Source organism: Actinomyces sp. S4-C9, from assembly GCF_000758775.1.
Classification (GTDB): Bacteria; Actinomycetota; Actinomycetes; order Actinomycetales; family Actinomycetaceae; genus Gleimia; species Gleimia europaea.
On the sequence record NZ_JRMU01000019.1, the window covers coordinates 1 to 57,671 of the forward strand.

The 57,671-nt window shown below is 56.8% G+C and carries 44 protein-coding genes, 1 tRNA gene, 1 other RNA gene and 2 pseudogenes (1 of these 48 running past the window's edge); 24 read left to right on the forward strand and 24 right to left on the reverse strand.

Annotated features, from left to right (window positions below):
- The 3 genes and pseudogenes from HMPREF1628_RS09205 to HMPREF1628_RS07535 form a co-directional block, all read right to left on the reverse strand.
- Positions 1-201: pseudogene (locus tag HMPREF1628_RS09205) on the reverse strand (hypothetical protein); the annotation flags it as partial.
- A 94-nt stretch (positions 202-295) separates the two neighbouring features.
- Entirely contained in the window at positions 296-5,806 is a 5,511-nt protein-coding gene (locus tag HMPREF1628_RS07530; protein WP_034510503.1) for a DUF6531 domain-containing protein, read from the reverse strand.
- A 98-nt stretch (positions 5,807-5,904) separates the two neighbouring features.
- Entirely contained in the window at positions 5,905-6,186 is a 282-nt protein-coding gene (locus HMPREF1628_RS07535) for a pyrophosphorylase (RefSeq protein WP_034510506.1), read from the reverse strand.
- A 784-nt stretch (positions 6,187-6,970) separates the two neighbouring features.
- On the opposite strand from HMPREF1628_RS07535, the gene HMPREF1628_RS07540 reads away from it, so the two are divergent.
- The 4 genes from HMPREF1628_RS07540 (at position 6,971) to HMPREF1628_RS08740 (ending at position 17,435) form a co-directional block, all read left to right on the forward strand.
- Positions 6,971-9,742, forward strand: a complete 2,772-nt coding sequence (locus tag HMPREF1628_RS07540; RefSeq protein WP_034510509.1) for a hypothetical protein — start codon at positions 6,971-6,973, stop codon at positions 9,740-9,742.
- A complete protein-coding gene (locus tag HMPREF1628_RS07545; protein WP_034510512.1) occupies positions 9,739-11,037 on the forward strand; it encodes a hypothetical protein in 1,299 nt (432 codons plus the stop codon). Before HMPREF1628_RS07540 ends, HMPREF1628_RS07545 begins: the two co-directional genes overlap by 4 nt.
- A gap of 225 nt (positions 11,038-11,262) precedes the next feature.
- Entirely contained in the window at positions 11,263-15,411 is a 4,149-nt protein-coding gene (locus HMPREF1628_RS07550; protein ID WP_232219419.1) for an FtsK/SpoIIIE domain-containing protein, read from the forward strand.
- Positions 15,412-15,413: 2 nt separating this feature from the next.
- The gene (locus tag HMPREF1628_RS08740) at positions 15,414-17,435 is read left to right on the forward strand and encodes a serine/threonine-protein kinase (RefSeq protein ID WP_052038997.1); all 2,022 of its coding nucleotides are present in this window, start codon (positions 15,414-15,416) and stop codon (positions 17,433-17,435) included.
- A 368-nt stretch (positions 17,436-17,803) separates the two neighbouring features.
- On the opposite strand, the gene HMPREF1628_RS07560 is transcribed toward HMPREF1628_RS08740, so the two are convergent.
- The 3 genes from HMPREF1628_RS07560 to HMPREF1628_RS07570 form a co-directional block, all read right to left on the reverse strand.
- Positions 17,804-17,877: transfer RNA gene (locus HMPREF1628_RS07560), tRNA-Pro, on the reverse strand.
- 82 nt (positions 17,878-17,959) lie between these two features.
- Complete coding sequence (locus HMPREF1628_RS07565; protein ID WP_034510515.1) at positions 17,960-18,922, reverse strand: metallophosphoesterase; 963 nt, start codon at positions 18,920-18,922, stop codon at positions 17,960-17,962.
- Positions 18,923-18,981: 59 nt separating this feature from the next.
- The gene (locus tag HMPREF1628_RS07570; RefSeq protein WP_034510518.1) at positions 18,982-21,117 is read right to left on the reverse strand and encodes a transglycosylase domain-containing protein; all 2,136 of its coding nucleotides are present in this window, start codon (positions 21,115-21,117) and stop codon (positions 18,982-18,984) included.
- 248 nt (positions 21,118-21,365) lie between these two features.
- Between HMPREF1628_RS07570 and HMPREF1628_RS07575 the strand changes: the two genes are divergently transcribed.
- Both HMPREF1628_RS07575 and HMPREF1628_RS08910 read left to right on the forward strand, forming a co-directional pair.
- Positions 21,366-21,707 carry a WhiB family transcriptional regulator gene (locus HMPREF1628_RS07575; RefSeq protein ID WP_034510614.1) on the forward strand — a complete coding sequence of 114 codons (342 nt, stop codon included), beginning with the start codon at positions 21,366-21,368 and terminating at the stop codon, positions 21,705-21,707.
- A 27-nt stretch (positions 21,708-21,734) separates the two neighbouring features.
- On the forward strand, positions 21,735-21,893 hold the full coding sequence (locus HMPREF1628_RS08910; RefSeq protein WP_084703324.1) for a DUF4177 domain-containing protein: 159 nt from the start codon (positions 21,735-21,737) through the stop codon (positions 21,891-21,893).
- A 93-nt stretch (positions 21,894-21,986) separates the two neighbouring features.
- Here the strand turns inward: HMPREF1628_RS08910 and HMPREF1628_RS07580 are convergent, their stop codons facing one another.
- Positions 21,987-22,676: a Crp/Fnr family transcriptional regulator gene (locus HMPREF1628_RS07580; protein ID WP_034510521.1), complete on the reverse strand. Its 690-nt coding sequence runs from the start codon at positions 22,674-22,676 to the stop codon at positions 21,987-21,989.
- A 186-nt stretch (positions 22,677-22,862) separates the two neighbouring features.
- On the opposite strand from HMPREF1628_RS07580, the gene nth reads away from it, so the two are divergent.
- Positions 22,863-23,504, forward strand: coding sequence for an endonuclease III (nth, locus tag HMPREF1628_RS07585; protein WP_034500690.1), 642 nt, complete (start codon positions 22,863-22,865; stop codon positions 23,502-23,504).
- A 65-nt stretch (positions 23,505-23,569) separates the two neighbouring features.
- Here the strand turns inward: nth and HMPREF1628_RS07590 are convergent, their stop codons facing one another.
- From HMPREF1628_RS07590 to HMPREF1628_RS07600, 3 genes are all read right to left on the reverse strand, one after another.
- Positions 23,570-24,499: an alpha/beta fold hydrolase gene (locus HMPREF1628_RS07590; protein ID WP_034510523.1), complete on the reverse strand. Its 930-nt coding sequence runs from the start codon at positions 24,497-24,499 to the stop codon at positions 23,570-23,572.
- 55 nt (positions 24,500-24,554) lie between these two features.
- On the reverse strand, positions 24,555-26,000 hold the full coding sequence (locus HMPREF1628_RS07595) for an MFS transporter (protein ID WP_034510526.1): 1,446 nt from the start codon (positions 25,998-26,000) through the stop codon (positions 24,555-24,557).
- 121 nt (positions 26,001-26,121) lie between these two features.
- A complete protein-coding gene (locus HMPREF1628_RS07600; RefSeq protein ID WP_034510529.1) occupies positions 26,122-27,051 on the reverse strand; it encodes a hypothetical protein in 930 nt (309 codons plus the stop codon).
- 45 nt (positions 27,052-27,096) lie between these two features.
- Between HMPREF1628_RS07600 and HMPREF1628_RS07605 the strand changes: the two genes are divergently transcribed.
- From HMPREF1628_RS07605 to HMPREF1628_RS07620, 4 genes are all read left to right on the forward strand, one after another.
- Positions 27,097-27,873, forward strand: coding sequence for a hypothetical protein (locus HMPREF1628_RS07605; protein ID WP_034510533.1), 777 nt, complete (start codon positions 27,097-27,099; stop codon positions 27,871-27,873).
- An 87-nt stretch (positions 27,874-27,960) separates the two neighbouring features.
- On the forward strand, positions 27,961-28,734 hold the full coding sequence (locus HMPREF1628_RS07610) for a hypothetical protein (protein ID WP_034510536.1): 774 nt from the start codon (positions 27,961-27,963) through the stop codon (positions 28,732-28,734).
- Positions 28,724-29,890, forward strand: coding sequence for a TadA family conjugal transfer-associated ATPase (locus tag HMPREF1628_RS07615; RefSeq protein WP_052038998.1), 1,167 nt, complete (start codon positions 28,724-28,726; stop codon positions 29,888-29,890). The genes HMPREF1628_RS07610 and HMPREF1628_RS07615 overlap by 11 nt, the downstream gene beginning before the upstream one ends.
- Entirely contained in the window at positions 29,891-30,937 is a 1,047-nt protein-coding gene (locus HMPREF1628_RS07620) for a type II secretion system F family protein (RefSeq protein ID WP_034510538.1), read from the forward strand.
- Between the two features lie 11 nt (positions 30,938-30,948).
- On the opposite strand, the gene HMPREF1628_RS07625 is transcribed toward HMPREF1628_RS07620, so the two are convergent.
- The 5 genes and pseudogenes from HMPREF1628_RS07625 to HMPREF1628_RS07645 all read right to left on the reverse strand — a co-directional run bounded on the left by HMPREF1628_RS07625 (position 30,949) and on the right by HMPREF1628_RS07645 (position 35,904).
- The gene (locus HMPREF1628_RS07625; RefSeq protein ID WP_034510541.1) at positions 30,949-31,764 is read right to left on the reverse strand and encodes a DeoR/GlpR family DNA-binding transcription regulator; all 816 of its coding nucleotides are present in this window, start codon (positions 31,762-31,764) and stop codon (positions 30,949-30,951) included.
- Between the two features lie 10 nt (positions 31,765-31,774).
- Positions 31,775-32,821 (reverse strand): zinc-dependent dehydrogenase, encoded by a 1,047-nt coding sequence (locus tag HMPREF1628_RS07630; protein ID WP_034510544.1) that lies wholly within the window; start codon positions 32,819-32,821, stop codon positions 31,775-31,777.
- Positions 32,818-33,609 (reverse strand): class I fructose-bisphosphate aldolase, encoded by a 792-nt coding sequence (locus tag HMPREF1628_RS07635; protein WP_034510547.1) that lies wholly within the window; start codon positions 33,607-33,609, stop codon positions 32,818-32,820. Before HMPREF1628_RS07635 ends, HMPREF1628_RS07630 begins: the two co-directional genes overlap by 4 nt.
- Positions 33,610-33,617: 8 nt before the next feature.
- Positions 33,618-34,412, reverse strand: a complete 795-nt coding sequence (locus HMPREF1628_RS07640; protein WP_052038999.1) for an aldo/keto reductase — start codon at positions 34,410-34,412, stop codon at positions 33,618-33,620.
- Between the two features lie 13 nt (positions 34,413-34,425).
- Positions 34,426-35,904: pseudogene (locus HMPREF1628_RS07645) on the reverse strand (FGGY-family carbohydrate kinase).
- A gap of 155 nt (positions 35,905-36,059) precedes the next feature.
- Between HMPREF1628_RS07645 and HMPREF1628_RS07650 the strand changes: the two are divergent.
- From HMPREF1628_RS07650 to HMPREF1628_RS07665, 4 genes are all read left to right on the forward strand, one after another.
- Positions 36,060-36,923 (forward strand): Cof-type HAD-IIB family hydrolase, encoded by an 864-nt coding sequence (locus HMPREF1628_RS07650; RefSeq protein WP_034510553.1) that lies wholly within the window; start codon positions 36,060-36,062, stop codon positions 36,921-36,923.
- A 183-nt stretch (positions 36,924-37,106) separates the two neighbouring features.
- Positions 37,107-37,346 carry a DUF4244 domain-containing protein gene (locus HMPREF1628_RS07655; protein WP_102218256.1) on the forward strand — a complete coding sequence of 80 codons (240 nt, stop codon included), beginning with the start codon at positions 37,107-37,109 and terminating at the stop codon, positions 37,344-37,346.
- Positions 37,339-37,683: a TadE family type IV pilus minor pilin gene (locus HMPREF1628_RS07660; protein ID WP_034510556.1), complete on the forward strand. Its 345-nt coding sequence runs from the start codon at positions 37,339-37,341 to the stop codon at positions 37,681-37,683. The genes HMPREF1628_RS07655 and HMPREF1628_RS07660 overlap by 8 nt, the downstream gene beginning before the upstream one ends.
- 19 nt (positions 37,684-37,702) lie before the next feature.
- Positions 37,703-38,182: a flp pilus-assembly TadE/G-like family protein gene (locus HMPREF1628_RS07665; protein WP_052039001.1), complete on the forward strand. Its 480-nt coding sequence runs from the start codon at positions 37,703-37,705 to the stop codon at positions 38,180-38,182.
- A gap of 25 nt (positions 38,183-38,207) precedes the next feature.
- Here the strand turns inward: HMPREF1628_RS07665 and HMPREF1628_RS07670 are convergent, their stop codons facing one another.
- The 3 genes from HMPREF1628_RS07670 to HMPREF1628_RS07680 are packed head-to-tail and all read right to left on the reverse strand — an operon-like array spanning position 38,208 to position 41,640.
- Positions 38,208-40,691 (reverse strand): DEAD/DEAH box helicase, encoded by a 2,484-nt coding sequence (locus HMPREF1628_RS07670; RefSeq protein WP_052039002.1) that lies wholly within the window; start codon positions 40,689-40,691, stop codon positions 38,208-38,210.
- Positions 40,692-40,693: 2 nt separating this feature from the next.
- Positions 40,694-41,164 carry a YbjN domain-containing protein gene (locus tag HMPREF1628_RS07675; RefSeq protein ID WP_052039003.1) on the reverse strand — a complete coding sequence of 157 codons (471 nt, stop codon included), beginning with the start codon at positions 41,162-41,164 and terminating at the stop codon, positions 40,694-40,696.
- The gene (locus tag HMPREF1628_RS07680; RefSeq protein ID WP_052039004.1) at positions 41,161-41,640 is read right to left on the reverse strand and encodes a YbjN domain-containing protein; all 480 of its coding nucleotides are present in this window, start codon (positions 41,638-41,640) and stop codon (positions 41,161-41,163) included. The genes HMPREF1628_RS07675 and HMPREF1628_RS07680 overlap by 4 nt, the downstream gene beginning before the upstream one ends.
- A gap of 140 nt (positions 41,641-41,780) precedes the next feature.
- Here HMPREF1628_RS07680 and HMPREF1628_RS07685 point away from each other — a divergent pair, with 140 nt between their 5' ends.
- Entirely contained in the window at positions 41,781-42,671 is an 891-nt protein-coding gene (locus HMPREF1628_RS07685) for a phosphatase PAP2 family protein (RefSeq protein WP_034510558.1), read from the forward strand.
- Between the two features lie 49 nt (positions 42,672-42,720).
- Here the strand turns inward: HMPREF1628_RS07685 and mgrA are convergent, their stop codons facing one another.
- Positions 42,721-43,806 (reverse strand): L-glyceraldehyde 3-phosphate reductase, encoded by a 1,086-nt coding sequence (gene mgrA, locus HMPREF1628_RS07690; protein ID WP_052039005.1) that lies wholly within the window; start codon positions 43,804-43,806, stop codon positions 42,721-42,723.
- A gap of 332 nt (positions 43,807-44,138) precedes the next feature.
- Here mgrA and HMPREF1628_RS07695 point away from each other — a divergent pair, with 332 nt between their 5' ends.
- From HMPREF1628_RS07695 to HMPREF1628_RS07705, 3 genes are all read left to right on the forward strand, one after another.
- Positions 44,139-46,019, forward strand: coding sequence for a ribonucleoside triphosphate reductase (locus HMPREF1628_RS07695; RefSeq protein ID WP_034510561.1), 1,881 nt, complete (start codon positions 44,139-44,141; stop codon positions 46,017-46,019).
- Positions 46,019-46,747 (forward strand): anaerobic ribonucleoside-triphosphate reductase activating protein, encoded by a 729-nt coding sequence (locus tag HMPREF1628_RS07700; RefSeq protein ID WP_034510563.1) that lies wholly within the window; start codon positions 46,019-46,021, stop codon positions 46,745-46,747. The genes HMPREF1628_RS07695 and HMPREF1628_RS07700 overlap by 1 nt, the downstream gene beginning before the upstream one ends.
- A 67-nt stretch (positions 46,748-46,814) precedes the next feature.
- A complete protein-coding gene (locus HMPREF1628_RS07705; protein ID WP_034510566.1) occupies positions 46,815-47,765 on the forward strand; it encodes a variant leucine-rich repeat-containing protein in 951 nt (316 codons plus the stop codon).
- An 11-nt stretch (positions 47,766-47,776) separates the two neighbouring features.
- Here the strand turns inward: HMPREF1628_RS07705 and HMPREF1628_RS07710 are convergent, their stop codons facing one another.
- The gene (locus tag HMPREF1628_RS07710) at positions 47,777-48,640 is read right to left on the reverse strand and encodes an SIR2 family NAD-dependent protein deacylase (RefSeq protein ID WP_034510569.1); all 864 of its coding nucleotides are present in this window, start codon (positions 48,638-48,640) and stop codon (positions 47,777-47,779) included.
- 213 nt (positions 48,641-48,853) lie between these two features.
- Here HMPREF1628_RS07710 and HMPREF1628_RS07715 point away from each other — a divergent pair, with 213 nt between their 5' ends.
- Positions 48,854-50,239 (forward strand): uracil-xanthine permease family protein, encoded by a 1,386-nt coding sequence (locus tag HMPREF1628_RS07715; RefSeq protein ID WP_034510573.1) that lies wholly within the window; start codon positions 48,854-48,856, stop codon positions 50,237-50,239.
- Between the two features lie 63 nt (positions 50,240-50,302).
- Here the strand turns inward: HMPREF1628_RS07715 and HMPREF1628_RS07720 are convergent, their stop codons facing one another.
- Positions 50,303-51,001, reverse strand: coding sequence for a LytR C-terminal domain-containing protein (locus tag HMPREF1628_RS07720; protein ID WP_034510575.1), 699 nt, complete (start codon positions 50,999-51,001; stop codon positions 50,303-50,305).
- 140 nt (positions 51,002-51,141) lie between these two features.
- Here HMPREF1628_RS07720 and HMPREF1628_RS07725 point away from each other — a divergent pair, with 140 nt between their 5' ends.
- Both HMPREF1628_RS07725 and HMPREF1628_RS07730 read left to right on the forward strand, forming a co-directional pair.
- Entirely contained in the window at positions 51,142-52,287 is a 1,146-nt protein-coding gene (locus HMPREF1628_RS07725; RefSeq protein ID WP_034510578.1) for an acyl-CoA dehydrogenase family protein, read from the forward strand.
- Between the two features lie 109 nt (positions 52,288-52,396).
- The gene (locus HMPREF1628_RS07730; RefSeq protein WP_034510580.1) at positions 52,397-53,614 is read left to right on the forward strand and encodes an arginine deiminase; all 1,218 of its coding nucleotides are present in this window, start codon (positions 52,397-52,399) and stop codon (positions 53,612-53,614) included.
- Positions 53,615-53,638: 24 nt separating this feature from the next.
- On the opposite strand, the gene HMPREF1628_RS07735 is transcribed toward HMPREF1628_RS07730, so the two are convergent.
- Complete coding sequence (locus HMPREF1628_RS07735) at positions 53,639-54,958, reverse strand: MFS transporter (protein ID WP_232219418.1); 1,320 nt, start codon at positions 54,956-54,958, stop codon at positions 53,639-53,641.
- A 71-nt stretch (positions 54,959-55,029) separates the two neighbouring features.
- Here HMPREF1628_RS07735 and HMPREF1628_RS08745 point away from each other — a divergent pair, with 71 nt between their 5' ends.
- Both HMPREF1628_RS08745 and HMPREF1628_RS07745 read left to right on the forward strand, forming a co-directional pair.
- Entirely contained in the window at positions 55,030-55,626 is a 597-nt protein-coding gene (locus HMPREF1628_RS08745; protein ID WP_052039006.1) for an ArsR/SmtB family transcription factor, read from the forward strand.
- Between the two features lie 225 nt (positions 55,627-55,851).
- Positions 55,852-57,144, forward strand: coding sequence for a Fic family protein (locus HMPREF1628_RS07745; RefSeq protein ID WP_034510585.1), 1,293 nt, complete (start codon positions 55,852-55,854; stop codon positions 57,142-57,144).
- Between the two features lie 133 nt (positions 57,145-57,277).
- On the opposite strand, the gene ffs is transcribed toward HMPREF1628_RS07745, so the two are convergent.
- Both ffs and HMPREF1628_RS08920 read right to left on the reverse strand, forming a co-directional pair.
- Positions 57,278-57,373: signal recognition particle sRNA small type (gene ffs / locus HMPREF1628_RS08915), an RNA gene on the reverse strand.
- Between the two features lie 72 nt (positions 57,374-57,445).
- Positions 57,446-57,671 carry the final stretch of an RloB domain-containing protein gene (locus HMPREF1628_RS08920; RefSeq protein WP_198030426.1) on the reverse strand. The gene runs 401 nt beyond the window's last position, so only the last 226 of its 627 coding nucleotides appear in the window; the start codon falls outside the window, past its right edge; it ends in the stop codon at positions 57,446-57,448.

A 57,671-nucleotide genomic window follows, 5' to 3' on the forward strand; every position in this document is an offset into this window, starting at 1 on the left:
TCCGATAGCCGTCAGGGTGTACATAAAGAGTGCCATTAGTATTGGTGCGATAACCGAGGCGAGGTCATCATTGGTGCCCTGGAAGTAAGCGGGTGTCGTGCCTAGTGCTGTTAGGGTCATTAGGAGTGCTCCGGGTATTCCCCCACCCAGTAGGATTGGTGCCTGGTTAAATACTCGTGTTTCTTCGGGGTACTTGCTCATCTTCCGCAACAAGAGCGGCAAGTTCTTATTGTATGGGGACGGTATATTCTGTTCCGGCCCAAACTTCATCGGCTCAACCATTGAATAATTCCTTCTATTTTCCAAGTCCGTCTTTAATGCCTGACGCGATCCCCTGAGTCAGATTGACAGAATGGTCAACGCTCATAGTGGCTCCATCTACCTTATCTGCAGTAGCATCCTTGATGTTGTGACCAACAAAATCATTAAACGAGCGTTGCGTGGTGTCAACAGCACCCTTGAATATGCCTCGACCCCACTTCTCGCCCACGGAGGCTGTATCCGCATTTAGAGGCATAGGATTGACGCCAAATGTGAGAGCACTTGCATGCGCTTTTGTAGTTGCATTGAGTAGGCTCTTTGCGTTAGTTGTTGCCAACCCTTCCATAGTGAAATTCTTGTTTGCGTCTATTAGTGTTTCTGTTGCGTATCCTGCATTGGAGCTAACAATTTCACCAGCCATATCGCCTAGCAGTTTCCTTGTGAAGTTATCTGTGGCCATATTGAGGCTATTTTTAGCCTCGTACTTCACTGCCTCCTGGATTGCTGAAGTTCCATTCATCCGGGACCAGAGTCCTGTCCCGGCCCTTTGCACCTTCCGTACGTTCTGGTGTGCCATCAGTGCTTTTTGAGCTGCTGGGGACGCCTGGGCCATCTTGGCGCCAATTAGGTTCGAAACACCCATAGAAACAAAGCCGGTGACTGCTCCAACAGTCGCAGCAATTCCTACCTTCTTCCAGTCGATAGGCTCGTTGGAGATCTTCTGTGTAAGCAAGGATGCTCCACCACCGACCAAGCCGCCAGCCAGGGCGCCAGCCACCAGGATTCCGCCCACACCCGTTGTTGCAAGGATAACTCCACCAATAATCGCTGCTCCCGCAAGGCCGTACTCCCAATCGATGCGCCTATTTCGGCTGTCGTTATACGCGGTGAGTGCACTGATGTCACTATCCGTAATGGGACTCAGACCGTAGGGGTCGGCAAGGCTCAATGGTGCGTTAGCTGCGTAATTATACGCGTTCGCCGCCCAAAGCGTAGCCGGTGGTGCAGCGATGGGATCCTGGGTCAGGAACGATGCGGTGTTCGGGTCGTAAAGCCGAGCTCCCATCCATTCCAGACCAGCAATAGCAATAGTTCCATCAGCAGTTAGCTGGACGTTGTCCGGAAGATGTGAGTCAAAACCTCCAGGGGAACCACCGTATGGATCCAATGGATCAGTCATGCTTTGAGGGCGCCATGCGTTCGCCACAATATCTGTGCCCAGGGTGACACCTGGTAGGTGGAACAAGGAATCCCCGTCGATACTTGAAAGGTTTGGTAGTGTAGCCGCTACATCCCACTGCAAGGTGGTGTCGTTGATGGTTGCGAGTTGGCCAAGAGCATCAACGTGAGTATCGATGGAAGTAGTATCCCCATCGTGTTCGATACTGAGCCCCACTAATGATCCACGAACATCCCACTGGTATCGTGTGGTCTTTTCATCAGAGGCGGATAGAACTCGCTGCCCGGTCGCGTCATATTCGTAACGGATGATTTTGTTTGTCGGTAGATGCACCGAAACGAGCTGGCTTGCCGCATCGTATTCGAATTTAGTGGCCTGATCATTGTGTGTTGATTCAGTCAGGCGCCCAGCCTGATCGTACTTCCATGACCTGTGCTCACCGTTGGTCGAGGAAAGCTCAACTAGCTGTCCAGCATCATCGTAAGAATATGAAATCCGCTGAGTCGTAGTCGTAATAGCAGTAACCCGACCGAAGGTGTCACGCTCAATGCGGGTACCGTCCTCAACACCGTCCTCGCCGGAATAAACGTGGCGAGTGATGAAGCCGTCATCGTAGTGCCAAGAATTCTTGACCTGACCAGTTTCAATACCAATCAATCGTCCGGCGAGGTCGTAGCCTAGTGACGCAACCCCGAGATCAGAGTGGATTACGGATGCAAGCTCGCCGCTCTCGTTGTGGAAATATTCGATCGAGGAGCCATTCTCAGTTCGGTAGGCAGTCCTCTGACCATCCCTGTTGTACTCCCACTCAGCGCGGGTTTCATCATCGTTCGCCTGTGTAATCTTTGAAACCAGTTTGCCCAAACGGTTGAACTTCAGAAGGTGAGTTGCTTCGCCGTTCTTACCTGTGTGATCTTCGACGGTGGCTGTGCGAGTAATCGGGTCGTAGTTAATCTTGCTCAGCAGCTTGTCATTGGCGTAAGAAGATTCGAGCTCGCCATTCGCATTGTAAGCAAAGGAAATCGTTGAGCCGTCAGCGTTCGTCTGAGAGGTCTGGCGTCCGGCAGCATCGTAGGTAGCTGTGGTGGTACGCCCCAGCTGGTCAGTCACAGAGTTGACTTGGCCGATCTTGTTATAGGAACGTTTCGTTACCCCGCCAAGAGGATCAGTAATCTTTACAACTTGGCCCCGCAGGTCGTACTCATAGTGAGTTGTTCCCCCGAGGCCATTAGTAGCCTTAACTAACTGGCCTGCCGCGTCGTAAACAAAGCGGCGGATACCAGTCAACAGATCTTGGTGGAAGGTTACGCGGCCGCACTTATCGTATGCCCAGCGGCTTTTGCCCTGACCAGGGATGACGGCTTCAACCAGACGGTTGGAACGGTCGTACGTGTAAGTAGATTCTTCACCTTCAGGATTGATTCTCGAAATCAGGCGAGAATCCGCATCATAAGTGAACCTAGTGGCGCCACCATTAGGTCCAATCAGTTGGGCGAGCCTGCCGCAGGAGTCGTAGTCGTACTTAGTTACGTGACCTTCAGCCGACGTGATCTGGATAATGCGTCCGGTAATATCACGGTCAATCTTGGTGAGTCCACCATCTGCGTCGAGTAGTTCAACAGGCTGTCCGGTCTCATCGTAGGTAACGATTTCTGCATCGCCTGCGGGATCAGTGTTCTTGACGGGTCGTCCATAGGAGTCAAACTCGATAACACCATTGGAGCTTCCATCCCCGTTACGTGAAGAGACGGCTCCCGCAGCGAGACTGCCTGAAATCTGGGTGCTCACCCCGGTTGGATCAGTAACACCAATCGGATTGCCAACAGCATCCCAATCTTGTTTCCAGGTGGCACCGTCCGGGTTCGTAATTGATAGGAGCCTGGAAAGCGCATCATGCTCAAAGACGAAATGCGCCCCATCTGGCAGAGTCAAAGCACGCACGTTACCCAAGTCGTCAAACTCACGCTCGGTCACGCGACCTAGTGGATCAATAAGTTTGCTTGCCCTACCGTGGTCACCGTACTGGATACGCGTAGTCGCGCCGTAAGGATCAATAGAAGCAGTCATACGACCGTGTGCATCGTATTCGAAGTTCCAGGCAACGCCCTCGGGATCGCGACGCCTTACAACATTGCCCGCCTCATCGTATTCGTACTTGGTTGTGTGCCCCAGAGGCGTAATCGACTTGATTACGCGACCGGCTACATCACGGACTAAGCGCGTGGTGTCACCATTTGTATTTGCTGAGCTTACGAGCTCGCCGAACTCGTTGTAGTCAAGAGTCACGGTGACACCGGTGGGGCTCGAAATACCGCGGAGTAGATCGTTTTCCCACTCAAAATGGGTGACCCCACCTTTGGGGTTGATTACGCGGGAAGGATTGCGATCTTCATCAGCGTCATATTCGTACCTGACGATCGAACCATTCTCAGCTACGGCCATGGTTAGGCGATCAAGGTCATCCCATTCAAAGTGAAGCTCACCTCCAGTAGGGAGGATCGTCCGAATCTCGTGACCGCGATCGTTGTAGAACCGGGTGGTCGTCTTCCCCTCACGATCAACACTGCGAACTAGGTTGCCGTAGCGGTCATACGACATGGACTGACGCTGGTCATCACTATCGATGACTCCTACAGTGCGACCCTGGTTATCAGCAATCCAGGTATTCGAACGGTCCCCGTCCATGTCAGAAACAACTGTGATGTTGCCCTGTAGATATGCGTAGCGACTAACACGACCGAAATCTGATTCCTGTGAGCGAACTCGCCCCAGATCATCATATGTGTTGACCAACTCGACGACGCCAGAGTTAGAAATGACCTTGTAGAGCAAGCCAGCGTCGTCGTGATGGTAGTTGCGCCGGCCTTGCGCAGTACTAACTCCAACGAGGTGCGCGCCCTCGTAATCGTATTCAACCCTTCGACCATCGTTTGCCATTGCAACAGCGACGCGACCATCAACATATTCGAGATCGATCCTGCGACCGCGCTCATGTTCAAGCGCTGTTACAAACCCCTCGCTATCGCGGACCACGGTCACAGTGGTGCCCGGGCCGGACGAAATTGTGGCAAGGTCACCTGAGGCAGTGAATGTCCAAACGTTTCCGCTGTTATCGCTTACCAGCCAATGCTTAGAATCCGCATCTATGGCCCCGAGCCAGAAGGATTCACGGCTCGCGCGAACTTGTTCAGTACCGTCCGGAACCGGGAAGTAGACATAACGTCCGTCTGCGCGAACCCAGATAATCCCGTCGGAAGACATCTCAATACGCTGGTCTAGGACAGATGACCAGCCGACACCGAACATGCCTACGTCTGCTGCTTCCGGGTCATTTCGGATCTGAGCCAAGGCCAGAATCGAGTTGTACATCCTATCTAGGCTCAGGTTGCTCGCCTGAGTGAATACGAGATCAGATTCTGGTTCGATGAAGTTACCGGTCGCCGTGTTAATTGGATCGTCTGCGTATCCAGTTGTTTGAGTCATACCAATAAGCGCAAACTTCGGAATCTCAATGTGCTGCCGCGCGGCATTGGCCCCACTGGCAGTAATAGCCTGGGCAAGAGCCTGGTTGGAAAGCGTGACAACGGCACCTTCGGAACCGGCCGCGATAAAGGCGTTCGCAATTGCCTCGATCCACTTGGCGTCTTCGCGGTTCCAGTCGTTGTACTTGCGAACTGAAGCTATGAAGTCGTCCATTCCCTGGATAGTGACGGAGCCGTCTTTCCAAGTCCATCCAGCTTCAAAGTCTTGGTAAGCACCATCAATATCTCTGATGGGACCATCTAGTTGATCCGCTGCGGAGTTAGCTTTCATGACGAAAGTCTTGAGCTTATCCGGTCGTGCTGAAGATGTTGAGCATCCACCGCCACCCGAGCCTGGCCAAGGCACGTCGTGGGCTTTCGGGGTTGGCCGAGAGAAAGTAATAGTGGGTGTTGGTCCAGGTGCTAGGTCGGAAGTGTTAATTTCCGGTTCAGCGTGCCACCAGTCATACCAAGTTTCCCAAATGGCATTGTCGCGGTCCGCCTGCCACTTGTCGTGTTCACGCTGCCACTCACGGGCTCGTTCAATGCGCTTTTGTTCTTGTTGCGCGGCGTTCTGTGCGTCTCGGAGTCCAGATATGATGGCTTGCAACGCGCCCATCATGTCGCTTTGGTCGGTGGAACGTATGCCCATGTTCCTGTCGAATAAATCAGCGAAATATCCGGAAAAGTCCTGCTTAGCTGTGGTTGCGCCACCATCAATCCCGGCGCCGGAAACGGAGAGCATGTTCCAGAGAGAGTTGCAGGAGCTGATTAGGTTGTCTGAAACAGTTTGCTGATTTGGACCCCAAACGTCCTTATCAACAGCGCGGGGAGTTGATGCCATTCTCTTGATCCTCTCGGTGACAGTCGTGCGGCCAGTCTCTTAATCGCGTCACAATTTTGTAAGAGACTGACCACACTTCGTTGAGCTCGTAAGGACGATTACTGACCGCCGCCAGCGGTGAAGATGTTCGTGGAGATTTGCTGTAGCTGGCCGCGGAGTTCTTCCAGCTCAGTTTTGGCGCGCTCGAGCGCCTGGCGTGTTTCCGGCCAGGTCTGGTCGCGGAACTGTTGGGCAAGAGGGCCGTCCCATACATTGGGGTCTGATAGAACACGGCCTTGTGAATCAAGCTGGCTAATCTGATCAGTCAAGCCACCATTGATGATCGACTGAATCTGAGAGATAGCAGACTTGGCCTGCTCGGTGGATAGAACGCGAGACATAGAATCTACTCCTAATCCTTGGTATTGGGTTAGTTCTTAGTGGTGCCGGATAACCAGTAGATGGTTTCCAGTATTGCTCCAGTGCACAAGGGAGCGGTTGATAGTAGGAACAAGACATGTAAATCCAGCTCAGAGACCGGATCACGGCGTTAGAATACGGAACTAAAGAGCGAGTGCCAATCGTCTACCGGATGATGGGACAAACTCCCGATTTGGGGGTAGCCAAACTCTTAATACTGATATACTATGCCCCGTCAAAGCTGAAGAAAAGATCCGCACCTTTTGGCACGTTGATCGACTTAAATTAGAATCTGTTTTCGCGTAACTCGCCGCTACTGGAAAATTAATCCCCCGTTAATAAATCAAGAAGTTGAGAGTCAAATTGCTCTGGGTGAAGAAAACTCTTCACGTTGTGTGAACATGCTCTCTGATCTCTAAGGTGCGCTTGGAATGTCGTAACGTGCTACACGGAGTTAACCTCTGGTGAAAAGTGGAACTAAGTAGCTTCCCCACGCCCAAAGAGAAGATTTTGCTCCTTTGGAAACGGACTATTTGTCAACAGTAGGATGATCCTTGAGACGACACTTAGATATCAGAAGGATTCCAGCCTGTATCTGCGTAATCCAATATTGGGATTGCTCGAAATCTGGGTGTAGCCGGAAATGAATTGTCTGGCTATAATAATGCGCGTACTAGCCAGGTTGCGTCTTCGCGCAGAATCTACGTCTGCCTATGCGGCTGAGTGCATCCCTCTTTACAGAGTTATTCCAGGAGAATTTAGCTGATGGCATTTAGCACGAATAAGACCCGATCAGTAATTGGGAAGGGACTGCTTGCGATCGCGTGTACATACGCATTGGGGCTGACCAGCGCGCCTTTTGCTCTGGCTGACGGGCGTGACTCAAGTGATAGCTCCCCGGTAGACGACTCAATCCTGAATGTGAGCGTTGCCGAGGATGGATCCATCACATCGATCGGATCGGATGATACGTCCGGAAAAAGCTTTGATCCTGCCGCTTCTGCTCACGACCTACCGGTTCGGGTTTTGACTTCCTGGACAACTGACGGGAAATCTGGCAGTGACCTGCGTCGAGTAGTAGGAGCTTCCGGCAAAGTTCAAGTAGATCTGAGCTTGCAGAACGTGACTGGCAAAGTCGAAAACGTAAGTGTTGACGCCAGCGGTGAATCTCTAACACGTGCACAGCTAGTTGCGACTCCGTTCACCGTCGTTGCTTCTACCCGCCTTGACAGCGTCTCACCGGAACAAGTGATCACAGGAGAGCCCGGTACGGCGGGGGTCACCAACGGAGTGGTCTCCGTAGACGATGAAGAAACTGTTGTCCAGTGGGCAGCTACGTTAGCTCCACCGGTGTTAGCTGGCGACGTGACGTTCAGCCTTGTGCTCGACGTAGAGAACTTTACTGTGCCCGAAATTAATATTGCTGCTGCCCCCGGGTTCGGACTTAACTCTTTGCAAGAAGATGGAGGGAAATCTGACGTTGTTGCCCAGACCATTTCAACTCTGAGTGACGTTGGAATGGTTCTTGCTGAATCTGGGAAATCCCTAACTACTGCTCGCGCGATGCTCACCGACGCCGGAAACCAAATTGGTTCGCGCACTATCAGTGACCTCACGGCCTCGAATGATCGAATTTTGGCTTCTGCTAAAGCTCTGTCTCAAGCATTAAACAGTTTGGACCAGTCTCTAACGGGAGAACTTTCTTCAGCAGGCGAAACTATTACTTCGGAACTGTCAGCAACCACTCAGCGCGTTAACGGATTGCTCGGAAACCCGGATGTAAAGACTCCTGGAATTACGGTCGACTCGTACACCTGTGACATCAAGAAGATTGATGTAAGTGAGGGCAATGACACCTCCGAAAACGAGGAAGACGAAAAGCAACGTAGGCTGAAAGACGCCATGGAGCGAAACGGTGTCTACGGTGTTGTCTCTGAACTTTCAGCACGCCTAGACGCCTACGCGGATGCGTCTGAAGTTTGTCAGACAGAGATTAGCTCCAACCTAGACAAACTGCTTGGCCCCGACGAGCCCGACGAAGAAATCTGTTCTCAAAACGATTCACTTTCGTGCAGCCTGTGGGAAACGCAGCGCGACCTGGTGGAGGTGAGTAACGACCTCGCTGAACAGGGCGCAGCAATCTCGAACTTGCTTGCTCAGGAACCGGTCAAGGAAAGCTTCACTGCCGCGGTAACACTTGGCGAAGCGATGACAGACCTAGACGACAAGATTAGTGTTCTCGAACATGAGCAGCCCGGAGCCAACTTAGACAGGTCTATTCGCGCCATTCGAAACTCTTTTAGGAACGCCTCCCGTGAACTTTCGAAGCTCAAAGGCGTAATTGACAGTTTGCACAGCGACCTCTCTGCGACACTGCAGACCGCTGACATGCAAGATCAGCGAATTCGACAAACAAAATTGGAACTTTGCGTTGCGTCAGGACAGACGATTCCCGAGGGCGAATCTGAGCCACTCGAACCCCAGATTGATACCGCAACGGTGGACTTGTTCTTAGAATCATTTGCGACTCACCGGTGTCCAACCACTGTTGGTGCTGAAGATGGAAGGCCGTTGCGTAACGGGAAGAACTCGGTCCAGGGATTAGGAAATACGCAGCGAGCCAGTATTGAGCAGGCAGTTGCTCAAACTGCTCCCTATACGGAAGAAAGCGATAATTCGGCGTTAGCGCAGGCCGTCAAGAGCATGGAGGAGCGTCTTGTTGAGGCTGATGAGGCAGTTCAGTCTTTGATTGACGCGAAGAACGGGGACACTGAATCTATAGAGGCACAGATTAAGGAAGTAAAGGGCGCATTCAGGACGGCTAACCGATCCTACGCTGAGGCCTACAAGTTACTGGAAGCCATGAACTCTAGCTATATGCAGACGCAAGAAGAAGTGGCCTCGACGTTCGATGAGACGTCAAAGCAACTGAAGCAGGATGCGGACGAAAACTACGATTCTGGGCTCGAAATCGTAAATACCGTGCGTGAGGACTCGAAGAAACAGTCGGACAAATTCTTTGGCAAAATTGGTGAAGACCTAAAGGGCACATCCAAGGAAATGCGAGATTCTTCTGGTGGGGCAATCCGTGCAACCAAAAAGGAAGTTGAGGAGCTAAACACTGCGCTTGGGCAAGGAACTCGCGAATCCCTCAACACGTCGAGCCAGCGTATGAACGAAATGCTTTCCAGTGCAGTCCTCGACTCCGACGCGGCTGGCGAACTGCTTAGCGCAGACATCAAGAAGGTGCTAAACGATATCGGCACCAATGATTCTGACAGTACCGGTCTGCTTGGTGCGATGGCGGCTTCAAACGGTCAGCTCGGGATTGCTGACGAAAAGATGACGACCTCGACGACGCAAATGTCGCAGTATCAGCTGCTGCAGAGGTCCCGATTCGATGAGTTCATCATGCGTCAGGGTGTGCTACAGGCAAGTCTTGCACGACTGGAGAACATTCCGGGTTTCCCGGTTGAGCAACCGGATGTTAACCCCCATGTGTTTACCTTCCAGGTGGCGACAGGAGACAACAGGTGAGCCGTCAAGAACAGCCGAACGCCCCAGTGCAGAAGCATTCAACCAAGAAAGACAACTCCAAAAAGTCAAGGCAACCGTGGATTATAGGACTAGCAGTCCTGCTTGTCGTACTGGTCTTCGTAGGAGCCAGCTGGGCAATCTTTTCTAAACAGGAAGATCCCGTTGGCGAACCTGCGCCGTCTCCCAAACTGGAAATTGTCGATAAAAAAATTCCTGCAGATCTGTCCGTAGGTGTGGTCGTGTCCTACACCGAAGATCCTTCGGAAGGCCGTGGCTGGGACCTAGCCGGTGAAGGAGCACAAGTAGCCGCTTGGCGTCTGGAACAGGGCGGGAAAAAAGTAAATCTGCCAGTAGCTTCTGACCAGGGATCGGAAGATGGCTCCGTCAAAGCAATCGAAGAACTAAAGGCTCAAGGTGCTACCGCGATTGTGGCGTTAACTAGCGGAGCGCACACAGATACACTGGCTCAAGCTGCTTTTGATGCGGACCTGCCAATAGTATTCCCTTATCAGGTCCCCAAAGCTGAAGCCCCCGCAGGCGCATGGTACGCCATGCCGTCAGAACAAGGACTAAAAGAGCTTATTTTAGACCGCATCGCTGCTCTGGGATGCGAAAGCCCTATTATTTTCAAGGGCACACAACCCCAATTTGATGGCATCAAAGGCACTGAAATTACAATCGGGGCCGAAGGCGTTGAGAAGTCTGTTGAAGAACTAGTTAAACATCTAGGAGAAAAGACCACTGAAAACTGCATCATTCTAGACACTGACCCGGTGCAGAGTGCGCAGATTATCCAGGGGCTTCACGGTCTCAACATTACTGTGGCAACCATCGGTGGCCCCGCGCTCGTAAACCCGTTGTTCACCCAGACCCTTGGAGATAATGCAGAAGTGCTCAACAATGTGTACGCCGTAGGAACGCCCTCCGCAATGGGCGTATCAATGACACCCGGTTCCCACGGGGCACGTGCAGCAGTGTTTGAACGCGCCGTAGCAATCATGTCGCAAGATCCAGAACTCGCTTCCGTCACAGGAGACGACTTCTTCCAGAACCGCGCAGACTTCGCGGACACTGCCAGTCACGACGCCCTACTCGCAATCGTCAAGGCGATCGCTATCGCAGGCTCGAGTGACGCCTCAGACATTAGCGAAGCCATGGGGTCTGTAAGTCTCGAGCCAAATGACGGCTTTGCAAGTGAGCACGTCGCATTCGTGGAGGGTGGCGAACCTGTAGGGATAGTACAAGCACTTCCAGTAGTGGGCGGCTTTGTATGGGCGAATCCAGCTGAGGACTAAAAGTTATTTCTCGTAAGCGGAAGCAATAACGCTTACGAGAACTGCCTTTGCGAGACAAAGCTTCAAAGGACCAGTAACCACAGGTAAGAGGCGGGAATCAAGTTGCGGATTGTTATCGATGAATCGGGTGCGCTACGCACATTCCGAGTAGCTAATCGCACAGCTAGTTCAACAATCAGTGAGTTGATTCAGTACGCCCACCTTGATGAGCGATCCTGGCAACACATGTGGGTGGACGGCCAGAGAGTTAAACCAGACACCACTTTGAATGAAATCCCTATTGTTGAAGGGTCGACCCTATCCAACCAGCCTCCAAGGGAGGGCAAAAGCTCAACCTGGCAACTTGTCGTAGTTGGGGGCGCAAACACCGGTCTCGTCCATAACTTAGTTGACAATCAACCAGTCCGAATCGGACGCAGTCCGGAAGCGGATATAACTATCGATTCAGGATCAACTTCATGGTCGCACTGCTTGGTTCGAGCTCAAGACGACCACGTTCAGATAGTTGACGATGACTCGTCAAATGGCACTTTCGTTGACGGGAAGAAGATCACCGAACCTGGCGGAATTAAAGTTGAGCAGACTGCGGTCCTCAGAATTGGAGGCTCAAACGTTGAGGTTCGACGTACCCCGCCAACAATTCAGTCGACAAGCGTCGGTGGACAACTTACTGGCGCATTCACACTTCCGTTCAACAGGCCGCCGCGCGTTGCGTTACCACCAGAACCAGAAGCGATAGAGCTTCCCACGAAGAAAACTGAAAATAACCCAGCTCGGTTCTCGTGGGCAGCTGTCATTGCGCCGTTATTGATGGCCGTAGCCCTAGTGGCAGTGATGGGATCCATTCGATTCGCGATGATCGCCCTTCTTTCTCCTGTCATGGCTGTGGGATCATGGTGGGAACAAAAGCGGCGCTCAAAAACCACCACTGAGGAAAATGAAAAGAAGTTCGTCGAAGACATCGAGAAGCTCAAAGATGATGTAGAAGAAGCAGGGATTGTTGAGCGGATCCGTCGCCGAGCCAAGCTACCGAACCCAGTGGTGTGTATGGAAACAGCTCGCCAAGGTGGGGCAAACCTTTGGCGGGCGCGCCCTAGTGACGATGACTTCCTAACCGCACTCGGCGGTATAGCCCCGGACAAGTTCGACGTTCCGGTTGATTCATCATCTAATTCACGCATGGAACCGGAGGTTCGTGAAGTTCTCAAAGATGCGCGGATTCCCGCAAGTCCGGTAGAGGTTGATTTGCACTCCGGGCCGATTGGAATTTGGGGCGAACGCGCAGCGGCTCTGGCTTTGGCCCGGTCCTTGGTCTGCCAGGTAGCCACACACAGTGGCCCTGCCGACCTCACAATCGGTGTATTCACAGATAAGGCTCGAGCCAACGAGTGGCGTTGGACAGCATGGTTGCCCCACATTCGTCAGGGCGGGGCAAACCCAAACAACCTGTGGCTTGGACTGAATACAGATGTCAGCAGTGTCCTCCTACGAAATTTACGGGACTCGACAGCCGGACTACTGACTGCGGGACTTCTGCTCGTCATTGACAACCTCGCTTTGCTGGAAGGGCGTGAAAGCCCCGCGCGCGACCTGCTGTCTTGGCAGCCCACCAGAGAGGACCGCGACAGCAATAGAGTCATTACAGGAATAGTCATTGCGGATCATGCAGACCAGCTACCGTCTTCTTGTCGGACAGTAATGCAGGTAAAGACGGACAGCGAACTCACCATCACGATTCCAAGCGAGGCCGCGTCGATATCAGGTGTTGTAACAGCCGGTGTCAGGGCAGATATAGCTGAGGACTGGGCTCGGCGCCTAAGCAAGTTTGACGATCCCGAAACTAAGGATCGCGGCGCATCGCTACCGCAAATGGTCCCACTCCTGCCTCTGCTCGGTCTGCAACCGGGAGTGACGGGCGCTGAAATTTCGCGAATATGGCGGGAAAACAAGGGATTTAAAGCCCCCCTGGGAGCGGGAGAAAACGGTACGTTCTGGTTTGACCTCGTCAAAGACGGTCCGCACGGCCTGGTTGGCGGGACAACGGGATCCGGTAAGAGTGAGCTCCTTCGCTCAATGGTTGCCGGACTCGCGGCGGGAGTCGACCCTGAACACTTGAACTTTATCCTCATCGACTTCAAGGGCGGGGCTGCGTTCGCTACTCTCGATCAGCTTCCCCACACCATTGGAACACTCACGAACCTCGATGCTCAGCTTGCGCGTCGCGCGATTGAAGCGTTGAGCGCAGAGTTACTGTACCGACAGAAAAAGTTTTCCGAAGCTGGCGAAGCCGTCGACAACCTCAAGGCCTACTGGGCGACTAATCCACCTGAGCCCATGCCACGCCTGGTAGTTGTCATAGACGAGTTCGCTCAGCTCGCTAAGGATTACCCGGACGTGCTTGCAGCGTTGGTTTCAATTGGGCAAGTTGGTAGAACCCTGGGTGTGCACATGATCCTTGCCACCCAGAGGCCGGCAGGTGTGGTAAACGAAGATATTTTGGCGAACACGAACCTGCGTGTTGCCCTTCGCGTTCAGAGTCGTGACGACTCGTCCTCGGTAATAGACGTTCCGCATGCCGCCAGTATTGGTCGTGACCAACCGGGACGCGCTTACATAAAACTCGGTGAGGACGATATCAACCCCATTCAGACGGCGCTGGTCACCGCTAACACATCCGGTAGCGCGCCCGAATCGATGTACGTCGATGAAATTACGCTTGGTGACCCGGCGCCGGAAGCACCACGTATGCCGCGCAGTGAAATGAGCGACCTGGATGAACTAATCGTCGCGATCCGGGATGCAAACACTGCGCACGGATTTGCGCGTCCTCGCCCAGTTTGGCCAGAACCGCTACCTGAAAAAGTTGAGTTGTTACTGCCTGGCCAGACCCGAGTGGACACTCAAGATGCCGTCAGCCAAGGACTGAAAATTCGTCCTAAGTCAGGCTCCATCATTTACGCGGGCGTGAGTGATGATCCACCAGACCAGCGCCAATATCCCACCGGATGGGACCTGAACGAAGGAAACCTCATGGTGGTGGGTATTCCTGGATCAGGAACTACCACCACGCTGACAACGCTCGCACTAGCGATCGGATCGACCTACAGTCCGGAGCAGGCCGATTTCCTCTACTTAGACATGGGGAACTATGGGCTTCAACCACTGCAACGATTGCCGCACACCATCGGTTACGCGGGGCCGGGAACTGTTAACCGCGAATTGCAGCAGCGCTTACTTCGCTACCTGAAGAAGCAAATGGAGCTGCGCATGGCGTCGCGGGAACAGCACAAGAAACTGTTTGTGTTTATCGACGGGTTTGCCACTTTGCGCGACGAATACAAGGAATTTGATGACCTAGCGCTGTTGGAAACCTTCTACCAGGTCTGGGCCAAGGGATCCGACGTAGGCATTCACTGCGTTGCAACGACAACCCGCATTAAGGCGATTCCGTCAGCGATCGACGACGTGACGACACAGAAGTGGGTGTTCGAACTCGCAGATCCCTACGACTACTCGCTGGTCGGAATTAAAAAGGACAACACGCCACACCCGATCGCAGGGCGTTGTGTGTTCTCTGAAACCGGACACCATACGCACATAGCAACACCGGTGAGCACCATCGGCGAAGCCGTTGAGACCGTGTCGCAAATTTGGCCCGAGGTCGAGAAAACAACTGTAGTAGCAACACTGCCCACGCACGTGCGAGCGCGCGACCTCATGACTCGTGCACAGCTTCTGCAAGAGCCCCGCCGTATCCCGATCGGTATTGCCGAGGCCGACCTGTCCGAATACGTCCTTAATGTATATGACGGTGAACATATGCTGATTGCGGGGCCGGCACGGTCAGGCAAGTCCACAATGTTGATCGCCCTTGCCACAAAATTGCGTGAAGACGCACAAGCCGACGGGCAATCCCTTCAGATTATTGGAGTGTCGTCGCGCCGGTCACCTCTGCAAAGTGCCACCGACAATTTTGATGAAGTCGTGAGCATTGACGATGTAAGCTACATAGCCGCAACGCTCATTCAGCCAGCAGTTCCAACTATTTTGATGATTGATGATGCGGATCAGATTCCAGATACGGATAAGGCTTTGGCGTCCCTGATTGAAAGTGGCGTGCAAAACCTAACGGTTATTGCCGCGGGCCGCAGTGACGAGTTACGTCGGCTCTACTCGCACTGGACTACCACTTTGCGCAAGTCCCGACTTGGCGTGCTACTACAACCCAATGTTGATTTTGACGGTGAACTAATGGGCGTAACTTTGCCGCGCAGAACACCAGTCAAGATCGGGGTAGGGCGCGGGTTTGCCTGCCAGGGCGGAGCTATTTCCATCGTCCAAGCGATAACTGCGCGTGGCGGTGACGGAGAATAATCATGCGGGATTTTGGCGCAAACTACAAGATCGGCGCAGAGTTAGGACGCGGCGCGTCAGGCGTTGTTTATCGCGGAATTAACAAAAACGATGGAACCAAAGTTGCCATCAAGATCCTGCGATCTGACCTGGTGTCCGACCGTGAAATCGTCACCCGTTTCATCACCGAACGTGACGCCCTAATAAGCTTAAACAGTCCTCACATCGTTAAGGTTTACGACCTGATTGCGGAGGGCGGTGAGCTTGGCATCGTCATGGAGTACGCGCCGGGAATGACACTACGCGAATCCATAAATGAGCGCGGCCTGAAGAGCCCCACCCAAGCCATCGAGATCACCAAACAGGTCCTAAGCGGACTAGCAGCCGCCCACGCTCGCGGAATCGTGCACCGAGATATAAAACCAGACAACGTTATTTTCGATCAGTCCGCAACCGGAGAAATCAATGTCTTAATCACAGACTTTGGTATCTCCAAGATCCTAGATGTTGCTACGTCAGTCACTCAAATGATTGGGACGCCGGAGTACATGGCACCAGAACTCATCGAACGTGGCACAGTAGCTCCGAGTGTGGACGTTTACGCTACTGGGATTATGCTTTACGAAATGCTCACGGGGCGCACTCCCTTTGGAGGCGGGGGAACTCCTTTCGCGATTGCAAACCTGCACCTAACTGCCGCTGTTAATCCGATTCCCGGGATACCGGAGGAACTCCACAATTTCCTGGGGCTTATGCTGAAAAAGAATCCCAGTGTGCGTCCTAGTGCGACGATGCTGATCGAGAGCGTCTCCGATTTTGAAGAGTCACTCGAAGGCTTGCCACCTTTGGCAAAGCAAGACCTGTCCGCCGCAGTTCATCCACCTACAATCCTCAAGTCCGACCAACTTGCATCGGACCTTGAAGAGGACGTAGCTGAGTTTGAGCGGATGGAAGCGCGCTTAGCGAAGAAAAGCAGCAAATCCTCCCTCGTCAAGCATCTGATTGGGAAGAAACCTGTCGAAGACGACGTACCTGATGAACCTGAACCTCTCATCATGCCGGATATCGCTGCGGCCCCCAATGAGACGGTCCTGCGGCCACTGCCCGAACTCACGCGAGTTCCGAAACCGGTTGAAACGGAAGAAGAAACCAACCGTTTCAATCCGAAAATAATAGGGATCATCACCGCTGTGGTACTAACAGTCGCGGTGGCTGCGGGCGGCATTATCTGGTGGAGTAACCGAGAACCGTCCTCGAAAACGCCAACCGACCTGGTGACTGCAACGCTGGAAGACAACCCACTTCCTTCTGGACTAATCATCAAACGGAAGGCAACCTACACGCCGGAAAACAATCTGATCGACTACACGATTAGTTTTAAGAGCATGAAAACGCCACTTTCCGGCCAAGTAATGGAAAGCTTCCAGGTGTCCGAAACCGATTGCTGGAATCCAATTTGGGACGAGGGCGTGCAAGCGACCTCACACAGTAAAGCGAAGACGTCGATAAATGCTGACTGTGCTTGGACTCTTGAGCTGGAGGACATTACTGCGCTTTCGGCAACGGAGGTTACGGCTCAGATTGACGCGGGCGATAATCCGCCGCACACGCAGGAGGAAATGGATTCCTACCTGGAAGCAATCTCTGCTAATACGACGGCAACGTTGAATGATCCGGCGACTACGTCCACCGCCTATCCGCTGCAGAGACTGCAGGGTTTGACGATGTCGGCGCCGCCTCGGATCGGTTCAAAGGAGCCTATTCCAATCATTATTTTGGGAGTTTGGCCCGATGGGGAAAACAACCTCACGCCAGTCATTGTTAGCCCCATGAAAGGTGAGCCCACCAGCATGCTGATGTCCTTGACCGGGAATGATCCTGCGGAAAACTTCCGTCTGACTGAAAGATGTACCGGTGCTGTAGCGATTAGTCCGGATGGTCATTCAGCTACGACTTTGCACCCAGCGACATGCGAGATAGGCGCCACGCTAGGTAACTTTGACGTGCAACCAGCGCGAATCTCTATTACTGGTTTTGGCTCCTAAATTGCCGTCTGGGATTGGACAGGTGGATGTACCAGCGCGTTTAGTTTGGCTAGTTCTTCGAGCAGACGGATGAAGGTCGATGCACGGTCAAAGTGGACTTCTTTTCAGTGGATCCTAGACAGCCAGCCAAAATGCTTGCGGTTAAAGTTCACCAAGAATCCCACCGGGAAAGCGGCAAGAAGCGTACCTAATGCAATCTCGCGAAGGAGGGTCCTCGGGTATTCGGTGACCAAAGAAATATCCCCGTTAAAGAATCAGTTGCCCGAAATGACCTATAAGCCAAAAACCAACACGAAATGACCTATAAGCCGAAATTAGAAAAACCACGGACACTCATTTTGGTTTGAGTTTCCGCGGTTTGCAGTGTGTCGGGGTGGCGGGATTTGAACCCACGACCTCTTCGTCCCGAACGAAGCGCGCTACCAAGCTGCGCCACACCCCGTGTCTCTTGGACTCAACAAGTATAACCAGCGGAGGCCAAACCCCAAAATTGAAAGGAATGCGTTTACCTCACATTCCAACGGTTAGGCGCGGGCCGCCGGCCTCATTTCGATAATGGAGGCTTCTGGCCTGCACGCGAAGCGAACCGGCGCGTAAGGTGAGGTCCCCAAGCCGGCGCTCACATGTAGTGGCGACTCTTTGCCGGCAAAGCTCCAAGCGGCCATGCCGGAGGCAAGCTCGCGCGGCAGGTCGCAATTTGTAACCAGGGCGCCGTACCCGGGCACACACAGTTGCCCTCCGTGCGTGTGTCCAGCAAGAATCAAGTGCGCATCGTCCGAGGTGTATTCGTTCAAAACCCTCTGGTAGGGGGCGTGCGTTATGCCCAGTCGCATCGTGTCAGCCGCGTACCACCCGTCCGGCAGCTGCGGGATGCGGTCGCGTTTGATGTGCGGGTCATCAACCCCAATCAAGCCAACTCGCACCAGGTCAGTCTGGCTAGCGTCGCCCTCAAAAATAGATCCCTTTACGGGCACATCAATGACTTCCGCCTGATTAGTTAGATTCACCCAACCTGCAAATTCAAAGAAACTGGCGAGTTCTTCCCATGGCAAGTCCGGAACGTTTCTCTTCTTGCTGTGTTTTGACGGACCGGTCAGGTACGTGGACCAGCGCTTTTTGCGCGGCGAATAGTAGTCGTTTGACCCAAAAACGAACGCTCCAGGCCGGTCCGTTAGAGGCTCGAAAGCACGCCTAACCATGTCCGCGCCCGCAATCGATCCAAAGTTGTCGCCCGTTGCAACTACGAAGTCGAAATCTTCATCTGCGAGTCCCCGAATGAAGTCCACGAGGAAGTCCTGGCCAGGGTACAGGTGAGGGTCCGCGATTTGCAGTATGCGCAACGCCGGGGTTTCGAGGCCCTCGGGAAGCTCTACCACGTAGCGGCGCAACGTCGGCATGCGCCGCTCAATTTGCGTCCACGCGGCCACGCCCACACCGGCCGCGGTAGCAAACGCGGCGGTGGAGCTAAGCAACTTCCTCGCGCCCATGTTCCTCCGTACGCGTGAATCCGCGCATTTAGCGCGGATTCACGGGCTTTAGCTATCTTCTAGTCTTTGTTATCGTCCTGGTTTTGCGATGGTTGCGTGGGCGGCGCGGGAGGCGGTGGCGTGGCGCCAAGATCGGCCTGCGGGAGGTCTACATAGTCCATCCCCTCGGTGGCGCGATTCATGTAGGCGCGCCATACAGGCCCGGTGAACGTGCCGCCATACACGTAGCCCCACTGGATGCCGTTGGCGTAGATGCCGTTCATTGACTGCGAGGATGCCCGAGCATGCCCCGCCCACACAACCGTTGAAATCTGCTTGGTTGCACCAGCTACCCACAGGTTAGCGTTGTCGTCAGAAGTACCGGTCTTAGCGATGAAGGGGTGACCAATAGCGATATTCGCGTAGGAGCCGGAGCGGCCCACCTTTTGCAGCACGGTTGAAACCATGTTCGCTTCCTTCGCGGGAACCGCCTGCTCGCAGGATGGCTTGTATGCCACGATCTGTTCACCGTCACGGTCAAGTACTTCGTCAACCGGTAGCGGCTGGCAGAGCACGCCATCGTTCGCAAGCGCGGCGTATGCGCCAGCGAGGGCCAGTGGGGTTGCGGGAGCGCCGATTATCTGCGGCGGGTACGGCTTGTGCGGCGAACCGTCCGCCTCCGCGATGCCAAGTGCAGCCATGCCGTCAAAAATTTCGCACATGTTCAGCTTGGTTGACATTTCCGCAAATACGCGGTTGATTGACAGTGAGGTCGCGTCGATCACGTTGAATGTGCCGCCCTTACCCGCAAGGTCGCTAACCGTCCAGTCTGATGCGTATCCGGGACCGCATGGGATGTTGAACTCTGAGGCCGCGAAGCGCGATGAGTGTCCGCCCAGTCGCTCCCACGCTCCGTGTCCCTCGCGGAACCACTGCAGCATCGTGAAGGGCTTTAGCGTTGATCCTGCAGAAAAGCCGTCGCCGCCGCCCCCGGACTTATCTACGTTGAAGTTCGACTGCGTGGCCTGGGGGTCACTTTCGGTGGGCACACCAAAGTTCGTGTTTTGCGCCATCGCAAGAATGCGTCCGGTGGATACCTCGCGTGTGACCAGCGCCGTGTTGGCTCCAGATGCGTCATTCACACCAATCAGGCCCGTGATTTCCTCGAACGCGGCCTGCTGCATGTTTGAGTTCAGGGTCGTCTTGATGGTGAGGCCGCCGCGAAGTAGCTTTTGTTTACGCTCGGCCTCGTTGGCGCCAAACTGGTCGGAGGCCAGCAGGTACTGGCGCGCGTATTCACAGAAGTATGCGGCGTTACCCGCGCCAGCGCAGCCCTGCGAGCGGAAGTTTGGTTTCAGCATGTCGGCGATTGGGATCGCGGTTGCCTGGTCGTACTCTTCCTGCGTGATCTTTTCTTCGGCAAGCATCGCGGCAAGCACCGTGTCACGCCTGTTCTGCGCGGCTTCGGGATCGTTAAGCGGATCGTACTGGATGGGTGATTTAACCATGCCGGCCATCATTGCGGCCTCGGGAATCGTGAGGTCTTTTGCGGACTTAGAGAAGTATCTGCGTGCGGATGCCTCCGCCCCGTAAACATTCGTGCCAAACGGAGCGATGTTCAAGTAGCCGGTCAGAATGTCATCTTTCGACATTTTTTGTTCAAGTGCGAGGGCGTAGCGCGCCTCGCGAAGCTTACGGCTGATGGTCTGTTCGGTTGCCGCGTCAATCTTGTCCTGATCGCCCTCTTGCAATCCGGCTTCGAGAAGGGTGTTCTTCACGTACTGCTGCGTGATGGTGGAAGCACCCTGCGTGCTCTGATCTGAAACGTTGTTGATTGCAGCGCGGGCCATGCCGTTCGGGTCGATACCCTTATGCTCGTAAAAACGCCTATCTTCAATGGAGATAATCGCGTCTTGCAGGTAGGGCGAAATTTCTTCGAGGGGAACGATGATTCGGTTCTCGGCATAGAACGTTGCCAGCACGGAGCCATCGGCAGACAACAACGTGGATTGTTCGGATGGGGGGAGGATTTCAAACTCGGCGGGTAGCGCGTCAAACACCTGCGGGCCGGCTTTAGCTACAAGCCCAACTCCGCCCGCAGCGGGAACAGCGAGCCCCGCTAAGAGCACGCCAAAAAGCGCGGAAGACGCCAAGAAGGTAGTAAGCAACGTGGCGAACTGCCGTTTTCCGACGTGACGAGAACCTGAATTCGACATGATTCAAGCCTACTTTGAAAACGCTTTTTTGTAACGACCGGGCGCTAAACGCCGCGAATTAGAAAAACTTTGTAATCGGACCTTATGCCTAGAGATTTTGAAAATTTTTCTGCTAGGTGGGCGTGATTTGTGTAAACGATCGGTTCTGGGCAGCACATTAGTGGATTTCAACTTGCTCCCAAACCCAAATTGTGTGTATGGTCACATCAGATTCAGTGCTTGAAGCACATGCGAACAATGGGGTGAAGATGAGCTACGCACATTCCGACAAAGATCAAAGTTGGGCGGCAAAGGCGCTTTGCGCAACTGAGACTCCGGACGCGTTATTTGTACAGGGCGCGGCGCAACGCCAGGTTCGTTCCCGCTGCATTGCATGCCCAGTTCGTCTTGAGTGCCTAGCGGACGCGTTGCAGTCCGAAGCTAATTTCGGTGTTTGGGGCGGTCTTACAGAACGTGAGCGCCGCGCGATGCTACGCTACTACACTCACGTAACTGACTGGCGCACGTGGATCATGGAGTCTGATGACCCGCTCGCGGAAGAGCTTCGCTCGCCGCAGATCCCCCGCGTCTTGGCTCGCGTTCGGCGCTAGCCCGCATACCTTTTACAGGAGTGACCTATGACTAAATGGGAATACGCAACCGTCCCCCTAATCATTCACGCTACGAAGGCAATCCTTGACCAGTGGGGCGAGGACGGCTGGGAGCTCGTTCAGGTTGTGCCGGCACCCAATAATCCAGACAACTTCGTGGCGTACATGAAGAGGCCAAAAGCTTAGGCCGCGCGTAGTGCCCACACGGGTTTAAAAAATGAGGGAAGGTTTTCACCTTCCCTCATTTTTGTTGTTCAGGCTACTGCCTCGTATATCGAACTAGCGCGCGCGGCGTGCCAGACGATCGAGGTCAAGAAGCGTAACGGCGCGGCCTTCCAGGTGGATCCAACCGCGGGAGACGAAGTCGGCAAGCGACTTGTTAACGGTTTCACGAGAAGCGCCAACCAGCTGGGCAAGCTCTTCTTGCGTGAGGTCGTGCGGCACGTGAACACCATCTTCGGCCGGGGTTCCAAAACGATCCGCAAGGTCTAGCAGGGCCTTAGCGACGCGACCAGGAACATCGGAGAAGACGAGGTCCGCAAGGCTCTCGTTGGTGCGACGCAGGCGGCGAGCCAACGCGCGCAACATGTGCTTGCCCATCGTTGGGTTCGTATCCAAGATCGCGTTCAAATCAGCGTGATCGAGATGCAGAAGCGTTACCGGCGAAACCGCGGTTGCAGTGGTGGAACGCGGACCCGGATCAAACAGGGTCAGCTCACCAATGATCTCGCCGGGGCCAAGCACTGCAAGCAGGTTCTCGCGCCCATCCATAGAGGTGTGGCCGAGCTTAACCTTGCCTTCCGTGATGATGTAGAGACGGTTGCCAGGCTCGCCCTCTTCAAATAGAACCTCCCCGCGACGCAGGGTGGTCTGTCCCATTTTGGAGCGCAACGAATTTTGCTGCGCTTCATCTAGCCCTTCAAACAGAGGGACTTGGCTGATGTAGTTTCCTTCCACGGTCACCTTCATTCTCCGCTAAAGCGGCTAAGTGGTTATAAGCGTATGTACGCCCCCGTAACGTGGATGTGCGCACCTGCACACCAGTTTAACCGCTTTTCTTGCGTTTTATGAGGAAAACAACACATGCCTTCACGATTTGGCGCATGTGGCGCACGTTTGCCAGGCGCTAAACTCCGCGGTTTGTATGCTCTAGGTATGAGCGTTCAAGAAACCAAAAGTCAGCCTTTAGAGGTCGCGCAGGTACTGGCCGACCTGTATCCGGACGCGAAGTGTGCCCTGGTGCATGAGAATGCGTTTGAGTTGCTCGTAGCCACTATCCTGTCTGCGCAAACCACTGACGAGCGGGTGAACACTGTGACCCCCGCGCTGTTTGCTGCCTATCCCGCGCCGCGCGACATGGCGCATGCGAATGAAGCTGACATTGCGCAGATAGTGCGGCCCTTGGGTTTTCAAAATCGGCGCTCAACCCAGTTGCGGCAGATGGCGCAGGCGTTGGATGAAAAGTTTGCCGGCGAGGTTCCAAGCTCGCGGTCCGAGCTTGAGTCTTTACCCGGAGTAGGGCGCAAGACGGCGCACGTCATCATGGGTAATGCGTTTGGGATCCCCACAATCACCGTGGACACGCATGTGGGCAGGCTAGCGAAGCGGCTCGGCTGGTCCAGCGCCAAGACGCCTCTTGCGATCGAGCGAGACATTGCGAAAGCACTACCGGGGCAGGACTGGACCGTGCTGTGCCATCGGCTTATCGAGCATGGGCGGCGCGTGTGTCACGCGCGGTCCCCGCAGTGCGATAGCTGCGCCCTCGCACCCCTTTGCCCGTCTGCGCAAGTCGATTAGAACCAGCGGGTTAAAGCAGATCGATTAAAGAGGCTGGGGCCCAGCTCGTGCAGCCAGCGGAAGCTTCAGCCGGTGCAGGCCTTGAGGTGGTTAAGGACGGCTTCGTTCAACTGCTCGGGCGCTTCCTCGGTGGGGAAGTGGCCGCAATCCAGTTGGAATGTAGTGATCGGCTGTTTTGCCCACTGCTGGTCGCGCAGGAACGTTTTTGGAGGCCGCAGCCCGTCCTGTAGACAGATGACGCGAGAGACGGGCATGTCTACAACCGTGTCGATGCGGGCGCGGGTGCGCCGGGTCAACGAGTTCGCGCGGATCACGGCCTCGAGGGCGGTTTCAGTTGCGAATGGGCGGGAGAACGCGTAGCGGTACACGCGCTCATCAGCCTGCAACTTGGACCTGTTTTGTGGCGCTGCCCAAGAGGCGGCGGCGTCTGCAACAATCTTGCCTGAACGCAGGTTTCGCACGTTAAACCACGGGGAGCGGATCTTCATCGCCGTGCGGCCGGCCGCGCTGAATGGGGAGGGGGTGGAGCGCTCCAGGTTTAGAGGGTGGGGCTGCGCGATAGACATGAGGGAGGCAACCACGCGCGGATTCGTAGCGGCCAGAATCCACCCGAAAATACCGCCCATGCCCTCGCCTATGATGTGTGCTTTTGCCACGTTCAAACTGCCGAGCACCGCGGTTACGTCTGCCGCCATGCGCACCGGATCTTGACCATGCGGCTGCAGGTCTGAGGAGCCGAAGCCGCGCAAATCCATGGCCCACACGCGGTAGCCCTCGGCTGCCAGGTGCACCAGCAGGTGGCGCATCGAGTACCAGGTGCGCGGAAAACTGTGCAGTAGCATCACGGGTTCACCGTCGGCGGGTCCCATTTGCGCCAGGTGGAAGTTCGCGCCTCCCGCATTCACGGTGATGTGCTGCCATTCGCCCTCGGGCAACAATAGTGACCGGCCATCCGTGTTCGACGTGGATGGCCGGTCTAAAAAGTTAGAGCTCATGGCTCCAAGTTAGCTAAAATCGTCCTCATTTTCGAGGGCGGTTAACCTGCGCGGTTTACTTCTTCTTCAATGTTCCGGGGGCGAGCTGCTCGATCTGGGTACGGATCTCTTGCTCGCGGCGTCCGTCGCGACGCGCGAAGATGGACGTTAGACCAATGACGAAGAGGATTAGGCCAGATACCGCCATAACGCCCGTGTATCCGGTCCACTGAATGTGGTGGGCCACGTTGCCGCCAAACGCGTTGAAAGCGGTTAGCCAGTTGTAGGCGGGCTCCATGAAGTCGGCTGTCACCGCAGGTGCGGCGAGGAAGAAGATGCCGCCGGCCATTGCCAGGATGCCGAAGATGAGAGCGCCGAGCGAAGACCTGATGGTCAGCATTACCACGAGGATCGCAACAATTACGCCAGCGCCAAGCTCAATGAGAGCCGCTGGGTTGATAACGCCGGTTGCAACCGGGTTGTCCTGCGCCAGCGTTAGACGAGCGGCCGAGTCGGTCAGCAGGTACCAGGCGGCGGGAACACCAATCAGCGTCAGGAAGAATGACCACACGCGAGCTCCAACGCGTGATGGAACTTCGGGCACCACCGTGGCTTCTTCGAAGATCGATTGGGTGTCGTTTAGCTCTACTGGTTCGCGCGGAATCCACGAGGACGTTGCCTCGGGTTCTTCCGTTTCGGCAACCTCGGGGCGCAGTAGCGACTTGCGACGCACCTTCGTAGCCTCGATGTCGTCTTCTGCGTCTGCTCCGGCTGTAACTGCGGCCACTCCAGCGGCGGCGCCTAGCCCTGCTGCTAGTTCAGAATCGGGCTGCGCAATGGGCGCGGCAGATTCCGATGCTGGCTCTGCAACAGGGATCCCCACTGGCTCGCCCGCGGGATCTGCAACGGCTTCGGGCTCAACGTCCGGGAAGGCGGGTACTTCGCGCATACGCTCGTATTCGTCCTCGGGGGTCTGGCGACGCTCAAGTACGTCGCGAGGAATATCGTTGCCACTCGCCGCTACATGCGGGATGGAGTTTGTTGTATCCGTGGCTTTAGGAAGTGAGGTTTCGGTCTGCCCCTCCCACGCGGGTGCTGGTTCAGGAGCGGGCGTCGGCTCTGGTGCCGCCACGGGTTCGGGAGCGGGGACGGGATCTGGCTGGCGCGTTGCAACCGACTGTGCAGGTGCGGCGGTCTCGCTCTCGGTGTCTGCGTCGCGGGGGACCACAGGGGCAACCGTGGTTTTTGCTTCAACGTCTTCAAGGACTTCGTCGCCAGCCGAGCCAACGATGTCTTCAGGCTGATCGTCGCCAAATACGGCGGCGCCCTCGTCGATCGTCAAATCCTCGTTACCAGCATCGAGAGTGCTATCAGCTTCGAGCGGATCTAAGGGGGCAGGTTCTGATGCCGGATCAATGAGGTCGGGGTGCTGTGCTTCGTCCTCTACCTGGCCGCCAAGATCCCACGTGGGGCGCTGCGCCTCATCGGTCTCGTTAGGGTCGTCAAAATTACGATCAGCCATGAAATCCTCCAATAATCTGTCGCCAACTGCGCGCGCGGGGGCACACAATGAGCCATAACACCATGATTACACGCGGTTTTTTGCAGGGCCGAGGCTGGGCCGGCGTGTTGAAAAGACGATTTTAGATAGTGACTGAGTTGATGCTGGTAGGGATCCAAGCGTCGGGGTTGGTCGAAATACTAATCGAATACGTGCATGTTGCGATGATGAGGCCGAATACGCCCAGTACAGGCATTGTGTATCCGATTGAGATCATGAATGGGTCTTGGGGCGTAACCAGTTTGTTGGTCAGAAGTGAGAACAGTGGCCCTAAGAATAGTGCGGGGATGACGAGTAAGAACCACGCTACCAGTTGAACGGCAACAACCGATTTGTATGCCATCGCTGTGAACGCCATGAGGGCAAGGGAGATTAACAGCACCAGAAGCCAGTCACTTCCGGAAAGTTTTGGCATGAGCTGAGGCACGTTCAAAATCGTTGGTGTGATTGTGTTTGGGGAGCTTGCGAGCACTAGGAAGATTAGAGAGAGTGCAAAAAGTAGCGTGACGATGAAGTAGCCCGAAAGAGCGGCCGGCCCAGGCTCTTTCTCTGGCTTGAAGTTATTGCGCTTACTCTGGCGTCTTTTCGCGAGCGTGACCATGAGGGCCGTGAAGAGGATGACAAAGGTTTGTAGCGGAAGTTGTTGCCACATGAGCATCGCTTGGGTTGAGCTGGTAGGTGCCGGTGAGATGATTGAGTTTCCGATGAAAAGGGCTGCGAATGCGCCGGCCCACGTGGTTGCAATCACGATGCCAATCGCAGACCAGCGTGTGAGGTAGGCGAGGATGATGATCAAGATAGCAACAACGAGGATGCCTAGCTGACCTGTGGGCGAGCCGAGGGGAATACCCGTGATGCTTCCCTCTTGCAGTAGCGCCGTTGAGTTGTAGAGCAGGGTTAGGATGATTGGTGAGACAACGAATGAGAATACTGCGATGGTGCCCCGGCCCAGCAGGGCTTCGCGTTTTACGAGCGGGGCGTGAGCACGAACGTTTTCGGCAGTTAAACTCATGCCTACACTGTACCCAGCTAAGCTAAGACCGTGGTTGAACCTGGTATGTCGAAGTTCGCGTCACTGGCGGCGTCCGCGCAAATGCGGGATTTGTTGCGCGAAATTGATGAAGGTGTTGCGCGCATCCGTTTTTCGGAGGGGTTGCGCCGCGGCTGGGAGGCGGCGCGGGCGGAGGCCGGCGTGCAGCTCGCCCACTATGAGGCGGCCCTGGTGGGGGCGCGCACGGATTTAGCGCAGTTGCGTTTGGCCACAATGGGACGTGTGTCGGCGGAGGATCCGGCAGTACTTGCGGCGCTCGATATTTGGAAGGCGCACCGCCTGGCTCAGCGGGATTGGGCGCCGTTGAACTCGCGGCGGCCGGTAAAAACTGTGGGACACCCGTTGCCGCAGGTTCTTACGGCAGCGCACAAGGCTCTAACCGCGCGTCTTTGTAGCGTGGGCGTGATCGCTGAGGATGACGTTGCCACCCTTAAAGATCCGCGGGCGCTCACGGCCGTGCGGGCCGTGTTGGAGGCCAAGTTGCCGGCTCCCATGCGTGCGGGTCTGCTCATTTGGTTGTTTGCGAATAGGCCGCTGTTTGCTACTCATTCGGAGCAGCTCGGCCGCGTCCTTGCCCGCCATCATCTGGTGGTGAGCGGGTTCGAGCCCAGTGGCACGCTGTTGATTTCACGCCAGTTGGTGGGGGACGCGCAGGCGAGCCTCGCCCTCAATAACGAGGATGTGGAGCCATGGCTGTACGCCTATTGTGAGGCTATGGCTGCGGCGATTGACCCCACGCTAGACATGATTAGGGGCGTTCAGGCCGGAAAACTGCCGCAGTAGTTTCCACAGGTTCGGCGCAGCGCGTCTTACCCACAACACTGCGCAAGTGATCCGGAACCTTTCACGCCCCCGCATTTTCATGGCTGTATGCGCGTGATTTTGAAAGTGGAAGACCAGGCCAACGAGGTTGTTCGCGTCCTGCAGTTGATGGGGCACACGTTTGAGTGGTTTGGCGAAAGCGTGCCGGAGCCGGGCGATTTATTGATTGTTGAGGATGAATCGGGACCTGCAGGGGTGGGGCCCGGCGTGAATGTGGTGCGCTTGGGTGTGGACGTTGTGTTGCCCGGGGGAGAAGCCCAGCTGATGAGGATCATTGACGCTGGTTTTGCCTCTGGCAGGTTTGCGACGGTCGTTTTTGCAGGGGTGCGCGGAGGGGTAGGAACAACAAGCGCGCTGGCCCGCGCTGCAAAAGGGCTTAGGCATGAGTCGGTTTTTGTGCTGGATTTGGGTGATGATCCAACGCTACGCGTAGCTTTGGCTGATACGCGCGTGACGCTGCTGACGTGGGATGACGTGAATATTTGCGAGGACGTGGTGCTATCGCGCTTGCCCCGTGGAATCCTCGCGGTGGTGGGGGCTAATGGTTGTTCCCCTCCCCAGATAGCTCAGGTGGCGCCGCTTGTACGCGCCTTGCGCCGCGTGGGCCCGGTTCTGATTGATACGGGCAAATGGACCCGTCAGGCGGCCCAGTTTTGTGCGCATGAGGACGCCCGCCCGGTGCTACTAGGTAAGGCCCGGACCGCGCGCATTCAGGTTGAGGTTGCGCGGCAGCGCCTGGTTGATTTCGGTCTTGCAGACCGTGCGGTTTGGCTTCCAAAAAACCCGAAGCTAAAGGATTTGGAGGTGGCTTGTGCGCGCTAGGGATCTGCAAAACCGGATTGCGCGCGGAGAAGTGCCTGCCAAAGCGGTTGGACAGGCGGCCTCCCCGTTGGCGGGGGCGAGCGCATTGGTTAGCTCCGCGTGGACCTTGGACGCAACTATCGCCGGGCCCGGCCCGGCTCTCATGGAGTTGATCTCGCAGGAGGGGGTTAGCGACGTCCTCGTGAATGGGACAACGGTGTGGGTGGATCGGTGCGGACGTATGGAGCGGGCGCAGGTTGAGTTCTCTTCCCCGGCGCAGGTACGGGAGTTAGCGGTGCGCATGGCGGCAACTGCGGGCACGCGTTTGGATGAGGCCATGCCGATTGCAGATGGCACCCTGCCCGACGGCACGCGCTTGCACGCGGTTTTGTCTCCGCCCGCGGTCGGTGGGCCACTGATCTCTTTGCGCACAAAACGGCGCAAGTCTTTCACCTTGGAGGAGCTACGCCAGAACGGCACGTGCACGGGGCCAATGTTTGACGCGATTGTGGGGCTGGTTGAGGCGCGCGCAAACGTATTGCTGTCGGGCGCGACGGGCACGGGCAAAACAACGTTACTGTCTGCGATTTTGTCGAAGGTGGATGCGGGCCAACGCATCATTTGTATTGAGGAGGTTCCCGAGCTTTCTCCCACTCATCCGCACGCCGTAACGATGTGTCAGCGCGGGGCGAATGTGCAGGGTGAGGGCGAGGTGAGCTTAGCGGATTTGGTGCGCGCCGCGATGCGGATGAGGCCGGATCGGCTGGTGCTTGGCGAATGTCGCGGGGCGGAGGTTCGCGACGTCCTCACTGCCTTCAACACGGGCCACGAGGGCGGGTGGGCAACGATCCACGCGAACACTGCGGAGGATGTGCCAGCGCGCTTGGTGGCGCTTGGAGCGCTCGCGGGGATGGCTGATTCAACCGTGCACGCGCAGGCGGCTGCGGCGTTGGATGCGATTATTCACGTGGAGCGCCGCGCTGATGGCAAGCGCGAGGTCACTCAGATAGCGGTGGTGGAGCCTGGCACGTCACTGCGGGTACTGCCGGCTTTAACCCTTGCGGGCAGGGGGTCAGGGTTCGCGGCTCTGCAGGCGCGTCTTCAGGCCGGGGGAGTATCTGGTTTTGGAGCCCCCAATGCGCGGGACATGGCGCAACGCTCGGGGGAGGTCGTTTAGATGAGCGCGTTGGCCGCGGCGGCGTGGACGCTTTTGTTCGTGCTTTTTGCTTCATCGTTGGTGGTTCGCAGGCGTAGGGAGCAGCGAGCGTTCACCGCTTGGATGGGGGCGCGGGAGATGGAACGAAAGCCCGCAGAGCAGGTGTCGGCTGCGATGCTACTCGCGGACGTGGTGGCGCGTTTGCGTTCGGGAGCGGGCGTGGAGGCGGCTTGGCGCGGCGCGATTCTAGACGCTGGTTTGCCGTGGGGCGGGATGGATAGTCGGGGCGTTCCACAGTTGCCAAAGCAGTTGTGCGGATCGGCTCCGTCGGTGGAGGCGGCGTGCCGGTTGACGCATCAGATTGGGGCGCCGCTGGCTCAGATTCTGGAGTCGATTTTGGAAACGATTGATGAGGTCGATGCGGCGAATCGGGATCGTGAAGTGGCGCGGGCTGGCCCGGAAACCACGGCGAAGTTGCTGACTGCACTGCCTCTTTTAGGCGTGGTGGCGGGGTTTGCGGTGGGTGTGGATGTGGTGAGGCTTTGGTTTGCGGGCGGCGTGGCAACGGTTGGACTTGTTGTGGGGGCCATGTTTTGGGTGGCGGGTGTGGTGTGGGCGAAGCGGTTGATTGCGGCGGCGTCGCGGGAGGGGGAGCGGATTGACCCGGTGGTGCTGGTGGATCTGCTGGTTGCCAGTTTGAGTTCGGGAGCGTCCATTCCGCATTCGTTGGATGCGCTGGGGGTGGCTTGCGGGGAGTCTCAGTTTGAGCGTTGCGCAGCTTTGCTTCGTATTGGCGCGCCTTTTGATGCGTTGCAGGAGCAGGTTAGCGAGGATGCGCTACCTATCGTTGCGGCGTTGCGGCCGGCGTGGACTTTGGGGGCGTCTCCGATTCCAATGTTGCGGCTACTTGGCGGGCGCATTCGGGCAACGAGGGCGGCCAAGGCGCGCGGTGAGGCGCAGAGGCTAGCTGTGCGCCTGGTCCTCCCGCTTGGGTTGTGTCTGCTTCCCGCGTTCGTGGCAATCAGCGTGGTGCCGATAGTGGCGTCAATAACCCTGCCCGGGTTTTAGTGTCGTTGCACCTACGCGTCGGCCGAATCGTCCTCGCCGTTTTGCTTGGCAGTTCGGGGCACGACGATCAGTTCGGTGTTGTATTCGTGGCAGATTTCCAGTACGGAACGCGATGGTTCAACGTCGGTAATTAGGTAGTCGAAGTCGCCAAGTTCAGCCGTTTTGCACAGTGCGCGGCGAGTGAACTTCGTGTGATCAGCCACCAGAATCCGAATCTGCGCGGCCCGCAGCATCGCCTGTTTTGTTTCCGCTACGTAGTCGTACGGGTTGTACACCGCTCCGTCGGTGATGGCCGTGTCGGACATTAGGCAGAAGTCGGCACGGAACCGCTCCACCTCGGCAACTGTTCGCGCCCCATAAAAGGAGTTGGACCACGGCGAATAGCGTCCACCCAAGCAATGTAGCTCCACCATGGGGGCTCGCCCCACCGCCTGCACCACGGCCAGAGAGTTTGTGATGACCGTAAGCGGAGAGCGCCCCGTCAGTTCGTGAAGCGCAGGCAGGCACGAGGAGGAGTCGTCAATCATTAGGGATGAAGCACGCGGAATCAGTTCGCTAATCACCGGGGTAAACGATTCCTTAACCTCGGTCAAAATACCGGATCGGAGCATGGAGGAAAGGTCTACAACTGTTGATTCCGCCGGCTCCACGTACCCGCGGCCCAGACTAACCAGTCCTTCGCTGACCAGTTGGGAGACGTCGCGGTAGACGGTGACAACGGAGACGTCGAGGAGCTCTGCAAGCTCCTCGACGTCTAGGCCGCCAGCTTCGAGCACGGCGCCTACCAGCCGAGCTTTCCGGCGCTCTTGTGCACTTAGCTTTTTCAAACAGTCCTCATTACTTCTTGTGCGGGACTACCGCCACCTTGATTCCGGTGCCATTAGCCGCCACGGTAATAGCTTCGTGAACGTCCGCAAGCTCAAACGTGTGAGTATGCAAAGACTTCACATCTATTTTACCCTCACCGATAAGGCGTAGCGCTTTTTCATGCGCTGCACGGCCCGCGTTGGACGCGCCGGTGATAACGAGTTCACGATAGTGAATGAGGTTCGGATCGATCTGCGCTTTAGCGACCTTAGAGAAGCCCGCGAAAGCGTTTACGTGACCGCCCTTGCGCATGCACAAAAGCACGTCCTCAACAAGTTCAGGCCTGCCAATGCAGATCACGCCAATGTCCGCGCCTTCTCCGTCGGTCAGGTTTTTACAGAACTCAGCGAGGTCCGTCTGCGTGGGATCCACAGTGTGCGTGGCACCCATCTTCTTGGCAAACTCCCGCCTCGATTCTGACGGGTCAGAAACAATGATGTTGCTGGCTCCCGCCAGGCGACACACCTGGGTGTGTAGCAAACCGATTGGCCCAGCACCCGCTATGAGAACTGTGTCTCCAATGCCGGGCTGGTAGTTGTGCGCGCCATTAATCACGCAGCCAAGTGGTTCGGCCAAAGCAACCTCAACGGCACTTAGATGCGAGGGCGCTTTAAACACGCCACCTCGTTGCAACGCCTCGGCGGGAATACGAATGTATTCAGCCAGCCCGCCGTTGATTGCGTATCCGAAGATTTTGGAGTCGGTGCACAGGTGTTCCATACCGCGGCGGCAGTAGTAGCACTGTCCGCACGGCACGGTTGGGAGGACGCCTACCAGGTCTCCAACTTCGAACCCCTCAACTTCGGAGCCAACCTCTTCAACGTACCCAGAGATTTCATGTCCGAGGACGATGCCAAGGTCGATGCCCGCAGTTTTTTCACCGCGGAGGATGCGCCCATCCGTGCCGCACACGGTGTTTGCTCCCACGCGGAGAACGAGGCCGTCGGTACCTGCGCTAGGCTTCTCAATTTCTCTTAGTTCGAGCTGTCCAGGTCCTGCAAAAACCGCGGCTTTCACTTGGCATCACCGTGAACAATCGCAGAGAGTTCCTTCATGACGCCAGCCATATCTTCTACCTGCCAGACGTTGCGGCCGTAGATCAGGCCGCGAGCGCCCGACTCGATGGCCTCGCCAGCTAGGCGGCTAACTTCGCTGCGGTCAGCTGCGGAGCCGCCGAGGGTAAGAACGGGAATGTTACCAACCTCTTCAATCAAGGTGCGTTCGGCTTCAACATCGCCCACGTATTCGGTCTTGATAGCGTCAGCACCGATCTCAGCGGCAATGCGGCACATCTGGCGCAGGAGCTTGGGGTCCTTTTGGTCTTCGTTTCGCAGGCCCCACAGGGTTGCTTCAACAATCACGGGCAGGCCAATCTGGTGAGCTTCCGCGATGAAATGAGCAACTTCCTGCACGTTGTCGTAGAACATGCCGTCAGCAACGGGGCGTCCGATTAGGTACATGCATACGGCGGTGGCGCCAAGTTCAAGGGCCTCTTGAGGAGTGGTGAGAACCCGGTAGGCCTCTCCCATCTCCTTTTTCATGTTCGGGTCCAGGGTGGTCCAGTCTACGCGCAGGATCGGTTCGGGTCCGCCGCGCCGGCCAAACAGGTGTGCTCCCTGCTCCAGCATTCCGCGGTTTAGGAGGATGCCCTCGGGGTTGCCCTCAACGATTCTTTCAAGCAAATCTACGGGATTGCCCAGCCCGTCGGGGATTGGTAGAGACTGGCCGTGGTCGAATGCCACAATGAACGACCTGTTGGTCTTACTGTCAAAAATTCGTGATAGTCGAATGTTCTTGCCGGTCATGTTTTCTCCTAATATTCTTCGTCTACTTCAGGGTCTTTACCGAGTCGGCCAACTGCGATCTGATCGAGCGTGCGCATATTGTTTTCGCTCAGTTTGATGCGCGGGGCCGAAAGATTGTCTTTCCATCTGTCTGGGTTTGCGGACTTAGCTACCGATGAGATTCCGCGGGCAGAAGCCCACGCGATGCACACTGCGGCGGGTGAGCAAGAGTGCTCAGCCGCAATCTTCTTGACGTCAGGGTGTTCAAGAAGGCCCTTGCCGCGTCCAATAACTCCCCAACCTTGCGGTGCAATGTCGTTTTCAAGGCAGAAATTCACGAGGTCGATTTGCGCAAACCCAGGGTGTACCTCGAACTGGTTCACTGCCGGGTATTCGCCGAACTCCTCGCGGATTTTTTGTAGGTGCGCGATGGGGAAGTTGCACACGCCAATGTTCTTGATGAAACCTTCTTCACGTAGCTGCATGAGCGCCTCGTAAGACTCTAGGTAGAGCCCTAGGCGCGGTAGGGGCCAGTGAATGTGGTACAGGTCGATGTAGTCCAGCCCAAGGTTTCTTAGCGTGGCAAAAAATGCGCGTCTAGCTTGCTCTAACCCTTGGTCGCCACCGCGCAGTTTCGAGGCAACAAGTACCTCTTCTCGCTCCACGCCGGAGTTTAGGACGCCTTGCCCTACTCCATATTCGTTGTGGTAGCGCTGCGCGGTGTCGACCATACGGTAGCCGTCGCCAATTGCACGTGCTACGCAAGTGGCTGCGTGCGCGTCATCTAGCTTCCATGTGCCATACGCAACGGCTGGAATTTTCATACGGGTTTTCTCCTTATCGACGCTGAATGTCGGCAAGCTTGTGGCTCATCGGAGCCGTTGCCGGGTACAGGTCGAGGTAGGTTTGGAACATTTCGGAGTAGAGCTCGAGGTTGTCCTCATTTGGCACGATTTCGCGCTCGGCTCGGTTCCAAACGGCGGTTTCATCTACGCATCCGGCTGCCATTGCGGCTAGTAGTGCGTCACCGTAGGAGGCGCCGATCGTTACCTCGGGGATGTACTGCTTAATGCCGATAATGTCGGACATGATTTGAGGCCAGAGCCCGCCGGTGGTTCCGCCGCCAACAGCCCAGTATTCGGTTGCTTGGCCGCCGCAGCCCCGGATCGTTTCCAGCAGGTGGCGAGAACCAAATCCGGTAGCTTCAAGCGCGGAGCGGTAAATGTCGCCCTACTTGTGCGTTAGGTTTAGGCCGGCCAGCAGGCCGCGCGCGTCCGGATCTGCAATAGGTGTGCGTTCGCCCGAGAAGTACGGCAACATGATCAGGCCGTTCGATCCGGGTTTGGACTGCGCGGCCATCTCGGAAAGCTCGTCATATCCGAGGCCGGTGAGTTCGCTGATCCACGTGGTTAGAGAACCGGTGGTTGACATGCCGCCCGATAGGTTCGAGGTGCCTTCGAGCAGGCCTGCGCAAGACCACAGCGACGGGCCTTCGAGAGCACGGTCCGAGATCTGTACTGCCACCATGGTGGAGCCGTACATCAGCATGACTTGACCCGGCTGGCGCACGCCTACCGACAGTGCTTCAACGAATGCGTCAACGGAGCCTACGGCCACTGGTGTTCCGGGGCGCAGGCCGGTGATGCGAGCAGCGTTATCGGTGATGCGACCGGCAATCTCGTTAGACCACATCAGGCGCGGCATTGGAAGATCACCGCAAATGTCCTCGACCCACTCATCTACCCAGTCGTTGGTAAACGGCGAGTAGAGAGGCTCGCACATGGATGCGGCCAGGTGGTCTAGTACGTATTCGCCCGTCAGGTGGAACACGCAGTAGGTGTGTGCCATCAGGAAGCGGCGAGTCTTGGCCCAAACCTCGGGCTCGTTGCGCTTAACCCATTCGATCTTCGGGCCCACGGACTGGGACCTCATGCCGTTGCCACACTTCTTCAGCACGGCCTCTTCGCCGTAGCGTTCGGTGAGCTCGTCAATTTCCTTAGAGGAGCGGGTGTCAACGCCGTAGAGGATTGCGTTGCGCAGCGGCGTGCCGCGCTCATCAGCGGCGAGGAACACGGGGCCGATGCCCGAAATACAAAGACCTGCTACGTCGCCCTTCGCGCGGGTTGCGAGTTCGCGGCAAATCTTAACAACGTCGGACCACCACACTGCGTCCGCATCGTGTTCTGCCCATCCGGGCTTGGGGAATGAGGTTTCGTGCCTAACTACTTCCGAGTAGAGCACGTTGCCCTTGGTGTCTGAAAGCACGCCTTTAGTGGAACCGGTGCCAATATCAATGCCTATAACTAGATCTGCCATGGCTTTAATCTCCTTTGACCTTGCCAGCCATCGTTGATCGCTTGTTGCATTCAACGCCACCAAGTTATCAAGAAAATGATATATGCGATACTACTTTTGAGAAAAAGCTTTAGAACTTTCCAATTCGTTGCCAAATTTCACCTATACTCGGCGCTATGAAGCCTGATACCCCATTTGTTGGATCCGACCGAGACTCTCTGATTCGTTTGGCCCGCGCCATGGGGCGCGTGGACGCGATGGCATTTGACGTGGACGGCACGCTTGCAGACGCAAGCTCGTACGTTCCAAAAAGCACGATCAGCGCGCTGGCCCGCCTCGCAAATGCCGGTGTTCAGCCAGTAATCATCACCGGGCGCGTGTACCCGGCCGCCTCGAAGATTCTTCATGACGCGCACTGCCCGGGCATTGTCGTAGCCTCAAATGGGGCGGTAGTGGGCGACTGCGAAACAGATGAAATCTTGTACCAGCACCCTATGGAGCCGGAGTTTTCGCGCGGCCTCATAGATCTTGGCCGTAAGCACGACCTGTCGATCACGCTGTTCCTGTTCGACTCAATGGTTTCTGATCGCGACGATTTTTCTGCCCGGTTCTTGAAGGACGCGAATGAGGGGTTGGCCGTGCGGATTGAGGACATTGATCAGATTGACCCGGACCTCATTTTGAAAATCATGTACGCCCATCCCGATCCGCAGGTGCTTGACCGGCTGACTCCGGAGCTTCTTGAGCGTTTCCCGGATTTGCAGCGGTCTTTGAACAACTACTTTGAGATTGTTTCGCCTGGCGAAGGCAAGAAGAAGGCGCTACACATTGTGGCGGACAAGTTGGGATGGGATCTAGAGCGTGTTGCTGGATTTGGTGACGGCGGCAATGACGTGCATTGGATGCCTGAAACCGGCTGGCCCATCGCGATGGAGAACGCGCGCGATGAGGTGAAGGCGATCGCTCGCGGCGTCATTGGCCACCACAACCACGGGGGCGTTGAAAACTTCATTGACGCCTACCTGCACGTGCACGGCTAAACGTAGTTTTGATTGGTGAGGCCGCCTCGAGCATCTGCCGGGGCGGCCTTGCCGTGTCCCTAGGTTGAAATCTACCCACAGGCCCGACAAACCGGGGCGTGTCCACAGCGGCTCCCAGGTGGCCTCGAATGCCGATTTGGAGCGCGAAATAGTTGCGGTGACATATCGAGAAGGAGGGAAAATATGTCACCACAAAAACGAATTTCCATGCGGATGTTCGCGCCCTATTGGCAGGGTCGTTCGATGCGCGGAGACATTGATGGCGCGCGGCGTGATTTTGATGAGGGTGGTTTTGTTACCGCGGAATACGCGGTGGGTATTTTGGCAGCGGTCGCGTTCGCTGGAGTTTTGCTGGCGGTGCTCAAATCCGGGGCAATAAAGTCGATGCTCACGTCAATCATCCAGTCGGCGCTCAGTGTCTAGGTTGAAGGGCGAGGCGGGGATGGTAACGGCTGAAACCGCGGTTACCATCCCCGCGCTTCTCGCAGTTTTTGCTCTGATGATTGCAGGAGTGTCAGCCGCAACTAGTCAGGGCCAGGCATGCCACGCGGCGCGAACAGCTGCGCGAGCGGTGTCCGTTGGTATGAGTGACGCGCAGGCGTCCAGCTTGGCAGTCCAGTCGGTTTCACGCGAAGCAAGCGTGTCGATCGCGCACGCGGGAGCCGGCGCCACGGTAACCGTACAGATGTCTGCGGGCACCCTAGCAGTGCCGGTTCGGTGTGAGGTTTCCGTGCAAAAAGAGTCCAGCTTTGCACCGTGATGAGCAGGGAGGGGCGGCTATGAAAGCGGCGAACACGGCGGCGCTCACACGGGGCGATAGCCAGCGTGTGGCCCGCGGATTACCCGCTGCGGCCCAACATTGGGCTTCGAAAAGGAGTGCACACAGCGAGGCCGGCAACGCCACTGTGAGGGCGATTGCGGTTGCGACAGCTCTGGTAATGATTGCAGCAATGGCGGCACTTGCACTTGGAGTTTTGGCCGCAAAAACTAGGGCGCAGGCGGCTCTAGACCTAGCCACGCTAGCTGGCGCGTCGGCATTGATCGATTCAGTTGGCGCTACCTACGGGGCTGATCCGTGCGCGGTGGTGAGCCGAGTGTGTGCAAGCAATGGCATCGCGCTGACCAGTTGCGTCGCTGACGGGCTCGACGTTGTTACCGCAGCCAGTGTGCGGGTGTCCTCGTATTACGTACATGTGCGCTCGCGAGCGGGCCCCAAGAACCCGCAGGTGCTTAGCCAAGTTCAGTTTGACCATTGGTGATGCGGCTTAGGCAACGCGGGGCCGGCTAGGCGGGGCAGTGTTCGATCAGATAGCGCAAGAGGGTGCGGGCTCCTGATTTAGACAGGGGTTCGTTGCGGTTGCCGCACTTGGGTGATTGCACGCAGGAGGGGCAGCCGTCCTCGCAGGGGCAAGCCTCAATCACGTTGAGGGTTGCCCGCACCCACTCGTAGGCATTCTTCCAAGCGTGCTCGGCAAAACCAGCGCCCCCGGGGTAGGCGTCGTGTACAAAAACCGTGGGCATGCCCGTTTGTTCGTGGTCGGCCGCCGATAGGCCGCCTAGATCCCAGCGGTCACACGTGGCTAGTAGCGGCAAGATGCCGATGGAGGCGTGCTCTGCCGCATGCAGAGCGCCGGGCAGGTCCGCGGCTGGCACTCCAAGTTTGGCGGCCACGGCCTCGTCGATCTGCCACCACACGGACATGGTTAGTAGCTTTTGTACCGGCATGTCCAACTTGGTGTTCGAGATGAACTGCAGGCCGGACAGACGCAGCGTGTCAAAGTCGGTGACTTGGGAAGACACTTCTACTTCGCCAAAACTCCACGTAACCGCACCATCGCTCCAGGTGTCCGTGGCGTTCAAGATCTGCACGCGCGACTGCACCGTTGGGCGAGTGCGCAAGTCGGTCACCACCGGGCGCACCAAAGCCACGCGGGTGCCGCCCGTAGCTGCGCTGGTTGCGCCCGAACCTGTGCCGCGCAAAGCACCACCCGCAACTGCGGGCTGCGAAGTTAGCTCGGTGACCTGGAAGGTGCGGCCTTGATGCACGTAAATCGCCCCCGGATGCACTTGCGCGCTAGCTTGGTCTGAAGCCACGGTGCCAATCACGGTGCCCGTGGCTTCTTCCACCACCTGCACCTCCATCGCGCTGCCGCGCAATTCCGTCAGGTCGTGCGCGCGCATCGGTAGCGCCACGTTCCAATACCATCCGCTTGGGCGCCGCCGCAGGTAACCCTGCTCCGCCAACGCGTCAAAAACCGTTGTCGACTCCAGCCCAAACAGTTCCAAATCCGCCTCGGTTAGCGGAAGTTCGCTCGCTGCCGCGCACAGGTGCGGTGTCAACACGTACGGGTTTGCCGGGTCAAACGTGGTGGCCTCGGCTGCCTCCAAAATCAGGTTGGGATTATGGATTATGAACGAATCAAGCGGATTATCCGAGGCAATCAGCACCGAGACTCCGTGTGCGCCGGCCCTGCCCGCACGCCCCACCTGCTGCCACAGCGATGCGCGTGTGCCCGGCCAACCGGCCGTGATCGTCGCGTCCAGGCCAGAAACATCAACGCCGAGCTCCAGCGCGTTAGTGGTTGCCAGTCCGGCCACCGCGCCCGTGCGAAGCGAGGTTTCCAAAGCGCGACGCTCCTCCGGCAAATATCCGCCGCGATAAGACGCCACTTTAGACATTAGCTGCGGCGCTCGCGTTGACAGCACATCCCGCGCCTTCGCCGCAACCGATTCCGCGGCCGCCCGCGAGCGCACAAACGTCAGCAGTTTCCCGCCGCGTTGCACCATTTCAGCCATCAAGATAGCGGCCTCCGAGGTAGCAGACCGGCGTTGCATGCCCGCTAAGAGCACGCGGGTTTCCTCTCCCTCGGCCTCGATGGCAGCAAGGAAGTCTTCAATCGGCATGTCTTTTGGGGCCATGAATGCCGGCTGCCACAGCACCAGGTCTTTCGGGCCGGACGGTGAACCGTCTTCCGTCACCCACACGACCTCGCCCTCGTGAACGCCAATCAAGTTCGCGGCAGTGCGTTCGGCCTCGGACACGGTTGCCGAAAGCATGATGACAGTTGGATCCGCGCCAAGGTGGCGGGCAATGCGCAACAGGCGGCGCAGAACGAGGGCGATGTGCGCTCCGGTAACGCCGCGCCAATAGTGCATTTCATCGATCACTATGAACCGCAGGCCAGAAAGCAGGCGCGTCCACCGCTCGTGACCGGGCAGGAGGACGTGGTGCAAATAGTCCGGGTTTGTGAGGATCACGTCGGCAAACCCGCGAGCCCAATCCTTCGCTTCGCGAGGCGTGTCCCCGTCTGCCGTGCCGATGCGCACAGAAAGAGGCTCCTTGCCACCTGCAATCACGGCCTGCAAATGCTGCAACTGGTCCGCTGCCAGCGCCTTCGTTGGCGCCAAGTACAAGGCGGTGGGGCGGTGTCGCATCTGCGAAAGACGAGTGCCAGATCCTTCCTCGATGGCCGAAAGAATCGGTAGCCAAGCGGCAAGTGACTTGCCCGAGCCCGTGCCCGTAGAAATCACGGTATGCCAGCCCTCGTAGGCCGCTGTGGCGGCCTGTACCTGGTGCGACCAGGGCCGCTTAATTCCCATCCGCTCATAACTGGCCACCACGCGCGGATGCGCCCATTCGGGCCAATCAGCTAGACGCTCCTCGCGCCCCGGTACGGTCAGGGTGGAAACCAGGCGGTCACTGGTGCCCGCAATCGAAGACAGTGCGCCCAGCAGGCGCTGCGCCATTGACTCCGCCTGCCCGCCCATTACTAATTCGCTAACTGCGTTGCAACGCCCTTAGCTATCGACTGCATGAAGTTGATGCCATCCATGCCAGAGGCCACGCCAGCGGAAATGTTATCCACCAGCTGCTCCTCGTTCATGCCCGCATCCACCGAGCAAATATAATCCGCACAAACCTCAATCATGTCGTCGCTTACAAGCGTGTAAATCGTGGGGAAGTAGCGTTCCCGGTTCCACTGGTCCGCAGCCGTGAACAGTGCTGCCATTGCCTGCATCGACATCGGCAGATCCGTTTTCCATAAAATCCGAACCGACAAGAACTTACCCGAGGTGGTGAAAGCAAACTGGAACGGGAAGCCCGAGAAGTTCGCCAGGCCAAAGCCCTCCTCCTCGAACACTTCAAACGAGGTGCCCATCGACTCAACCGCTTGCCCGATGCGCTCAAACGTTACCGGCGCGGGAACCTTCGGGTCATCTGATACCACGTGCAAAGTCATCGGCCTACCTCCTCTTCATCGCGCGAAGCATCAACGAGGTGGGGCAGCGCTTTCTCTAAATCCTGGAAATAGCCGAGCACCATGGTAAGAGCCGTCTCGTAAAAATCTGTCAGTTGCGCCTTTGTGGCACCCTTTGAAATCACGAGGCTGGCCTCTGCTCCCACGCTGAACTCGGCGGCCTCCTTTATAGGAATCAGATAGGCTTTTGGGCCAGAGCGCTGCACGTTACACGCGTGCACCTGCTGAGTTAGTAGCCCAAAATCGTCCTCGGACTTTGAAACGCCGCGCCAAAGCCCGCGAATCTGCAGGATTGACGGCGACGAGAAGTTTACAAAAATGAGGCCCGTCTGCGCCGCAAACACGAACTCGTGCTCACCATTTTCGTGAATGTCGAACCCATCTTCTGAGTTATCAAGCTCGCACAGGAAATGTCGGACGCGTTCTGGTGTCACTAGCGATGGGATTTCCGCCGTCACTGCCACTCTCCTCGTATCAGCCTCAAACTCTTTTCATCTGATAACAGGTTAGGTGAGGTGGATCGCTCGCGCGCGTCGAATCGAATCAAATGGAGCGGGATGAGATTATTATTCACTGGTAACACGTGGAGGGAACAAGAGTGAGCGACCAGGGGCAAACCCCGATATTCACAGCGAATAGTCGGCGCACACTACGCGTCGTACTCACTTTTGGTGCGCTCCTAGCGCTACTTCTGCTGGCCATCGGGGGCTTGTATACGACCGTGGGCCAACTTCTGGATCAGGCGGCTTTGGACGTTGCGATGCAGCGCGCCTCCAGCTTCGACTGGGTTAACGGCATACTGACCAACTCGATCTCGCTGTATACCGTTGCGATTGCCGCGGGCGTAATCATGCTGATTGCGGCCGTGCGAGGACGCTTCGCACTCGCGCTGCGTGCCGGCGTGATGATACTCGGCGCAAACCTAATGACGCAGGTGCTGAAAACCTACCTGCTACACCGCCCCTACCTGGGGATCGGTTTTGACCTGCCCAACTCGTTCCCATCGGGACACACCACACTCCTGGTGTCGCTGGCGTTGGCGCTCGCGGTTGTGCTGCCGCGTGAAATCCGCTCAATCACGGGGTTTGTGCTGTCGTTTGTGGTGGCCGGTCTGGTCATTTCAATAGTTATCCTCGGCTGGCACAGGCCCCTAGACGTTATCGGAGGCATCCTCGTGGCGTTCATGTGGGCGATGGCGCTTGCGCCGCAGGAGGAACCCAGCCCGCCGTCGGACCGCCTAAATACCGGGGCAATCATCGGTTCTTTGGTAGTCCTCGTTCTGCTGATTACCGCGTTCGTGATTAAGCGCGATCAGTTGGCGGCAACTCTTACGCACATCTCGCAGGGGGTGCCGGTAGACGCTTTAGCTGCTGGATCTCGCGCGCTTGCCCACATTTACACCGTCGGCACGTGCGCGATACTCGCCGCCCTGGTTGTATTAGCCATTAACCTCGTGGTCTACCTTCAAACCGGGCGCAAACGCGCATAAAACGAGGCCGGGATGCGCCCGGCCTCGCTCATGTTATCTGGATCAAGTGCTACTTCTTGGTTGAATCTGTAGCGCCGCGCCAAATGTTGATGCCGGCTTCAACCGCGTACTGGTCGATCTGCTCGATTTCTTCGTCGCTGAACTCCAGGTTTTCGGTGGCCTTGAGGTTTTCCTCCAGCTGCTTAACCGAAGACGCGCCAATCAGGGCCGAATCCACGCTGTAGCCATTCTGGTCGCGGAGCACCCAAGAGATCGCCATCTGTGCCATCGTCTGGCCGCGCTGCTCCGCGATCTTTGACAGTTTGCGTACATGATCCAGGTTCTCTTCGCGAAGCATGTCGTGGCTGAGCGACTTGCCTGCCGCCGCCCTCGAATTCGCAGGAATTCCGTGCAGGTAGCGGCCAGTAAGCAGGCCCTGCGCCAGCGGGCTGAACACGATCATGCCCATGCCTTCGCGCGCGCACGTCTCGATCAGGTTCGGCTCGCCCTCCTCAACCCACCTGTTCAACATCGAGTAGGACGGCTGGTGAATAGCCAGCGGCGTGCCCAGGTCGCGCATGATTGCCTGCGCCCGCATCGTATCTTCTGGCGAGTATGAAGAAATACCCACGTATAGCGCTTTGCCGGCTTTGACCGCGCTATTGAGTGCAAGCATGGTTTCTTCAAGGTCGGTGTCGGCGTCGGGGCGGTGAGAATAGAAAATGTCCACGTAGTCCAGGCCCATGCGCTGTAAAGACTGATCCAGCGAGGCCGTCAGGTACTTACGCGAACCGCCGTTGCCGTAGGGGCCGGGCCACATATCCCAGCCGGCTTTGGAAGAAATGATGAGCTCGTCACGGTAGGGAAGCAGGTCCTCGTGCAGGATGCGGCCAAAGTTCTTCTCTGCGCTACCAAATGGAGGTCCGTAGTTGTTGGCGAGGTCGAAGTGGTTAACCCCCAGGTCGAATGCGCGGCGAACGATGTCGCGCTGGGTTTGTAGCGGCTTGTCGTCGCCGAAGTTGTGCCAAAAGCCAAGCGAGACGGGAGGAAGTTGCAGGCCGGTCTTGGCCAGGCGACGGTATTCCACGTTGTTGTAGCGGTCCGGAGCTGGCGCGTACTCGTTGACGCCGTAGTTTTGGATTCTGGAAGCCCTCATGTTTCCCTCTCTGCGCGTTTTGTGACGCATTGCACATGCGCGCGACGCAGAAAATAGCGAATACGTTCTTGTTAATCGTACCCAGGGATCGAACGGATTTTGAGCGGGGCCGGGAATTGCCTGAAATGTTAGGAAAAGTAGCGTCTGCCTCGCCTCGAAAATCGGTTTAGAGTCCGCGCCACGCCGAAACGATATACGAATTGACCCCCTATCTAGTAGTTGCAACAGTGTAACTACACAACATGTAGGGGTTGTGGTGCGTTTTCGATGTCATGCGCCAACTCTTACGTAACGATGCAAAACCCCAACCTAAAAGGAAGCAGTGAGCGAGTATGCACTCAGAAAATGGCGCCGTTCCGGTTTACAACGTGGACGCAATCTCAACCATCGACGAGTACCTGGATCAGTCTGACTGGCGTGTAAACGCGAACGCGAACCAGGATTACTCCGTGGGCGGCCTCATTCTCAATACGGCTGGGAAAATGGTTGCAAACTACTGGCTCACGCGTGTTTTCAGTGCCGAGGCCGGCACTGCGCACCGCGAGGGTGACATTCACATTCACGACCTCGACATGCTGTCGGGCTACTGCGCCGGATGGTCCCTCAAACAACTTCTGCAAGAGGGCTTCAACGGGGTTCCGGGCGCTATCGCATCCGCGCCGCCCAAGCACTTCTCGTCCGCCTGCGGCCAGATTGTGAACTTCCTGGGCACCTTGCAGAACGAGTGGGCGGGAGCGCAAGCGTTCTCCTCGTTTGACACCTACATGGCGCCTTTCGTACGCCTGGACAACATGAGCTACGAAGACATCTTGCAAAACATGCAAGAGCTTATCTACAACCTGAACGTGCCCTCGCGCTGGGGTTCGCAGTGCCCGTTTACGAACCTGACGTTTGATTGGATCTGCCCGGAGGACTTGAAGAACGAAACACCCCTCATTGGCGATGAGCTGTGCGACTTCACCTACGGTGACCTGCAGGCGGAAATGGACATGATTAACCGCGCGTTCATGGAGGTCATGACGGGCGGTGACGCGGACGGGCGCGTGTTCACGTTCCCGATTCCTACCTACAACATCACTCCCGATTTTGATTGGGAGGGCGAAAACACGGATCTGCTGTTTGAGATGACCGCGAAGTATGGCCTGCCCTACTTCCAGAACTTCTTGAACTCGGACCTTGATCCGGGCATGATCCGTTCGATGTGCTGCAGGCTCCAGTTGGATCTGCGTGAACTGCTCAAGCGCGGGAACGGCCTGTTTGGATCGGCAGAACAGACCGGTTCGATTGGCGTTGTGACGATCAACATGGCGCGCCTCGGATACCTGTTTGCGGGTGATGAGGACGGCTTGTACAAGCGTTTGGACCAGCTGATCGATATTGCCTCTGACACGCTGGAGAAGCGGCGCAAGGTTGTACAGCACTACATGGATAACGGGCTGTTCCCCTACACCAAGCGCTACCTGGGTACGTTGGATAACCACTTCACCACTATCGGCGTGAACGGCATGAACGAGATGGTTCGCAACTTCACGCTGGATGAACATGACATTACGAGCGAGTATGGCCACGACATGGCGGCGCGCATCCTCGATCACGTGAATGAGCGCATGGTTCATCTTCAGGAGAGCACGGGCAACCTGTACAACCTGGAGGCCACGCCTGCGGAGGGCACCACTTACCGTCTGGCGCGCGAGGATCAGAAGCGTTTCCCCACCATCATTCAGGCGGGCACGCCGGACGCGCCCTACTACACGAACTCTTCGCAGCTGCCGGCTGGTTACACGGATGATCCGTTTGAGGCCCTCGAAATGCAGGAGGAGTTGCAGGGCAAGTACACGGGCGGAACAGTGCTGCACCTGTACATGGGCGAGCGCGTCTCCTCGGCTAAGGCTTGCAAGGAACTCGTGCGCCGCTCGCTGGCCGCGTTCAAGGTTCCCTACATTACGATCACTCCGACCTTCTCGATCTGCCCAACGCACGGCTATCTCGCGGGAGAGCACTTCGATTGCCCCAAGTGTGCAGATCGTGGACGCGAGCAGGCATGCGAGGTATGGACCAGGGTTATGGGCTACTTCCGCCCGGTCACTTCGTTTAACACTGGCAAGCAGTCGGAGTACAAGGAACGCCAGATGTTCACTGAGCAGGCGGCAAGCGAGCACGGTCCGCTACGCTCTCGCGTTGCACAAAAGGCGCAATTGGAGGCGCAAGCATAGTGTTTGAGGTGGATGCGCGGGACCTTCAGATTGCGGGTCTCGCGCCCATGTCTACCGTGGACTGGCCGGGCAAACTTGTTGCCACGGTGTTCACGCAGGGGTGCCCGTGGGCATGCGGGTATTGCCACAATCACGCGATCATTGACACGCTTGTGCCCGGCGTTGTTGCGTGGGGCGAGGTAGTTGCTTTGATGCGTCGCCGTCAGGGCCTGCTCGATGGCGTGGTGTTTTCCGGAGGAGAAGCCACGCGCCAGCGCGCCCTGTTTGCCGCCGTGGCGGAGGTGAAACAGATGGGTTTCGAGGTGGGTCTGCACACTGCCGGGCCGTACCCGAAGCTGCTTGATGAACTGCTTGGCACCGGCCTGGTTGATTGGGTGGGCATGGATGTGAAAGCCACCGCGCAGAACTATCCGCGCGTTGTGGGCCGGCCTAACTCGGGTGAGAAGGCGTGGGAGTCACTGGGCATCCTGCTTCGCCGCGCTCGCGAGCAGGAGTTTGACTACGAAGTGCGCCTAACTGCTTTCCCCGCCTCGTCTGGTGATGAGCTGGACGTGGCACGCGGATGTTTGGAGGCTGGCGTGCAATCCTTTGCGCTCCAGCAGGCAAGGGCAGAAGGGGCGCCCGATAATTTCCAGGCGGATCTGCCCGGATGGCAGGATCAATTCGATGCGCTCGCTCGCGATATCGGCGCTCTTGGCTTTGATTCCTTCATTGTTCGCCCCGCTTAAACTCTGGAAATGCGCTAGGTTCATGGAATACTAGCCACGTCAGATATTTGCCTATAAGGGGACTTCCATGAACACGGATCCGACTGCTTCACCGCAAAGACCGGATTTAGCGCAGATTGCCGCCAACCCGGCAACTAACCTGGAAGTTTTACGCACGCTCGCTTTTGAATACCCAAAGTTGCGTCCGGTGATTGCGCTGAACCCATCCACCTATCCGGGTCTTTTGGAGTGGCTGGGCGAATTTGATGACGAGGCCCTAAAGGCTGCCCTGAAGCAGCGTGAGGAATCCGGCCCGGTCTACCCCTCTGACTCGGCGGGTGCGCCGCTCGCGGCCGGCGCGGCAGCTGGGGCGGGTTCGCGGGAGCCGGTGCGTAACTCTGCACAGACTGCGGACGCAAGCGAGGAAGACTTACAGCAGCATTCGAATAAGACGGGCCTGATCGCGCTGATCATCCTGCTTGTTATTGCGATCCCATTGGTGTTTGTAGCTGCGAAACTGCTTGTTGGCACTCCCACGGCTCCCCAGCCAGAACCCTCTACTACTGTTTCCGCAGAGTCGGAGGCCACCGCCACTCCCTCGGATACGGGGGCATCGGAGGAGGCCACTACGGCCGCGGAAATCAAGTTCCCGGCTCCTGGAGAGGCCGCGGATTTGGAGCTGGTTGCGGCTCCCTCGGGAAATATTCTTTGCAAACTGGCAGACGGGTCGGTGGCATGCACGGTTTTGCAAACCCAACAAGGTATGCATGGCGGGGCATGTGATGACGGATCTGTAACGGTTGTGGCAACCGCGGAGGGCGCGAAGCGCGATTGCTCGTTGCGCGTGAATGCGGAGGGCGCAGCCAAGGTGGATTACGGCCAGTTCGGCAAGTCCGGGGACGTTGCGTGCGGGTCTCAGTACAACGGGATTTCGTGTTGGAACGTGAAGACGGGCCAGGGATTCGCCGTATCGCGACAGGGCTGGGCTACGACCGATAAGGGATTCTTGCCCGAAGACCAGTTCCCCTGGGTCCAGTAGGTCTGCGAGCGCTAAACCTCCACGCCAAGTTTTTCGGCAACGGCGGTGAGGATTTGCGAGGCCCCTCCCTCTATCCGTAGATCGGCATAGGCATCTATCTGGGTGGGGCCGCGATTAATCACGACGAGTTTGGTGCCGGGATTGCGCAACCCCTTTTGGGCTACCCAAACGCCTGTTCCCACGATCATCGAGGAGCCAACTACCAGCAGCACGCCTGCCTCGCGCGCATATTGGAACGCCAGGTCCATGGCGTCTGCGGGCAGCATCTCGCCGAAAAATACCACTGAGGGTTTTAGCGGGCCGCCGCACTTTGGACATGGCGCAACCTTGAAGGTTGAGGCGTTAGCACCAGCCTCGTCCACGTTGGCGAGGATTGCCACATGCGCCGGATCAGGGTCGTCCACGACGCCCGGGTTTAGTTTGCGCAGCCACTGGTCAACCTCGCTGCGCGGATAGTTAGCGCCGCACATGACGCAGTCCGCGGTATCGAAGGTTCCGTGTAGCAGGGCGGGGCGGTCAATGCCGGCTCGCACGTCGAGCCCGTCCACGTTTTGCGTGGCAATGCCATTTACGTATCCAGCCTTTTGCAGGGCGGCAACGGCCAGGTGCGCGCGGGTGGGGGAGAGTCCGGCAACGGTCTTCCAGGTTTCTTGGTTGCGCTGCCACACCCAGCGCTGCCACTTTGGGTCTGACATGAATAGGTCGAAGTCCACGGTTTGGCCGCCGGAGGATCCCGTGCCGCGGTAGTCGGGGATTCCCGCGTCGGTGGACATGCCTGCGCCCGCGATGATGGCGGTGGTGTTTTCGCGCATCATGTCCGCAAGTGCATCAACTTTTGCCTGGTTCGTTTCGCTAAGTTGCGTGTAATTAGTCACTTCAGATCACCCTGTTTCCCATTGTAGGCGCGGAAAACCGCAAAATGTCGCGGCTAAGTGAGGGGCTGTTGATTATCGAGGACTCCCGCCCGCGCCCTGGGCGGCCACGGGTTGGACACGAGTTTGGTGGATTGGGGGCAGGGCGATACCGTGGAATTCCGGTCGGGCTAAGCGTGTGTTTAGCCGTGGTGACAAAACACAGATCGGAATTCCATGAGCACATCTGCTTCGGGGCGCAGGTCCCAGCTTCAAAAGTTCTTTTCGTGGCGACTTCACGGGGATGGCAAGTCGATTTCTCCCGGTGAGGTAGTGATGCCGTATGAGCGTCTGACTTGGCCTCGCACTATTGGTATTGGCGCGCAGCACGTTGTTGCAATGTTTGGTGCAACGTTCCTGGTGCCGTTGCTGACGGGTTTCCCACCTAACACGACGCTGTTCTTCACGGCGATTGGCACCCTCCTCTTCCTTGCGATTACTGCCGGGCGCCTTCCGTCTTATCTTGGTTCTTCGTTTGCGTTGATCGTTCCGATCGTGGCCGTGTCCCAGTCTTTGGGCCCGGCTTTTGCTTTAGGTGGCATTATCGCAACGGGTGCAACGCTGGCGACGGTTGGCGTGATTGTGCACTTTGCGGGCGCGCGTTGGATTGACGTGGTTATGCCGCCGATTGTTACGGGCACAATCGTTGCGCTGATTGGTTTTAACCTTGCGCCGGCCGCGTGGAACTGGGTGCAGCAGGCTCCGGTCACGTCGGTGATTACGATTGTTGCGATCTTGTTGACCACGGTTTTGTTTAAGGGCATTATTGGCCGCTTGTCGATTCTGGTGGGCGTGCTGATTGGTTATGCGGCCGCGGCGATTCAGAACGAGGTGGATTATTCCGCTATTGGTGAGGCCGCATGGTTTGGTTTGCCGCAGTTCCACGCGCCGCAGTTTGCCTGGTCTACGCTGGGCCTGTTTGTTCCGGTGGTGTTTGTGCTGGTTGCCGAGAACGTGGGTCACGTTAAGTCGGTTGCCGCTATGACGGGACAAAATCTTGATGATATTACGGGCCGTGCCCTGTTTGCTGATGGCCTGTCCACGATGATTGCGGGCTCTGGTGGCGGTTCGGGTACCACTACTTACGCGGAGAATATTGGCGTTATGGCTGCTACCCGCGTGTACTCGACGGCCGCCTACGTGGTTGCCGCACTGTTCGCCCTGGCACTGTCTTTGTTACCTAAGTTTGGTGCGATCATTTCGACGATTCCCGCGGGCGTGCTGGGCGGCGCGGCCACGGTGCTGTACGGCATGATCGGTATGCTGGGCGTGCGTATTTGGGTGCAGAACCAGGTTGATTTTGCTGATCCGGTGAACTTGAATACCGCGGCAGTGGCAATGATTATTGCGATCGCAAACTTCACGTGGGTTCCGGCTGGCATGGAGTTTGGTGGTATTGCGCTGGGTTCTGCGGCAGCGATTGGCGTGTACCACCTGATGAGGTGGATTTCGAAGGTGCGGGGCACAAACCTAGAGGCGGCTTCGCCGGCCTCCGCGCCCGCTGGCACTGATCTTGAGTGGGAGGGCTACGCGTCCCGCCACAAGGGTGCAGGCCAGCAGTAACAATCGGCAGAGAAAGTTAGCGGCTTCCCGTAGTGGGGAAGCCGCTAACTTTTTGTGTTTGAGTTACTCGCTAGGTTCAGGTTCTGTGGCCTGCTCAGTTCCGGTTTCGCTAGGCGAGGTTTCTTCTTCGCCGGGCTGCTCGGTCTCATCTTCGGCTGGAATCAGCTTGCAGTTTTCTACCTGCTTCAGCGGGTCGGTGTTAGAGAGCAACGCCGCGACTTCCTCGCTACTTGGCAGGTCGGTGAAGCGTTCGCCCAGAATAATGGTGACGCTTGCAGGGTCGGACGGCGCGTAGCGGACCGTGGAATCGGTGAACGCGCGTGCCAGAGTGTAGGCGGCTACCACTTGGGAGCGCCCGGCCGTGAGCTTCACGGTCCCGTAAAACTGGCCTTCGTAGTTGCCCGTCGCGTCAATGGTTACGCCCTGCTCTTCTAGCGACTGGGCAATCGAGTTTGCCAGTCCGGGCCTGCCGGTAGCGTTTAGGACGGTTGCGTGAATGCCGTCAAGGCTTGCAGGTTTTGAATCTTCAGGGAAGCATGGCACCTCGCCCGCCTTCGCTTCATCTTTGCCCTGCGAAAACTCGTTGAAGAACGGGGTTGGCAAAATGCCTGTGAACACAAGCAGAGACAGCAGAGAAAGGGCAACCATGATCGAGGCGATTACGGAAAACGCAAGATTTTGACGCCGCTGGCGTGCCTCTCGAAACTGTAAGCGAGGGCTGGTTTTGCGCGGCTCTACTGGTTGGGGCGAGGTGGGATTCACCCTGTTAACTCTAGTCTAATTGGGCGTTATTGTGCACCAACCTGACGTGGGCGGCGCGCCAATAGTGCGAAGCTCTGAGTGAGCGTGTAAGTCTTAGGGGAGCGCATTCGCGTCCAACAAGCTATTGCAAGGAGTTCAAATTGGGTTTCCTCAATGAGGATTTGCTAGAGCGCATCCATTCGCGCGCGGACCGTTATGATCGGGAGAACGAGTTTCCGTTTGAAGACTATGAAGAGCTAAAAGAGGCCGGCTACTACGCTGCATTTGTGCCAAAAGAGTATGGCGGCGCTGGTCTTACGCTCGCGGAAATTGCCAGGGAACAGACGCGTCTAGCGAAGGCGGCTCCGGGCACGGCGCTGGGCATCAATATGCATCAGATCATTGTGGGTTTGGGGCGCCACATGGTTTCGCGCGGCAATATGAAGGGCGAGCAGATTCTGCGCGGCGCGGCTGCGGGCGAGCTGTACGGCTTCGGTATTTCAGAGCCGGCCAATGACCGCGTGCTACTCGGTTCGCTCACCGAGGCGCGCCCTGATGGCCAGGGCGGCTACTCGTTCTACGGCAAGAAGGTGTTTACTTCGCTGGCTCCGGCGTGGACCAAGCTGATGACGTTTGGGCGCGATTCCGCTTCAGAGGATGGTCCGAAGTCGGTGTTCGCACTGTTGTCGCGCGAGGGCGGTGGCTTCCAGATTCTGGATGACTGGGACACGATGGGTATGCGGGCCACGCAGTCGAACTCCACGGTGCTTGAGGGTGCTCACGCGGATGAGGACGCGGTGCTTGCGCGCATTGACGAGGGGCCATCGCTCGATCCGGTGTTCCTCGGCATTTACGCAAACTTTGAGATTTTGCTGGCTGCAACCTACGCGGGTATTGGCGATCGCGCAGTTGAGGTTGCGGTAGAGACGGTGAAGAAGCGTCGTTCGGTTATGAACGATGCGCCGTATTCGGATGATCCTGATATTCGCCGCATCATCGCCACGGCAGCCGTGGAGATGGACGGCATCCACCCGCATATTGAGCACATTTCTAACGCGTTTGAGGCGTTCGAGGATCGCGGTTTCTTGTGGTTGCCACAGCTTTCGGCAGTCAAGCATCGCGCTGCTGAGGCCGCGTTGTTCTCGGTGCAGCAGGCTGTTCGCGCGTGTGGTGGTTCGTCTTACTACAACTCCAGGGAGCTTTCGCGCCTCTATCGTGATGTGGTTGCGGGCTTGTTCCAACCGTCGGATGCCGAGTCGGTGTATTCGGGTTGGGCGGCGATGCTACTGGGGCCCAAGTCTAAGTAGCTTCCGCCTGTTGAGGGGATCGGGTGCCTGCCCGGTCCCCTCTTTTGTTTACATGCGGTGCGGGGGCGCGGTTTTTGCGCAAAGATAGAGGAAGCCGAAGGAGTTAGTGATGTCGCTAGGTGTTTATTCTGAGGTTGGGCAGCTGCGCGAGGTGATCGTGTACCGGCCGGGTAAAGAGATGGACCGGCTGACGCCCTCGAATATTGAACAACTGTTGTTCGATGACGTGTTGTGGTTGTCGCAGGCGAGGCGCGATCACAACGCGTTTGTGCAAACGCTTGCTAGTCAGGGTGTGAAGACCCTGTATTTGAATGACTTGTTGAAAGAGGCGCTGCGCAATGAGGAGGCTCGAAAGTACGCGGTAGATGCGGCATTTTTGGATGACTATTTCGGGGTGAGTGCGGCGAGCGCGTTGCGTGAATATGCGGCGGGGTTGGGCAGTGATAACCTGGCGGATTTGCTGATAGATGGGCTGACCAAGCGGGAGCTTGAAGACGAGCTTGGCCACGTTGAATCAACGTATTTTCACCGTTTCCACGGCGATGATTTGGTGGCGCCGTGTTTGCCGAACTTGTATTTCACGCGCGATACGTCGATGTGGATGTATGGGGGCGTGTCGGTTAATGCGATGCAGATGAGGGCGCGGCGGCGCGAAACGATTATTTATAACGCGGTGTATGGCTGGAATCCGCGGTTTGTGGGCGAGAATTTCAAGTTTTGGGCGCGGTGGAGCGTTCGTGACGCCACGGTAGAGGGCGGCGACGTGCTGGTGCCCGGCAGGGGCGTTCTGCTTGTGGGGTTGTCGGAGCGCACAACGCCGGCCGGGTTGGAAGGCTTGGCGCAGGCCGTGTTTGCGGATCCGGATGTACATACGGTTGTGGGCGTGATGATGCAGCAGGAGCGCGCTCAGATGCATTTGGATACGGTGATGACGATGGTTTCGCCGGACACGTTCATGGTGTACAAGCATTTGGGACTGTTGGATACGGTTGTGATTCGCCGGGGTACGCGTGGTGGTTTGGATGTGCGCGTGGAGGATGCGGCGAATATGCATGGCGTGTTTGCGAAGGCGTTGGGGGAGCCGGATTTGCGGTTCATTTCGACGCCGGAGACGGGGCCAAATGCGGAGCGGGGCCAGTGGAATGATTCGTGTAATCTGCTGGCGGTTCGCCCTGGGGTGGTGCTTGCGTATGACAGGAACGAGGCTGCCAACGAGTTCCTCTCAGCGCAGGGCGTTGAGGTTTTGACGGTTCCCGGTGGGGAGCTTGGCCGTGGCCGAGGAGGCCCGCGCTGCATGTCTTGCCCAATATCGCGCGACCCGGCCTAGTGTGCCGGGCCGCGGAATCCAGTGTTACCGCCCTGTAATCCCCCACTCGGAAGGGATCCCAACCCTACGAAATTCGGGCAGGAGCGCGGTTGCGCAACCGGCTAACAAGTTCAAGGCAATGAACATCGCCAATGTGGTGGTGTATCCGAATGCGTCAAGTCCAACTCCAGCCATAATCGGTGCAAGAGGTAAAAGCCCGGCGTTGATGAGGCCGGCTGCTGCTCCGATGGATCCGATTTGATCTTCTGGAATTTGCGCGATGGACCACCCCGATGCGGCGGAATTAAATAGGGGAACACTCAGCGCTGCGATCGCCACAAACATGAGAACCACGTAGAAGTTGTCGATCACAAGCAGGGGAGTGAGCGTCACGCCCTCAAAAATTAGGGAGGCGATGGCTAGTTTTCCCGTGGGTATGCGGCTAGTTATTCGCCCTGCTATTAGCGATCCGATGATCATTCCAACAGCGATAGCTGTGGATACAAGTCCAATCCGAGCCTCGTTTGCGCCACTTGCGGCAAGACTCAAGATGAGGGTTTGAATGGTTCCATTGAGTGCAGCGGCGGTAATGGCGACGAGTACGGTCAGAGTTGTGATGGTCGGGTGGTGTTTCAACCATCTGAAGCCTCCCGTGATCTGATCACGCACGTGAAGTGCTTCGGTGGTTGCGTCGGCTTCTCCTTCTGATAAGGACGTTGCATTTGAGGCTTGTGCTCTGCCCGGCCTCAGGTCAGCTTTGATAGTGCGCGAGAAAAACCAGGCAATAGCATGTCCGATGGTTTGCGCTGCAAATGGGGCCCAGACCGAGAGGGCAACGAGAAATCCTCCCACCGGGCCTGAAGCCATCTGTATGGCTCCGTCTCGCGCTTGATTAGCGGCGAGGGCGCGCGGTAGCTGCTCGCCCGGTACGAGTTGGCGTAGCGCGGGAATGGAGACTCCGCCAAAGAATCCACTGCGTAGACCGGATAGTGCCGCAAGTGCGAACAAAGTGGCCGTGTTGAGGTTGCCGGTTAGGTAGGCAAGTATGGCGCTTGCCCAAATGAAGACGCCGAGCCCGTGCCCAACCACAAGTAGTTTCTTTCGGTCAACACGGTCGGCCACTACTCCTCCGGGCAAGTACATGAGTAAGGAGCTGATCATTGAAACGCCGCCTATGGCTCCGGCAAGGCTGAGTGATCCGGTGATTGCAAGCCCGATGAGGGGCATAGCGAAAGCTCTTATCGCGTTCCCAGCGTCTGCCGCGACGTCTGAAACGAACCATTTCAGGTAGTCCGAATTGCGGTGTAAAGGTTTCACTGCCGCGGTGTTCTCTGATTTTGTATGGGTTGCTTCGTTGATGCTCATGGCAACAACCATAGATCAGCAAATAAGTTTGCGCAAGAAACCTTGCGCAAAATATTCTGTATTGTTTATTTATGGCGACTAACGGCGAAGTTTTGTTAAAGACGCTGGCAAATCCAAAGCGGATGGATATTTTGTACCAGCTTGCATTTCATGATGAGGGCGCCCGCGTGAGTGATCTGGCGCAAGCGCTAGGGGAAGCGCCGAACTCGGTGTCTTATCATGTTCGCGAACTGGCAAAAGCAGGAATTGTTGAAAAGTTTGATGCTCCGGGTGGCGACGCGCGTGAGACTTGGTATCGCGTTGCGGGAGGGGGCGTCAAAGTTGATTCTTCCACTGAAGCTGGTGGCCGGGATCTGGGCGCTGTTATAGAGCAGCTTTATGATTCGGTTGGCAACTCGTCGGTAGTTAGTCGCTATCGCGCGGCAGCCGCAAATGCTCCTGGCGGAGATGATGTTGTCTTTGGTTTTCAAAATGTTCTCCGTCTAACCGAAGAGCAAAAGAACGAGCTTTTTGCAGGGGTGCGCAGTGTTTTGGAACGTGCGATGAACCAAAATGACGAGCATAAGAAGCATCTTGCCGATGCGAGCGAACGCGAAGAAACGCTGCAAAACACCGAACGTGTATATGTGAGTGTTGATTACTTTCCGGTGATAGAGCAGGGTGGGTAGGCGGATTCCTTTTATGTTCGAGGCCCCGGCTTGGTGTCGAGTCGGCCGCGTGCGGGTTTGATGGGTAGCCGGACTGGTTGCGCTCGTTAGTGCGTAAAAGTGAATGTGCGGATCTGCTGTTCATGTTTAATCGCTAAAAGTGCAGAAAATCGATTTCTATTCATGTTTAACCCTTAAAGGTGATAATCTGGCGACTCTGTTAATGGATAAGCGGAAAGGGTGAACATGGGTATCTTCACTGAAGCTAAATGGGAAGCTGACCCCACCCTCCCGGGACGAGCTAACAGGCGCGGCGGATCGTACTGGTATTACTTGCCTGACCGGTTAACAACGCTTCAAGTCTCGATCAGTCCTCAGCTTAGCGAGGAGATCGCTGCTGTTGAGCGCCGCGTCCTCGACCTAGCGCAGGCAGATGGCATCACGGAGCTTGAAGATTTGTCCCGCTTCTTGTTGCGTTCCGAAGCCATCGCATCCTCGCAAATCGAAGGAATCGCGCCCGCGGCGAAACAGGTCGCTTTGGCAGAGATCGGTGAAGCAGAGGATATTCGAGGAATCTCGGATGCGGCGAAGCTCGTCGCCCGGAATATGACGGTGGTTCGAGAGGCATCGGATAGCCTTGCTCGATCGCAAAGTGTTACCGTCACCGATTTAGAGCAGCTGCAAAGAGCGCTACTGGGAGCTGATCATCCGGCAGTTGGGATCCGAACGGTCCAAAACTGGGTGGGAACATCGAACTATCATCCAATCGGCGCGGAATACGTGCCGCCGGCGCCAGGTCTCGTGCCCGACCTGTTGGAAGACCTGTTGTCCTATCTGAACGGTGCGACGCACGGCCCACTTGTGCAGGCTGCGCTAATTCACGCGCAGTTTGAATCTATCCACCCATTTGTTGATGGCAACGGGCGTGTCGGGCGTGCGCTGATCCATACGGTTTTGACTCGCCGCGGCCTCACTTCAAGTCGCCTGCTGCCGGTTAGCCTCGTGTTGGCAACATTTCGAGAACAGTATGTAGCCGCTTTGAACGATCTTCGTTTCGATGGGTCACCTGAAGCGCCCGAGAATGCTAGGCGAATCGCTGAGTGGATAAGAATATTTTCGAGGGCGGTGGATGAGGCTGTGACGCAGGCTGAGGATCTGCGGGCAGAACTGTTGCTACTGGCTGAGCAGTGGCGTGAGCGGCTTGAGGCTTTCCGGGCCGCTAATAGTTACACGCGCGCGTTGCGTTCAGATTCGGGGGTGGCGCGGATTTTGAGGCGCCTTGCGGGCACTCCGGTTTTGACGGTTAAGACGGCCAGCCAGATTTATGGCTTGTCGGTTCAGAATGCTTCGGAGGCGTTAACCCAGCTAGCTGACGCGGGTATCTTTTCTACTCGTTCGATTGCGCGTGGAACTACGGCGTTTATTGCGAATGAGGTTTTAGATCTTGTAACGCTTAGCGAGCGTCAGCTTGCGTCAACCCAGTTTGATACGCGAGTCAGCAAACCTGTGAGGCAGGTTCCCAGGCTCCCTCGTAGTTGAGCATGACACCGGGGCTCCCTCGTAGTTGAGCGCGACAACTCTCGGGAGGAATCACGCCAGCCTCGTGGGCTGATTCGAACTCGTTGGCAGGCTTGAACTCGAGGTCTGGTTGAGCTCGCGGACGGTTTGAATATAAAAGGATCCCTCACGTACCCGGCAGAGCTACCGTATCCTTGCTGCCTTCCGGCCCTGGGGAGGTTCGGGTGATACCGTCACGCGAGGGATCATTCTCATTTTACCCAAATGCGGGTCGAATACAAAAGGAGGCCGCGGCCAGGTAGCGCGCAGGATGCTTGCGCGCTCAGGAAGAGTTTCGTTTCGAACTAAGCTCATCTAGGTAATCGATCAGATCGGGCATCTGAGACGAACCAGGCGCAGGGAACGGCTCGTTACTGACGCGCCCGCGCAGGTAGTCGGTTTCTCGTTTCTTAGCGATATCTGTGTTTTGGATTAGCCATTTCGGGATCTCTTTCCCTTTGACATATTCGGGCCATTGCGCGATGAGTTGGTCGAGTGCGGCCTGGCTG

What these genes read in the sequence shown, in the direction of transcription:
- HMPREF1628_RS07530 (WP_034510503.1), bottom strand. Translation starts at nt 5,806, where the DNA reads ATGGCATCAACTCCCCGCGCTGTTGATAAGGACGTTTGGGGTCCAAAT.
- HMPREF1628_RS07535 (WP_034510506.1), bottom strand. Translation starts at nt 6,186, where the DNA reads ATGTCTCGCGTTCTATCCACCGAGCAGGCCAAGTCTGCTATCTCTCAG.
- HMPREF1628_RS07540 (WP_034510509.1), top strand. Translation starts at nt 6,971, where the DNA reads ATGGCATTTAGCACGAATAAGACCCGATCAGTAATTGGGAAGGGACTG.
- HMPREF1628_RS07550 (WP_232219419.1), top strand. Translation starts at nt 11,263, where the DNA reads ATGTGGGTGGACGGCCAGAGAGTTAAACCAGACACCACTTTGAATGAA.
- HMPREF1628_RS08740 (WP_052038997.1), top strand. Translation starts at nt 15,414, where the DNA reads ATGCGGGATTTTGGCGCAAACTACAAGATCGGCGCAGAGTTAGGACGC.
- HMPREF1628_RS07565 (WP_034510515.1), bottom strand. Translation starts at nt 18,922, where the DNA reads ATGGGCGCGAGGAAGTTGCTTAGCTCCACCGCCGCGTTTGCTACCGCG.
- HMPREF1628_RS07570 (WP_034510518.1), bottom strand. Translation starts at nt 21,117, where the DNA reads ATGTCGAATTCAGGTTCTCGTCACGTCGGAAAACGGCAGTTCGCCACG.
- HMPREF1628_RS07575 (WP_034510614.1), top strand. Translation starts at nt 21,366, where the DNA reads ATGAGCTACGCACATTCCGACAAAGATCAAAGTTGGGCGGCAAAGGCG.
- HMPREF1628_RS08910 (WP_084703324.1), top strand. Translation starts at nt 21,735, where the DNA reads ATGACTAAATGGGAATACGCAACCGTCCCCCTAATCATTCACGCTACG.
- HMPREF1628_RS07580 (WP_034510521.1), bottom strand. Translation starts at nt 22,676, where the DNA reads ATGAAGGTGACCGTGGAAGGAAACTACATCAGCCAAGTCCCTCTGTTT.
- nth (WP_034500690.1), top strand. Translation starts at nt 22,863, where the DNA reads ATGAGCGTTCAAGAAACCAAAAGTCAGCCTTTAGAGGTCGCGCAGGTA.
- HMPREF1628_RS07590 (WP_034510523.1), bottom strand. Translation starts at nt 24,499, where the DNA reads ATGAGCTCTAACTTTTTAGACCGGCCATCCACGTCGAACACGGATGGC.
- HMPREF1628_RS07595 (WP_034510526.1), bottom strand. Translation starts at nt 26,000, where the DNA reads ATGGCTGATCGTAATTTTGACGACCCTAACGAGACCGATGAGGCGCAG.
- HMPREF1628_RS07600 (WP_034510529.1), bottom strand. Translation starts at nt 27,051, where the DNA reads ATGAGTTTAACTGCCGAAAACGTTCGTGCTCACGCCCCGCTCGTAAAA.
- HMPREF1628_RS07605 (WP_034510533.1), top strand. Translation starts at nt 27,097, where the DNA reads ATGTCGAAGTTCGCGTCACTGGCGGCGTCCGCGCAAATGCGGGATTTG.
- HMPREF1628_RS07610 (WP_034510536.1), top strand. Translation starts at nt 27,961, where the DNA reads ATGCGCGTGATTTTGAAAGTGGAAGACCAGGCCAACGAGGTTGTTCGC.
- HMPREF1628_RS07620 (WP_034510538.1), top strand. Translation starts at nt 29,891, where the DNA reads ATGAGCGCGTTGGCCGCGGCGGCGTGGACGCTTTTGTTCGTGCTTTTT.
- HMPREF1628_RS07635 (WP_034510547.1), bottom strand. Translation starts at nt 33,609, where the DNA reads ATGACCGGCAAGAACATTCGACTATCACGAATTTTTGACAGTAAGACC.
- HMPREF1628_RS07640 (WP_052038999.1), bottom strand. Translation starts at nt 34,412, where the DNA reads ATGAAAATTCCAGCCGTTGCGTATGGCACATGGAAGCTAGATGACGCG.
- HMPREF1628_RS07650 (WP_034510553.1), top strand. Translation starts at nt 36,060, where the DNA reads ATGAAGCCTGATACCCCATTTGTTGGATCCGACCGAGACTCTCTGATT.
- HMPREF1628_RS07655 (WP_102218256.1), top strand. Translation starts at nt 37,107, where the DNA reads ATGTCACCACAAAAACGAATTTCCATGCGGATGTTCGCGCCCTATTGG.
- HMPREF1628_RS07665 (WP_052039001.1), top strand. Translation starts at nt 37,703, where the DNA reads ATGAAAGCGGCGAACACGGCGGCGCTCACACGGGGCGATAGCCAGCGT.
- HMPREF1628_RS07670 (WP_052039002.1), bottom strand. Translation starts at nt 40,691, where the DNA reads ATGGGCGGGCAGGCGGAGTCAATGGCGCAGCGCCTGCTGGGCGCACTG.
- HMPREF1628_RS07675 (WP_052039003.1), bottom strand. Translation starts at nt 41,164, where the DNA reads ATGACTTTGCACGTGGTATCAGATGACCCGAAGGTTCCCGCGCCGGTA.
- mgrA (WP_052039005.1), bottom strand. Translation starts at nt 43,806, where the DNA reads ATGAGGGCTTCCAGAATCCAAAACTACGGCGTCAACGAGTACGCGCCA.
- HMPREF1628_RS07695 (WP_034510561.1), top strand. Translation starts at nt 44,139, where the DNA reads ATGCACTCAGAAAATGGCGCCGTTCCGGTTTACAACGTGGACGCAATC.
- HMPREF1628_RS07705 (WP_034510566.1), top strand. Translation starts at nt 46,815, where the DNA reads ATGAACACGGATCCGACTGCTTCACCGCAAAGACCGGATTTAGCGCAG.
- HMPREF1628_RS07715 (WP_034510573.1), top strand. Translation starts at nt 48,854, where the DNA reads ATGAGCACATCTGCTTCGGGGCGCAGGTCCCAGCTTCAAAAGTTCTTT.
- HMPREF1628_RS07730 (WP_034510580.1), top strand. Translation starts at nt 52,397, where the DNA reads ATGTCGCTAGGTGTTTATTCTGAGGTTGGGCAGCTGCGCGAGGTGATC.
- HMPREF1628_RS07735 (WP_232219418.1), bottom strand. Translation starts at nt 54,958, where the DNA reads ATGAGCATCAACGAAGCAACCCATACAAAATCAGAGAACACCGCGGCA.
- HMPREF1628_RS08745 (WP_052039006.1), top strand. Translation starts at nt 55,030, where the DNA reads ATGGCGACTAACGGCGAAGTTTTGTTAAAGACGCTGGCAAATCCAAAG.
- HMPREF1628_RS07745 (WP_034510585.1), top strand. Translation starts at nt 55,852, where the DNA reads ATGGGTATCTTCACTGAAGCTAAATGGGAAGCTGACCCCACCCTCCCG.